A 53859-nucleotide genomic window follows, 5' to 3' on the forward strand; every position below is an offset into this window, starting at 1 on the left:
CTGCTGTCCCGCCGGGGCCGCCTGATCCCCGAACTGGAGTCGCCCGCCGAGGCGGGCGCGTTCAGTACGGCAGCCCGATGAGCCCCCAGCCGCGCTCCCCGGCCCGCGTGACCACCTCACCCCACTCGCGCAGGAGCGCGCCGGCGACGTCGAAGCCGCCGAACCAGGCCGGCCGGCGGTCGGCCGCGGCGGCGAAGGGCTCCCGGAGCTCCTCCAGCCGTGGCGCGGCGGCCTCCCAGGCACGGGCCAGCGCCGCCACCTCGTCCGGCGAACCGAGCGCGAGCACCTCGGGGCGCCACGGTGCGGGGTCGCCCGGGAAGCCGGGGGCGGGCCGGGGGCCGTCGTCCAGGTCCGCCCGCGCCCGCTGGTCCGGGCCATGCCAGACCAGGCCGCCCAGGAAACGGTCCAGGGCCTCGCGCAGCGCAGGCGCGGCCGACGGGCGCAGGCCCTCCCAGGCCTCGGCCAGCTGGAAGTGCCAGGCGTACGTACCGGTGGTCCCGAAGAACCGGTACTCGGCGCACCACGGCGTCCGCCGCTGCCACACCCAGCCGCCCGGCACGGCCCTGTCGGCCTCCTCGCACGCGGCGCAGCAGAAGTCCGGGCACACGGCGTCGGTCAGGGCGTCCAGGCGCGCGGCGGCCGGCATCCTGGCCAGGTGTTCCCAATCGGCCATGACCACGGTGATGTCCAGTCCCATCGCCGCAGGCTAACAGCGGGTACGGCGGCGGACCGGCCCGCGCGATGGGGGCAAGTGGCCCGCCCGGAAGCGGAGTCGGCGCCGGCCGGGCGGCGCGCGGCTTCGGGCGGCCGCCGTCACCGGACCGGTTCGCCGGTCCCGGGGTCCCGCTCCGGGCAGTGGTCGTCTGCCGCAGCTCGTCCGAGATCGACCGGGCCGCATCCGGGCTCACCGTCGTGGCGAACGGCTGCGCCCCCAGCCAGGACCGCTCGAAGGCGGCCGTCATGAAGTGGACGACGCTCGGCTCGCGGACCACCAGCGCCGCCCCCGCCTCGTACGCGGGCACCAGCGCCTCCAGCCGTCCGCGCAGCCGGTCCATCTCGTCGCGGGACCCCTTTTTGACGCACCGCTCGCGCGGTTCGGCCGCAGGCGGCCTCACCGGCTTCGCGCCGCTGCGCCGGACTCCGTCCGTCGGCCCGTCGGACTGGGGCGGCGGGTCGGCTGGGGCCGGGGACACGGCCCCGTGCGAGCCGTCCTCAGCCCGCCCTTCTCACCCGGGGCCTGCGAGGTTGCGGCACGAGGCGGCCTGGAAGCCGTTGGCACAGCGAACGTCATCCTGTGTGGATCATCGTCCTGCCCCGCTCGTACGCCTCGCGGGCGTGCGCGTTGCCGAGGTGGGGACGGAGCGAGGAGAGCATGATCCGGACGCGATCGTCGCACCGGCCGGACTGCACGAGCGGGTAGTCGTCCAGGACCCGGTTCCAGTCGACGCAGGCCTCCTCCAGTCGGCCGACTGCCAGCTTCCACTCAGCGATCATCGCGTTGTACCGGACCCTGGTCCGCCGGTAGACGGGCTCACGCAGCCGGTCCGCGAGCTCCATGGACTGGATGGAACCGGCGATGTCGCCGAGCTCGTACCGTACCTGCCCGATGTGGTAGTTCAGGGCCGACGGGTCGTAGGACCCGAATGCCTTCGCCCTTGACTCCGCCTTGTCCATGGCTGTCTCGGCTGCCCTCAGCCGCTGCAGTGCACCGGTCCGATCTCCGGTCTGCGCGGCGGCGTGCGCCTGCTGGCCGGTGAGGAAAGCGAGCATCCGGGGGCCCGCCTGCGGGGAGGCTGCAGCAGCAGCGTCAGCCAGGCGCAGTGCGAGCGGGCCGTGCCCGAGGTCGACTGCCTGGACGCTCATTCCCCGCAAGGTGGTGCAGTAGGTCAGGTGGTCGCCCGCCGAACCCGCCAGTTCCATGGCCTTGGTGTAGTACTGCTGCGCCAGTCCGTCCTCGCGCTCGTCCATGGCCATGTACCCGGTCAGGTAGAGGTGATCGGCCGTAGCAGAGCGCAAGGCGTTCTTCACCTCGTCCCCGGCCGTCGCCCTGAGGGCGGGCGCGATCGTGTTCACCAGGAAGGCGGCTGCCATCGGCCTGGCCATTCGCCCGCCGAACTTGTCGTCGAGATCGCTTATGTACTCGGTCATGGAGATGATGGCGCTGACCTCGGGACGGCCGATCCGGGTGTGCGGATCCTCCCGCACGCGCTGCAACCGGTCGCGGACGTCCGGCCACCCGGGAATTACCGCCGCTGCCGAGAAAAGCCCGGCGCCGAGGACGCTTCTGCGTGAGGGATCCATGTCAGCGCTCCCGAGATCGACCAGTCCCGCCACGGTATCCGGCGTCTGGCCTGAGGGCTCGGGTGAATTCGCGAAGCCTGCCGCGTACGCGCTGACGGGGCGACCGAGCCTGCGGGAGAGGGCTTCCAAGACCAGCGGACGAACCTGTTTCCTCGGCAGGCTTCCCGCCAGCCACTTCGGTACCGCCGACTCGTCGTAGCCGAAGGAAATGCCGCTCTCGGCGCCCACGCGGGCGATGGCCCGGATGAACTGGCCCCGCGACCAGCCCGTTTCTTCGAAGAGCGCGGCCAGGGCGGTGTTCGGTGTGCCTGCCGTCATGTTGGTCCCCCGACTTTCACGGCTTTCACGGTCGGCTGCCACCATCACCGTACTCACGTTCCGTGAAAGGCGGTTGACTGAGCATCACGGTCTTCTGGTGAGGGAGACCGGCAGCATCCGTCCCGACCCTCAGCGGCAGGAGCAGGAGTGACCTCTCCACCTCGCCCCCATCCCACCAGAACCTGCCCGAGTGGCTCTACGAGGGTGCCAGGGTGTTCGATCCCGCCCAGAACCGCGAAGCCGTAGTGCAGTTCATCGGCCCGTACGAGGACCCCTGCAGCCGGCGTGTCATTCCGTGCGCGGTTTTCCTGCGGCCCGAAGGAGGGGATGGGAATGGATCGTCGCCCCTGACACCCCCGCCGGGCCCGTGGGCCGGTGAAGCCATCGCCCCACCCCCTCGCACGCAGTCGAGAGGAGCACGATGTCCCGCCCACCCCGGCTCGCCGCCATCCCGCGCTCGGTGATCATGCAGCCGACCACGCAGTGCCTGCCCATGGACTGCACGTACTGCTACCTCCCCTTCCGCAAGGTCAAGAACCTCATGCCGGTGCAGGTGGCGGAAGGAGTGGCCACGGCGGTCAACACATGGGCTGCCGGCCGCCCCGGGTTCGAGGTCGTCTGGCACGGCGGCGAACCGCTGGCCACCGGCCGCGAGCGCCTGGCCGAGCTGATGGCCCCCTTCGACGGCGTTAAACACAGCCTGCAGACGAACGCCGCTCTGGTCGATGCCGCGTGGTGCGAGTTCCTCCTGGAGCGTGACGTGCAGGTGGGAGTGAGTATCGACGGCCCCGAGGACATGAACGCCCACCGTGTCACCCTCGCCGGACGCCCGGGCTTCGGCGTGACTCTGCGCGGAATCGAGCGTCTCCGGCTCCACGGCATCCCGTTCTCCGCCATCGCGGTCGTCTCCGATCCCGATCCGGCGGACGCCCATCGCTTCTACGAGTTCTTCGCCGAACTCGGCGTGACGACCCTTGGCGTGAACGTTGAGGAGGAGGAAGGCGTCAACCTGGGCTCCCGTCGGACCGACCACTCCCGCGCCGTGGAGTTCTGGGCCGCCCTCGCGGACGCCTGGCGGGCGAGTCCGGTGGTGCGCCTGCGCGAGGTCCAGCGCGTCCTCAACTTCGCGGGGGCCGTCCTGGGCGCCCAGGACGGCGCCCCCACACCGATCACGGCGGCCTGGGACCCACTTCCGACCGTCGCGTACGACGGCGGCGTGATCATGCTCTCCCCGGAGCTCGCCGGGTTCGACGACGACCGCTTCGGGGATTTCACGACCGGAAACGTACTGGTGGACGGTCTCGACGTCCTGGTGGCCGAGGCCGAGGAGCGCTCCCCCTGGATCGCCGAGTTCTGGCAGGGCGTCGACGCCTGCCGCGCCACCTGCCCCACCTTCGCGTTCTGCGGGGGCGCTCATGCCGCGAACCGGTACTTCGAGCACGGCGGCCGGTTCGACGGGACCAGGACCCGGTACTGCACCACTGCCAAAATCGCCCTACTCGAAGGAGTCACCCGACATGTCCGTGCACACGCCCGCTGACGCCACCACCCTCGTACTGGACTCGGCCGCCGGATTCCAGTCCCTGCTGCCGGCTGTCGGCACCCAGGCGCTGGCTACGTTCGACAACCGGCCCACCTGGGACAACCCCAGCTCGTCCCCGTTCGACAACCGGCCCACGTGGGACGACTGGAGCAAGGCAGAGAAGTAGCACCCGACACCGGGGCGGTTCCACGCGAACGAGGGGCCGCCCTGTCACCTCCGCGAAGGAGCACCACATGGCCACCCGCACCTTCGGCCACATCACCGTCACCACACCCGACCTCGGCGGCCCCGGTCTCTGCCTCAACAACGTCGAGTCGCTCGACAGCGCGTGCGGCACCGTCCAGGACTTCGCGTATGAAGAGGCCGACCTGCGCTCGCTCGAACTGACCGATGCCCAGCTCGTCACCGGCCGCATCGCCGGGCTGCGCTCCAGGCGAGTCGAGCTCGACGCCCTGAGCCTCCACGCCGTCGAGATCGTCGGCAGTGATCTCGGCTCCACCCGCTGGAGCGACAGCAAGCTGACCCGCGTACATGTCCGTGACTGCAAGCTGATGGGCGCCGCGCTGGACGGTCTGGTACTCGATGACGTCCTTTTTGAGGGCTGCAGATTTGATTACGCCACCTTCGAGAGGGTCCGCTCCACCGGTCCCCTCGCCTTTGCCGGCTGCGCCTTCACAGAGGCCGCGTTCACCGAGTGCGACCTCTCCGGCGCGGTGTTCACCGACTGCACGCTGAGGCTCACGGAGTTCGGCACCGGCCGCTACCGAAACACGGATTTGCGGGGCAATGACCTGTCCGCCGTCCGTGGCGTCGCGCATCTGTCCAAGATCCGCATCACCCCCGGGCAGGAAGCCGAACTGGCCGCGGCCCTGGTGAGCGACCTCGACATTTCCATCGGCGACGACTGAACCGGAGACCCCGTGCCCCTTCACATCGCATTCGGCGATCCGGCTGCGCTCCGCGCACGCTGTGAGGTCGCCACCGCCCGGGCGGCCTCACCCGATGACGTCGAGTACGAGCCGGGTTCGGTCGTCCCCTCCGGCCAGTGGCGTCCCATGGCCGACGCGGACCTCAGGGCCGTCAGCGCGCCGCGAAGGCCCCTGGACAGCACGCTGGTGGAGATCGTCCGGCCGCCGTTCCGGGACGGTCTCCCGCTCGAAGACCTCATCCGGCCGATGGGCGACCCGGAGGCCGTGTACCTCGGACAGGCCCTCGCCAGAGCGGGCATGGCGACGACCACGGACAACTACCGGGACGGTCGTCTGGTCGGCCTTCACCTGGACAACTGGGACAAGCTCCCGTACGCGGAGAAGCACACCGCCCGCCGAAGGCTCTGCCTGAACCTCGGCCCCGGAAGTCGGTACATCATTCTCGGCGCCCTCGACGCCCAGGCGGTATGTCGGGCCGTCCACCCCGAAGACCACCACGAGTGGTATCCCCACACCGAGGACTATCGCGTCTATGTCGCCGGCGGACAGAGCATCCTCCTCACCCGCATACGTCTCGACCGCGGTGAGGGCTACCTGGCTCCGACCGAGTACCTGCTGCACGACGGATCGACCGAACACCAGGAGCAGCCCTCGACGGCAGCGTTCTGGCTGGGCCGGTGGCCGCGCGGCATCCTGCCCTCGCTTGTTTGACGGTCGGCCCCGGCCCGCCGGGTGGTACCCGGCGGGCCGAGGCGTCACCTCACCGGACTCGCCCGTTGCTGCTTGTGGGGCCCTCCTCCGCGTCCCGGCACGCGGTCACGGCGGAGAGCAGGTACCCGGCCTGGAAGCGGGACTTGGCGCCGACCGTTCGCATGATCTCCGCGATGTGCCGCTGGCACGTCCGCTCCGACATCCCCAGCCGGCGCGCGATCACCTTGTCCTCCAGCCCCTCCGACAGCAGCCGCACGATCGTCTGCCGCAGCTCGTCCGAGATCGACCGGGCCGCATCCGGACTCACCGTCGTGGCGAACGGCTGCGCCCCCAGCCAGGACCGCTCGAAGGCGGCCGTCATGAAGTGGACGACGCTCGGCTCGCGGACCACCAGCGCCGCCCCCGTCCGGTCCGGCACCGCCATCAGCCCCGTCCGCGCGTCGAAGATCAGCATCCGCATCAGCCCGTCGCCCAGCGTCCGCACCTGCGCGCCCAGCGCCGTCACCCGCTCGACGTACGCCGCCGTCGGCCGTGAGTAGCGCGCCGTGTGCTGGTAGATCGTCCGCATCCGGACCCCGCGGGCCAGCAGCGACTCGTCCCGCCCGACCGCCTCCTCCAGGGTTTCCTGCGGACGCCCGCCGCCCGGCTGGGAGGTCAGCAGTTCCCGCTCGCACCCCGCCGCCAGCTCCGTGATCAGCCCGCGCACCGCCCCCAGGTCCGTCACCAGCTCCAGCCGGCCCGCCCCGCTCAGGTCGCGGTGCGCGGCCCCCGCCTCGTACGCGGGCACCAGCGCCTCCAGCCGTCCGCGCAGCCGGTCCATCTCGTCGTGGGTCTCCCGTACGAGCAGCGCGAGCGGGGCCAGCGCGCGGGCCGCCGCGGCCCGGGGCGCCACCGCGGTCCACCGCTCCGGGCCCGTCCCCGGGGCCCGCTGGAGCAGGTGCCCGGCGGCCAGCTCGGTGATCGCGGCACCCGCGCGGACGCCGAGGGCCGAGGTGGCCTCGGCGGCGGTGAAGGCCGGCCGTTCCACCGCGTAGGCGTAGAGGCGTCGCGCGGCGGGGCTCAGATCGCCCCCGCCCCCCGCCCGGTCGACTTCCTCGGCATCCACTGGCATATGCCTATTCGTCCCTGTGTGTGTCCGTTTGTAAACCCCTCGTGTTCCCGCAAGGCGGCAACTCGACGCCTGAAAGGGCGACTCAGGCATATGCCGGACCGGCACAGTGGGGGCACGGCGTGACGGGGGGCGCGGTATGCGGCAGCAGGGGACGACCACCGGACCACGGCACCGACCCGTGGCGGTCCTGCTCGGCCCGTGTCCCGCCGAGGTGGCCGCCGCCCGCCGTGCGGGCGCGCGCACCGTGGTGGTCGCGCCGGATCCATCGGTGCCATCCGACCGTGAGGGGGCGGAGCGGCGGGTACGGACGGACTGGCGCGACCACCCCCGCCTGGTCGGGGCCGTCGCCCGGCTGGCGGAGGTCGGCCACGGCAGGGCCCGCGTCTTCGGCTTCGGCCCCGCCACGGCCCTGGCCGCCGCCCGCGCCAACGAGGCCCTCGGCCTGCCCGGCACCCCGGCCTCCGCCGTCACCGCCCTCATGGACAAGGCCGCCCTGCGCGCCCGCGCCAACACCCTCCACCCCGCCCGGCCCGTCTCCTTCGCCCGCTGCGGCCGGGCCGCCCTCATCCCCTTCCTCACCGCCCTGATCGGCTACCCCTGCGTGATCAAGCCCCGCGCGGGCGCCCATGGCGAAGGCGTGCTCGTCGTCCACGACGAGGCCGGGGCGCGGGCCGCCGCCCCGCACTATCCCGAGGTCACCGACCTGCTGGTGGAGGAGTTCCTGGAAGGCCCCGAACTCGCCGTCCAGACCCTCTCCCGGCAGGGCCGCCACCGCGTCCTCGGCTGGACCAGGAGCCTGCCCGCCCCCACCCCCGAACCGGGCCCGCCCGCCCACGCCCCCACCGCCGCCGGGCACGACGCGCCCGTCGCCCTCGACCCCGCCACCGCCGAAGCCGTACGGGCCCTCGTGCGCGGCGTGCTCGACCTCGCCGGCCACCGCGACGGCCCCTCCCACACCGAGGTCGTCCTCACCGCCCGCGGCCCCCGCCTGATCGAGACGCACCCCCACCCCGGCGCCGAGGAGGTCACCCGGCTGCTGCGCCTCGCGCACGGCACCGACGTACTCGCCCACGCCCTCACCGCCGGCCTCGGCCTGCCCGCGCCCGTCCGCAAACCGCCCGCCACCGCCCACGCGGGCCTGCGCTACGTCGACTTCCCGCCCGGCAGCGGCCCCGCCGGGGCCGCCGACGCCCTCACCGCCGCCCGTGCCCTCCCCGGAGTGGTGCGCGTCCGGCTCCAGGTCCCGGCGGACGCCACCGTCCGCCGGGCCCCCACCGGCGCCCTCCACCACGCGTACGTCCTCGCCACCGGCCCCACCCGCCCCGCCCTCACCCGCAGCCTGGACCGGGCCACCACCCTCCTCCGCGCCCCCGCCCCCGCCCCGCGCACCGGCTAGACCGCCCACACACCGAATCCACGCGGGATTCACCTCCCCCGGCCACCCTGGGGACATGGCGATGACCCGACGCGATCTGCTGGCGGCCGCCGCGGCCGCCCCGCACGTCTCCTCCGCCGTCACCGGCACGGGCACCGGCACCGGGGGAGCCCCCACGACCAGGACCCTGCGCGGCACCATCCCCGCGGGCGCCCCGGACTTCGTCGAAGTCCCCCTGGACGTCCCCGCCGGCGTACGCGAGTTGCACGTCTCCTACACCTACGAGAAGCCCCCGGTGCCGCCCGGCACCCCCGGCAACGCCCTGGACATCGGCATCTTCGACCCGCGCGGCACCGCCCTCGGCGGCCACGGCTTCCGCGGCTGGTCCGGCGGCGCCCGCGCGGAGTTCTTCCTGCGCACCGACGCGGCCACCCCCGGCTACCTGCCCGGCCCCATCGACCCGGGCCGCTGGCACCTGCTCCTCGGCCCGTACACGGTGGCCCCGCGAGGACTCCCGTACGAGATCACCGCGACGTTCTCCTACGGACCCGCCGCCCCCGGGGCCCCGCTCCGCTACCCGTCGCAGCGTGCCCGGGGCCGCGGCCGCGCCTGGTACCGCGGCGACCTCCACGTCCACTCCGTGCACTCCGACGGGCGCCGCACCCCGGCCGAGACCGCCGCCCTCGCCCGCGCCGCCGGCCTGGACTTCATCAACTCCTCCGACCACAACACCCACTCCGCGCACGCCGCCTGGGCCGATGTCGTCCCCCCGGAGCTCCTCGTCCTCACGGGTGAGGAGGTCACCACCCGCACCGGCCACGTCCTGGCCGTCGGCACCGACCCCGGCACCTTCGTCGACTGGCGCTACCGGGCCCGCGACGACCGCTTCGGCCGGTTCGCCCGTACGATCCGGGGCGCGGGCGGCCTCGTCGTGCCCGCGCACCCGCACGCCACCTGCATCGGCTGCGCCTGGAAGTTCGGCTTCGGCGAGGCCGACGCGGTCGAGGTCTGGAACGGTCCCTGGACCCCGGACGACGAGGTCGCGCTGGCCTCCTGGGACGCCACCCTGCGCGGCGCCCGCGGCGACCGCCGGCTCCCGGCCGTCGCGGGCAGCGACCACCACCGCGACCCGGACCGGGTCGGCACCCCGCAGACCGTGGTCCTGGCCGACGACCTCACCCGCGAGGCGGTCCTCGCGGGCCTGCGCTCCGGCCGCTCCTACGCCGCGGAGTCCGACCGCGTCACCGTCTCCTTCGACGCCGTGACCGGCCGCGGCGCGCACGCCGGCATCGGCGGGCGCCTGTCCACCCCCGACCCGGACACGGACGTGCTCGTACGGCTCTCGGTGACCGGCTCCGCCACCGAGGGCTGCGAGCTGCGGCTGGTGACCGACCAGGGCGTGGTCCTCACCGTGCCGGCCGCCGCGGCCGACGCGGTGCCCGCCCCGGTGGAGTGGCACACCACGCCGGCGCGCTCGGCCTACGTACGGGCGGAGGTCCGCCATCCGGCGGGCGCCCCGCCGCTGCCGGGCGCCCCGGCGGCGCTCACCAACCCGGTCTTCCTCGACGGGTGACCGACGGGCGGTTCGACGGGTGGTTTCGACGGGCGGTTCGGCGGGTGTGGGATCAGGACGCGGGCTTCGCGTAGCTCCCGTAGCCGGTCCAGTCCAGGACGACACAGGGGTCGTCCCCCAGTACCCAGGCGTCGTGTCCGGGCGCGATCTGCAGGAAGTCACCGGTGCCGTACTCGCCGCTCTCCCCGTCGTCCATGACGACCTGGATGCGCCCGCTCACCACGTACCCGGTGTGCGCGGACTCGCAGCTGTCGGTGCCCGCCAGCGGCTTGACGTGCTCGGACCACTTCCAGCCCGGTTCGAACACGGCCCGCCCGACGGGCCCGTCGGCGGTCTGGAGGAGGTCCAGCCTGCCCTTTCCGCCCTCGAACGGCCGCGTCTCGTCGGCGCTGTCGAAGCTTCTGCGCACCAGTCCGGCCATGGGTGATCGCCTCCCGCAAGGCACCCCGAGCCACCCCGAGTCCACTCCTCACTCTACGCTCGCGCCGCCCGTCCGACAGCGGATCCTCAGCCGCGCAGGGACCGCCCGAACCCCGAGGCCAGCGGCATCCGCAGCCCCAGCGGCGGCGGCGCCGCCAGGGCGTCGGTCACCGGCCGCGAGTACCGCCCGGAGAACATCGACCCGAGGACGAAGTCCACGCAGAGCGCCACCACTTCCGCCTGGTGGTCGCGCAGCCCGTGCCCGTCGGAGTGCACCTCGAACCGGCAGGTAGAACGATTCGCCTTCTTGGCCCGCGCCGCCAGCCGGAAGGAGGACTCCGGGTCGCTGCGCGCGTCGTTCGTGCCGTGCACGATCAGCACATGACGGCCCGCGAGCTGTTTCACCGGTTCAGGGGAGGCCTCGCGCGCGGCCTCCGGCAGCCAAGGGGCGAGCGCCAGCACCGAGTTGACGGCATCGTGCCCCGCCTCCCGCAGTGCCGCCCCGCCGCCCGCGGAGTAGCCGGCCAGGCACACGGGCACGTCCCCGTAGAGCCGTACCGCCTCCTCCACCGCCCACCGCGCGGCCTCCTCCCGGGAGCCCGCGCCGTGCGCCACGGTGTGCGCGACCAGCCCGTCCCGTCCGCCCGTCCGGGCCAGTGCCCGCGCGAGCGGACGCACCGGACCGGGGGAGAGTCTGGACGCTCCGGGAAGCAGGAGGACCACACCACTGACCGTCGAACCCGAGCCGTTCGCGCCGGCCGCCCGCCCCAGACGGGCCCCGCGCGCCGGCGGCGCATGCTGTGCCATGGCGGAACAGTCTCAGACTGACAGGTGTACGCCACCCGTCCGTACGGTCTCTGTTACATATCGACCCCCTGCGCCAACCGGTGCTCTACGCGCGTAGGAGCTAGAGTGCGCAGATGACGAGCGAGACCCCCAACCTGCCCACCCCGGATCAGATCCGCCGCTCCCCGAAGGTGCTCCTGCACGACCACCTCGACGGTGGGCTGCGCCCCGGGACCATCATCGAGCTGGCCCGCGAGGTCGGCTACGAGAACCTTCCCGAGACCGATGCCGACAAGCTGGGCATCTGGTTCCGCGAAGCAGCCGACTCCGGCTCCCTCCCGCGCTACCTGGAGACCTTCGCGCACACCTGCGCGGTCATGCAGACCAAGGAGGCCCTCTTCCGGGTCGCCGCGGAGTGCGCCGAGGACCTGGCCGAGGACGGCGTCGTGTACGCCGAGATCCGCTACGCCCCGGAGCAGCACCTGGAAGCCGGTCTGACCCTCGAAGAGGTCGTCGAGGCGGTCAACGACGGCTTCCGCGAGGGCGAGCGCCGCGCCAAGGCCAACGGCCACCGCATCCGCGTCGGAGCGCTGCTGACGGCCATGCGGCACGCGGCCCGCGCGCTGGAGATCGCCGAACTGGCCAACCGCTACCGCGACAACGGCGTGGTCGGCTTCGACATCGCCGGCGCCGAGGCAGGGTTCCCCCCCACCCGTCACCTCGACGCGTTCGAGTACCTCAAGCGCGAGAACAACCACTTCACGATCCACGCGGGCGAGGCCTTCGGCCTGCCGTCGATCTGGCAGGCCCTGCAGTGGTGCGGCGCCGACCGGCTCGGCCACGGCGTGAAGATCATCGACGACATCGAGGTCGCCGAGGACGGCTCGGTGAAGCTGGGCCGCCTTGCCTCGTACGTCCGGGACAAGCGCATCCCCCTGGAGATGTGCCCGACCTCGAACCTGCAGACGGCCGCGGCCGCCTCGTACGCCGAGCACCCGATCGGTCTGCTGCGCAAGCTGCACTTCCGCCTGACGGTCAACACCGACAACCGGCTGATGAGCGGCACCAGCATGAGCCGCGAGTTCGAGCACCTGGTCGACGCCTTCGGCTACTCGCTCGACGACATGCAGTGGTTCACCGTCAATGCGATGAAGTCCGCGTTCATTCCTTTCGATGAACGACTGGCGATGATCAACGACGTGATCAAGCCGGGCTATGCGGAGCTGAAGTCCGAGTGGCTGTTCCGTCAGACCGCTTCGACCAGCGGAACTGTATCGGCCTAGGCCACGGGATAACGCACGGAAAGCGCTCGGGAGCACCAACTCCCGGGCGCTTTCTCATATTGACTTATGTTTGCGGCCGGGGGTTTGACGTGACTAGCTTGCGGAGCCGCTCAATTCCCCGTCGCAAGGACAATTCATGAAGCTGTCAGCTGCCAAGTCCCTCGGTCTCGCTGTCGTCGGAGCCGCCCTCGCCGCGGGCGCTGCCGGCACCGCCTCCGCCGCCGGGCTCCCGGCCGCCAACCTGACGGACGCCCTCGGCACCGTCACGGGGGCCACCAGCTCGCTCACGAACCAGACCGAGCACGGCCAGGACGGTCAGCAGTCCTCCGACCCGACCGCCCCGGTCACGAACCTGCTCGGCGGCCTGGCCCCGGCCACCGGCGCCCTGAACGGCCTCGGCGGCTGACGCTGCCGCGATGCGCACGCGCGTGCGGCGGACGCGCACCCCTTCGAACGGGTGTGTACTCCGCCGCGCGGTGTGCCACGATCGCCACCAACTGCCCGCCGACGCACGGGGTATGAGGTCAAGGTCATGCGCATGAAGGCACGAGCGACGATGATCGCACTGGTTCCCTGCCTGCTCCTCGCGGCGGTGGGGTGCAGTGGATCCCCGGCCCCCGCAGCGGGCAGGTCCCCGGACCCGAAGGGTTCCGCGGCGGCCCCCGCCCCGGGTGCCTCCGGCGCCCCGGCCGTCTCCGCCGCGCCCAAGGCCAAGGACGCCACCCTGGAGGCGGCCGCCCTCCGGCAGGGCGACCTGGCCGGCTATCAGATCTCAGCGCAGGGCAAGAACCCGAACGCCCCCGACGGCCAGCCGCAGGCGGACAAGAAGGCCTGCCAGCCCCTCGCCGACGTCATGGGCGACAAGCCGGACCCGGCGGCGCACGAGACCGTCAACCGCGGCGTCGGCTCGCAGAAGCAGGCCGGGCTCGCGGTCTCCGCCTCCGTCAGCTCCTACAGCGAGAGCGACGCCAAGCGGGTCCTCTCCCGGCTGCGCGAGGCCGTGGCGGCCTGCGGCGCGGGCTTCACCGCCACCGTCCAGCAGCAGACCGGCGCCTACCGCGACGTGAAGGCGACCCCCTACAAGGCCGACGGCGACGAGAGCGTCAGCTGGACCACGACGGCCGCCGCCGCGGGCGTCTCGGCACAGGTCCACCTGGTCGTCGTGCGCGAGGGGGACCGGGTCGTGCGCCTGATGGCCCTCAACGTGGCCTCCGCCGACAAGAAGGTGCTGGTCCCGCAGGAAGTGGCGGACAAGCAGCTGGAGAAGGTCCGCAAGGCGGGCTGAACGCTCCTCGGATTCCGCGCGGATCCCTCTTCGGCCCGCCCGGGACCGCGGCGGGTCCACCCCGACGGCCGGGGCCGCCGTGGCCCGGACTACCAGGCGGTGCGCGCCGAACCGGTGGCGGAAGAGGCCTTCTCGTTCGGCATCAGCAGCCACAGCGCCAGGTAGATCAGGAACTGCGGGCCGGGCAGCAGGCACGACAGCACGAAAATGATGCGCATCGTCCGCGTCTTGATTCCGAAGCGGCGCGCGAGGCCGGCGCAGACGCCACCGATCATCCGACCGTCACGGGGGCGGGTCATCGCGCTCATGGTCTGTCTCCTTCGTAGCGGGACTTTCGTATCGGAACCGCCCGGAATCCCGTGTCCCGTGCGATGTCTCAATACTCCCGCGGTACCGCCGACAGGACCTCGGCCCAAGGTGCCAGGCCGACCCTGGTAATTCTCGGGGTGGACCCCTGAGGCCGCAGCGAGCGCCGCATCCGGGCCCTCAGGGCCGGCAGCACCGCGAGGTGGACGAGGACCACCCCGAGCGTGTTCAGCAGCAGCGAGTCCACGTCCACGACCCGGCCCGGGACCGCGCTCTGCAGCATCTCGATGCTCAGGGAGATCAGTACCGTCGCGGCCGTCGTGCGGCCCAGCGAGGACCACGCGCCCAGCGACGAGTGGGTGAGCCGGCCGCCGGCCAGCGGCAGCAACGCCCCCAGCGGGGCCAGCAGGGCCACTCCCTCACCGATCCGCCGCGCGGCCTCCAGCGGCCCGTAGGCGAGGTCCGCCCGGATGCCCTCCAGGAAGTCCAGGTTCGCCGCCGCCGCCCAGGGGACGTCCAGCGGGCGCAGGGTCAGCCATCCGACGAGGACCAGATGAGCGGCCAGCAGGGCCCCGCTCAGGAGGCGGAGCCGGAGCGGGAGCTGTGTGGCGGTGGCGGCGCTGCCGCTGCCCTCAAGACGGTGCACACCCGGGAGGACGCACCCCCCGGTGGCGCCGGTTCCGGACCTGCCCGGGGGAGTGGTGCAATTCGCCGATCGCGCGCCGGGTCAGCCCGTGGCGAGCAGGACGATCAGCGCGACCGCGCCGACCACGGTGGGAGCGATGATCTCGTAGGCCCACTTCACGGAGACGGAGCCCTGCGCCCCGGGCCGCGCGGCCCCGCGCTCGGCGAGCTCGCGCAGCTCGTCCACGACCTGGTCGGCGGCGGCCCGCTCGGGACCGGCCGTGCCCGCCGTGCCCGCCGTGCCCGCGCCGCCGTCCTGCCCGAGCCCCTTGCCGCCCAGCGCGTCACGGCGGCTGAACTTGCGGCTCGCCTTCTTGCGCTCGCGCAGCGACACCGGCACCGACCAGAGCTGGTACTTCGACCCCTCCGCGAGCACCTCCGCCGAGTACCCGGCGCGCACCGCGTCCACGGCCCCCCAGGGCAGCTCGATGATGCGGAAGGGGTTGCGCACCCGCATCCGGTCGTCGTTGGCGAAGACCGCCGGCCGCACGGTGAAGGCGACCGTCAGTGGTACGGCGAACAGCGCGATGGCGAGCCCGACCCAGCGGGCGCTCCCCTCGCCGCGCACGACGGCGTCCCCGCACAGCCAGGCGATCAGGGCCAGCAGCACCACCCCGGTGACGACGGCCATGGGGGAGCGGTAGACGCGGTCGGCGTAGACCGGCTCGTGGGGGGAGGGCGTAGTCATGCCGCCGATTGTGCCGTACGCCCGGCCGGGTGCACCGATGACGGATGTCACGCGCAGATGTGCGCGAGGGGGGTGACAGGAAGCTACGCGCGTAGATATGCTCATGTGGTGACCATGCCCACCACCCTCACCGCATTCGCTGACGTGACGACGTCCGACAGCGCGCTGCGCCGCTTCCTGCACGGGCTGCCCGGCGTAGACGCAGTCGGCCTGGAGGCCCGCGCGGCCTCCCTCGGCACCCGCTCGATCAAGACGACGGCCAAGGCGTACGCCATCGACCTGGCCATCTCGATGATCGACCTGACCACGCTTGAGGGTGCGGACACCCCGGGCAAGGTGCGGGCGCTCGCCGCCAAGGCCGTCAACCCCGACCCGACCGACCGCAGCACGCCGATGACCGCCGCGGTCTGCGTCTACCCCGACATGGTGGCCACCGCCAAGGCCGGGCTGAACGGCGCCGACGTCAAGGTCGCCTCCGTCGCCACCGCCTTCCCGGCCGGCCGCGCGGCCCTGCCCGTCAAGCTCGCCGACACCCGCGACGCCGTCGCCGCCGGCGCCGACGAGATCGACATGGTCATCGACCGTGGCGCCTTCCTCGCCGGCCGCTACCTGGACACGTACGAGCTGATCAAGGCCGTCAAGGAGGCGTGCGTCCGCGAGGACGGCACCGCCGCCCGGCTCAAGGTGATCTTCGAGACCGGCGAGCTGTCGACCTACGACAACATCCGCCGCGCCTCCTGGATCGGCATGCTCGCGGGCGCCGACTTCATCAAGACCTCCACCGGCAAGGTCGGCGTCAACGCCACCCCGGCGAACACGCTGCTGATGCTCGAAGCCGTCCGCGACTTCAAGGCGCAGACTGGCATTCAGATCGGCGTGAAGCCCGCCGGCGGCATCCGGACCACCAAGGACGCGCTGAAGTTCCTGGTCCTGGTCAACGAGACCGCGGGCGCGGACTGGCTGACCAACGAGTGGTTCCGCTTCGGCGCCTCCAGCCTGCTGAACGACCTGCTCATGCAGCGCCAGAAGCTGAGCACCGGGCGTTACTCCGGTCCCGACTACGTGACGGTGGACTGATCACCATGGCATCCCTTTTCGAGTACGCACCGGCCCCCGAGTCCCGCTCGGTCGTCGACATCGCCCCCTCTTACGGGCTCTTCATCGACGGCGAGTTCACCGACGCCGCCGACGGCAAGGTCTTCAAGACCGTCTCCCCGTCCTCCGAGGAAGTCCTCGCCGAGGTCGCCCAGGCCGGCGCCGCCGACGTCGACCGCGCCGTGAAGGCCGCCCGCAGGGCCTTCGAGAAGTGGTCCGCGCTGCCGGGCTCCGAGCGCGCCAAGTACCTCTTCCGCATCGCCCGGATCATCCAGGAGCGCAGCCGCGAGCTGGCCGTCCTGGAGACCCTGGACAACGGCAAGCCGATCAAGGAGACCCGCGACGCGGACCTCCCGCTCGTCGCCGCGCACTTCTTCTACTACGCGGGCTGGGCCGACAAGCTCGACCACGCGGGCTACGGCGCCAACCCGCGCCCCCTCGGCGTGGCCGGCCAGGTCATCCCCTGGAACTTCCCCCTCCTGATGCTCGCGTGGAAGATCGCCCCGGCGCTCGCCACCGGCAACACGGTCGTGCTGAAGCCGGCGGAGACGACCCCCCTCTCGGCGCTGTTCTTCGCGGACATCTGCCGCCAGGCGGGCCTGCCCAAGGGCGTCGTCAACATCCTCACCGGCTACGGCGACGCGGGCGCGGCCCTCGTCGAGCACCCGGACGTCAACAAGGTCGCCTTCACCGGCTCGACCGCCGTGGGCAAGAAGATCGCCCGCCACGTCGCCGGCACCGACAAGAAGGTCACCCTGGAGCTGGGCGGCAAGGGCGCCAACATCGTCTTCGACGACGCGCCCATCGACCAGGCCGTCGAGGGCATCGTCAACGGCATCTTCTTCAACCAGGGCCAGGTCTGCTGCGCGGGCTCCCGCCTGCTGGTCCAGGAGTCGATCCACGACGAGCTGCTGGACTCCCTCAAGCGCCGCCTCTCCACGCTGCGCCTGGGCGACCCGCTCGACAAGAACACCGACATCGGCGCGATCAACTCCGCCGAGCAGCTCGCCCGGATCACCGCGCTCGCCGAGACCGGCGAGGCCGAGGGCGCCGAGCGCTGGTCCCCCGCGTGCGAGCTCCCGTCCGCCGGCTACTGGTTCGCCCCGACGCTCTTCACGAACGTCACCCAGGCGCACACCGTCGCCCGCGACGAGATCTTCGGCCCGGTGCTGTCCGTGCTGACGTTCCGCACCCCGGACGAGGCCGTCGCCAAGGCCAACAACAGCCAGTACGGCCTGTCCGCCGGCATCTGGACGGAGAAGGGCTCGCGCATCCTCGCGGTCGCGAACAAGCTCCGCGCGGGCGTCGTCTGGGCCAACACGTTCAACAAGTTCGACCCGACCTCGCCCTTCGGCGGGTACAAGGAGTCGGGCTTCGGCCGCGAGGGCGGCCGCCACGGCCTGGAGGGCTACCTCGATGTCTGAGCGAAGTGTCGAAAAGGGCGGCTCCGCCGCCGGGCGTCTGAGCGTCTTCAAGACCTACAAGCTGTACGTCGGGGGCAAGTTCCCCCGCTCCGAGAGCGGCCGGGTGTACGAAGTGACGGACTCCAAGGGCAACTGGCTGGCCAACGCCCCGCTGTCCTCCCGCAAGGACGCCCGTGACGCGGTCGTCGCCGCCCGCAAGGCCTTCGGCGGCTGGTCGGGCGCGACCGCGTACAACCGCGGCCAGATCCTCTACCGCATCGCCGAGATGCTGGAGGGCCGCCGCGAGCAGTTCGTCCGCGAGGTCGGCGAGGCCGAGGGCCTGTCCAAGTCGAAGGCCGGCGCGGTCGTCGACGCGGCCATCGACCGCTGGGTCTGGTACGCGGGCTGGACCGACAAGATCGGCCAGATCGTGGGCGGGGCCAACCCGGTCGCGGGCCCGTTCTTCAACCTCTCCACCCCGGAGCCGACGGGCGTGGTCACGGTCGTGGCCCCGCAGGACTCGTCGTTCCTGGGCCTGGTCTCGGTGATCGCCCCGGTGATCGCCACCGGCAACACCGTCGTGGTCATCGCCTCGGAGGGGTCTCCGCTCCCCGCCCTGTCCCTGGGCGAGGTGCTGGCCACCTCCGACCTGCCGGGCGGCGTGGTCAACGTCCTCTCCGGCAAGGCCGCCGAGATGGGCCCCCACCTGGCCTCCCACCAGGACGTCAACGCGATCGACCTGGCGGGTGCCGACGCGGCCCTCGCCAAGGAGCTGGAGATCGCGGCGGCGGACAACCTCAAGCGCGTCCTGCGTCCACAGCCTGTGGACGACTGGAGCGCCGACCCGGGCACCGCGCGCATGACCGCCTTCCTGGAGACGAAGACGGTCTGGCACCCGACGGGCTCCCTGGGCGCGGGCGGAAGCTCCTACTGACCCGTACGCGGGCCCCGTCCCCATGAACCGGCCCCGGCAGTCATCCCCCGTCTGCCGGGGCCTTCGTGCGCCCCGCCCCTACCCCTTCGGCAGGACCGGCCCCAGCAGCGAGGAGACGGCGGTCTCCGGGATCTCCTTCACCGACGGGCCCTGCGTCAGGATCCCGGTGACCATCCCCGTGCCGACCGAGGGGAAATCGGCCACCTTCGTGGCCACGCCGTTGTCCAGGGGGTCCACGCCGGTGTGCGCCAGCGGGTTCACCTTCAGGTTCCCGATCGGATTGGCGACCCCCGCCACGGCCGCGGGGACGTCGAGTTCCCCGGCCTGTGCGGCGCCTGCCGCCATCGCCAGGGCCGCGCCGGCCATGGAGAGGGTCAGGCCGGCGGCGCGGAGCCGCTTCGGCGAAGGGTCGGAGGCTGCGTGACGTGCCATGGGTTCCCGCCTGTGGTCGTAGTCGCGTGCGCACGCAGCGTAGTTGAGGTGTGGCGCCGGGTACCAACCGGCCACCGGGAGCCGGTCACTCGTTCGTGGCGATCCACGCGCATTCCGCGTAGGCGGAGGGACCCCGGCGACAGGTTCGCGACGTGATGGCACGGACGGATGTGGAGGTGCCCCGGTTCGCCCGGTTCGTCTTCCGGCTGCGCGTGTCGGCCACCGCTTCGTCGGCCCTCCTGGCGGAGTGGGACCGGTGCCGGTGGGTGTGGATCCGGTGCGTGGCCGAGTCCCGTGCCGCGCACAAGAGCCGGGAGGAACTCGACCCGGCCCGGCTGGACAAAATGCTGACGGGCTGGCGCGGCCGGCACCACTGGTACGCCTCGTTCGTCGCGCCGGCGCACGTCGAACCCCTTCCCGCCACGGGCAGGGCGGTCGGTGTCGACTGGGGCGTCACGGAGACCGCGACCACCACGAGTGACGACCACGACCTTTCCCACCCCGAGCACGGGCGGAAGGCCTCCGGGAGACTGGCCCGCTACCAGCGGATGATGGCCCGCAGGATGCCCCGGCGCGGCCAGGCTGCCTCGAAGGGTTACCGCAAGGCCGCACAGCATGCGCGGAAGGTGTACAAGAAGGTCACCCGCCGGCGGCAGGACACCGCTCGAAAGTGGGCCAAGCGGCTCGTTACGGCGTTCGACCAGATCGCGGTGGAGGACTTCCGGCCGAAGTTCCTCGGAAAGTCGGCCATGGCACGCAAGGCGGCCGACGCGGCGATCTCCACCACCAAGCACGAGCTGATCCACATGGCGCACAAACACGGCCGGGTCCTCCACCTCGTGCATCCGGCACACACCTCCATGGACTGCGGACGGTGCGGAGCGAGAGCCAAGCACGTACTCCCGTCGTCAGAACGTACGTACACGTGCGCCGTGTGCGGAGCCGTCTCGCCCCGGGACGAGAACTCCGTGCGCGTGATGCTCGTCCGGGCTGGTCTCATCCCGGCTGGTGCTGATCGCGGAAGACCTGGCGGCCCGTAGGGCCGCCGGGCTGCGTGAGCCAGGGATCCCCCTTTTGTCTTTACGAGGGGGAGGAGTCAAACTGGTGTCCCGTGAGCTGTTCATCTCCCCTTCCCACGCGCGTCGTCCTGCTGACCGGTCCCTCGGGATCCGGCAAGTCCTCGCTCGCGGCCCGCTCGGGCCTGCCCGTACTGCGCCTGGACGACTTCTACAAGGAGGGGACGGACCCGACCCTCCCGCTGGTCGAGGGCAGCTCCGACATCGACTGGGACTCCCCGCTCTCCTGGGACGCGGACGCCGCCGTCGCCGCCATCGAGGAGCTCTGCGCGACGGGTCGTACGGAGGTCCCCGAGTACTCCATCGCCACCTCCTCGCGCACCGGCGCGGAGGCCCTGGACATCGGCCGGACCCCGCTGTTCATCGCGGAGGGGATCTTCGCCGCCGACATCGTGGCGCGCTGCCAGGAGCTCGGGCTGCTCGCGGACGCGATCTGCCTGCGCGGGAGGCCCTCGACGACCTTCAGGCGGCGGCTCGCCCGCGACCTCCGGGAGGGGCGCAAGTCCATCCCGTTCCTGCTGCGCAGGGGCTGGCGGCTGATGCGGGCCGAGCGGGGGATCGTGGCGCGGCACGTCGCGCTCGGTGCCCACGCCTGCGCCCGTGACGAGGCCCTCGGCCGCCTCGCCGCCGCCGCGGCCGGCCGCCACCGCACGGCGAACACCCCGGCCTGATACGGCGGACACCCCGGCCTGATACGGCGGACCCTGGACCGCGTGGAGAAAAGAAGACGCGGAGAAATGAAAAGGCGGGACCGCACGGCCCCCCGGCCGTTTGATCCCGCCTCTTCTCCCCCCGCGGCCCCCGCCCCACCCCCGCAGGGCGGACCCCCCGACCGCTTGGTCTTTGGCCGTTACGCGACGAGCTCCCCGAAGGACTCCGCCTCGTCACGCCCGAAGCTCAGCGCCTCGTCGTCCCGCAGTCGCCGCAGCGACCGCCAGATGCTCGACTTCACGGTGCCGACGCTGATGCCCAGGATCTCCGCGATCTCCGGGTCGGTGCGGCCCTCGTAGTAGCGCAGCACCAGCATCGTGCGCTGCGGCTCCGGGATCCGGGCCAGCGCCTGCCACAGCACCGCGCGCAGTTCCGTGCCGCGCATCGCGTCCGTGTCGGAGGCCGTCTCCGGCAGCTCCTCGGTCGGGTACTCGTTCAGCTTGCGCCGACGCCAGGCACTGATGTGCAGGTTGGTCATCGTGCGCCGCAGGTAACCGCCGACGGCCGCCTTGTCGCTGATCCGGTCCCAGGCGCGGTACGTGGAGAACAGCGCGCTCTGCAGCAGGTCCTCGGCCTCGTGGCGGTCGCCGGTGAGGTGGAAGGCCGTCGCGTAGAGCGCGGCCCGCCGCTCCTGGACGTACGCCGTGAACTCCGCCTCCGAGGTGGAGGACGGGGTGCGCGGTGCGGGAACCGCCTGGTACTGGTTCGCGTCAATGGCTGTGATGTGTGCCGGCCGCGGACGGGCGACCGTCACGTTACGGACACCCGCCCGGCGGTTCACATCGTGCAGCCGCGTGACAACCGCGCTGGTCGTGGTGCTGTGCAGCGTGTTCATCTCGCGCCCCCCGTCGTGGAGTCTGCTTCGGTCCGTGCTTGATGACAGAAGCCTGCCCGCCCGACATAACCGGGGTGTCCTTCGACTGTCACAGGCCTGTCACAGCCACCCGCGGCCGGATCCGGCACGTACGACGGTCGAGTCCCGACGGCCGATGGGACAGAATGAGCGCGTGCCTTTCCTGCTGCTGATCGAGGACGACGACGCCATCCGCACGGCCCTCGAACTTTCCCTGTCACGCCAGGGCCACCGTGTGGCCACCGCGGCGACGGGAGAGGACGGCCTGAAACTGCTGCGCGAGCAGCGGCCGGACCTGATCGTGCTGGATGTGATGCTGCCCGGGATCGACGGCTTCGAGGTGTGCCGGCGGATCCGCCGCACCGACCAGCTGCCGATCATCCTGCTCACGGCCCGCAGCGACGACATCGATGTCGTCGTGGGCCTGGAGTCGGGTGCCGACGACTACGTGGTCAAGCCCGTCCAGGGCCGGGTGCTCGACGCCCGGATCCGGGCCGTGCTGCGCCGCGGTGAGCGCGAGGCGAGCGACTCCGCCGTGTTCGGCTCCCTGGTCATCGACCGGGCCGCGATGACGGTGACGAAGAACGGCGAGGACCTCCAGCTGACCCCGACCGAGCTGCGACTGCTGCTGGAGCTCAGCCGCCGGCCCGGCCAGGCGCTCTCGCGCCAGCAGTTGCTGCGCCTGGTCTGGGAACACGACTACCTGGGCGACTCGCGTCTCGTCGACGCCTGCGTGCAGCGGCTGCGCGCGAAGGTCGAGGAAGTGCCGTCCTCGCCCACGCTGATCCGTACCGTCCGGGGTGTCGGCTACCGGCTGGACTCCCCGCAGTGATCAGAGCCCTGTTCGCGGGCCGGCGCTGGACCAGCCTGCGGCTGCGGCTGCTGGTGGTGTTCGCACTGGTCGCGCTGACGGCCGCGGTCTCCGCGTCCGGGATCGCGTACTGGCTCAACCGCGAGGCGGTGCTCACCCGTACCCAGGACGCGGCCCTCGGGGACTTCCGCCAGGAGATGCAGAACCGGGCCGCGGCCCTGCCCGCCGACCCGACCGCGGAGGAGATGCAGCGCACCGCCGAGCTGATGGCGGGCAGCAGTCCCGGTTACAGCGTGCTGCTCGTGCACGAACGCAAGGACGGCCGCAAGGTCTTCGGCGCTGCCGGGGCGGACTCCTTCGGGCTGGACGACGTACCGAAGTCGCTCCAGCACGCGGTGAACGACCGGCAGAAGACGACGGCCGCCAACGACGCCGAGTACCACATGTACTGGCAGCGCACGAAGCCGAACGGGAACCCGTACCTGGTCGGGGGCACCCGGATCGTGGGCGGCGGGCCGACGGGCTACATGTACAAGTCGCTCGCCACGGAAAGGGCCGATCTCAACGCCCTGGGCTGGTCGTTGACCATCGCGACGGGTCTGGCGCTGCTCGGCTCGGCGCTGCTCGCGCAGGCGGCGGCGCGGACCGTGCTCAAGCCCGTGCAGCGGCTCGGGGACGCGGCGCGCCGCCTCGGCGAGGGTGAGCTGGACCACCGGCTGGAAGTGTCGGGCACCGACGAACTCGCCGACCTGGCGCACACGTTCAACAAGACGGCGGAGGCGCTGGAGAAGAAGGTCGCCGACATGAGCGCGCGCGAGGAGGCGAGCCGGCGGTTCGTGGCGGACATGTCGCACGAGATGCGCACGCCGCTGACGGCGCTGACCGCGGTGGCCGAGGTGCTGGAGGAGGAGGTCGAGGACCTCGACCCGATGATCGCGCCGGCGGTGGGGCTGGTCGTGAGCGAGACGCGGCGGCTGAACGACCTGGTGGAGAACCTCATGGAGGTCACCCGCTTCGACGCGGGTACGGCGCGCCTGGTGCTGGACGACGTGAACGTCGCCGACCAGGTGACGGCCTGCATCGACGCCCGTGCCTGGCTGGACGCGGTCGAACTCGACGCCGGGCGCGGGATCGTGGCGCGGCTCGATCCGCGTCGGCTCGACGTGATCCTGGCCAACCTGATCGGCAACGCCCTCAAGCACGGCGGCTCGCCGGTGCGGGTGTCGGTGGCCGTGGAGGGGGAGCAGCTGGTGATCGCGGTCAGGGACAACGGTCCCGGCATCCCCGAGGAGGTGCTCCCGCACGTCTTCGACCGCTTCTACAAGGCGAGCGCGTCCCGGCCGAAGTCGGACGGCAGCGGGCTGGGCCTGTCGATCGCGATGGAGAACGCGCACATCCACGGCGGTGACATCACGGCCGGGAACGGTGCGGACGGCGGGGCCGTCTTCACCCTGCGGCTGCCGATGGACGTGGGGAAGGTGATCCCGGATGACGTGGACGCGTAGGAAGCCGGTGGCGCTGCGCGCGCTGGGCGGGCTGGCTGCGCTGCTCGTGCTGTCCGGCTGCGGGATCCGGGCGACCACGGTGCCGGTGGACGTGGGCGCGGCGCCGTCCCGGGTGTCCTGCGACACCCCGGCGCAGCCGGCCGGCGAGAGCGGGGTGCAGGGCTTCCGGGCCACGGTGGAGCTGGTGTGCGGTTCGCAGCTGGTGGGCGTGGAACGGGTTGTTCCGGCGCCCGAGAAGCGGTCCGGGCGCGACCCCGTGGTGCTGGTCGCGCAGGCACTGCTGGAGGCGCTGGAGAAGCAGCCATCCGGGGAGGAACGGGACGCGGGCTTCACCACCGGGGTCCCGGACGGCCTGTCGGCCGCCCCGGCGCGGCAGGGCGACCCGGCGGGGACGCTGCGGCTCAGCCGCAAGCCGGAGGACCTGCCGCCGGTGGCGCTGTCCCAGGTGGTGTGCACGCTGGCGGCGAGCGACGCGGTGTCGGCGGGGCCCGGCCCGGTGGTCCTGGGCGGGCCGGACGCGGACCCGCCGCGCGCGTGGGAGTGCACGGAAGCGGTCCGGTCGAGGCCGGAGTCGGTGCCGACGCTGGGGGAGCTGGTCCGGCCCTCGGCTTCGCCTTCGGGGTCGGCTGGGGGCTGAGGTTCGGGGGCTGGGGCTTCCCAGCCTGCGTGAAACGGCGACCTGAGCGTCCTGCGGCGCAACCGGACGCGTCAGATCGCTACGCGCTTCTCATGGTTTGGCGTCCTGCGGCCGTCCGGGGCCGGTATCCGTAGGGAAGGACGGCCGGAGAGGTCTGGGGAGGGCCCCGAGGAATCGCCGTTCCCCGGGGCCGTCAGTTCTCGGGGCAGCGGCTCTTTCCCGCGCGGCGCCAGAGCAGGGCCATGCCCGTGGCCAGGACGGTCAGGGCCACGAGGGCGATGGCGGCCTTGAGCGCGCGGTCCAGCAGGAGGTGCTGGATCAGGTCGGCGTTCATGACCGGCCCGCCCCGCGGCGGGCGCGGGAGGCGGCCACGTGCAGGCCGGCCCGGAGCAGGGGTTCCACGGAGCCGCGGACCTGGTCGAGCCTGCCCCGGCGCTTGAGGCGCAGGGCGACCGCGAAGACCACCAGGGCCGCGACGACGAGGGCGGCGGCGATCAGGGCGAACCTGACCAGCAGGAACGTGAGGACCGTTTCCACGGGATGACCTCCGGGATTTATTTGTCACGGCTGTGATAAATACCTTTGTAGCACACGCGTGATAAAAAGAGGGCATGCCGAAGCAGGTAGACCCCGAACTCCGCCGCCGCGAGGTCGTCGACGCCCTCTTCCGGGTCGTCGTCCGGGACGGGCTCCAGCGCGCCTCGCTGCGTGCCGTCGCCGACGAGGCCGGGCTCAACATCGGCTCCGTGCGGCACTATTTCGCCGGGCAGCGGGAGCTGATGGACTTCGCGATGCGCTCGATGCTCGACCGGCTCGGGAGCCGGATCCTGGAGCGGGTGGAGGAGATCGGCGGGCTGGAGAACCACCCCCGGCCCCGGCGGCTGCGCCTGGCCGCCGATCTGCTGGGCGAGCTGCTCCCGCTCGACGAGCGGCGCCGGGCCGAGGTCACCGTCTTCCTCGACTTCACGGCCGCCGCGCGCACCAATCCGGAGTTCGCGGACCTCGCGCGGGAGACCGCCGTCGGCGCGCGGGCCCTCGTACGGCGGGTCCTGGACCGGCTGGAGGCGGCCGGGGAGCTGCGTCCCGGGCTTGAGCCCGTGCTGGAGACCGAGCGGCTCGCCGCGCTGCTGGACGGGCTGTGCCTGAGCGCGGTGCTGCACCCCGGTCTGCTCGGGCCGGAGCGGTGCCGTGCCGTACTGGACGCGCACCTGGCCGGGCTGGCGCGGTCTGCCGCCGGGAACGCCGACGGCCCCCTCAGCCGGGGCTGAGGGGGCCGGGTGGGGCGGGAGGGGCTCTTAGAGGCCCATCGCCGCCGAGAGGTCCTTCTTGACCGCGTCCAGGATCTCCTGGCCGGTCACGCGGGCGCCCGACAGGTCCGAGGCCTCGGCCACCGGGACCACGACCTCCAGGTAGCACTTGAGCTTGGGCTCGGTGCCCGACGGGCGGCAGATCACCCGGGCCTTGTAGGCGCCGTCCAGGTAGTAGCGCAGGCCGTCCGTGGGCGGGAGCCGGTCCGTGCCCCGGTTCAGGTCCTCCGCCGAGACCACGCGCAGGCCCGCCAGGGAGACCGGCGGTTCGGCGCGCAGCGCGGCCATGGCGTTCGCGATGACCGACAGGTCCTCCACGCGCACCGACAGCTGGTCGGTGTGGTGCAGGCCGTGTTCCATCGCCAGGTCGTCCAGCAGGTCGGTCAGGGTGCGGCCCTGCTCCTTGAGGACCGAGGCCAGCTCCGCCACCAGCAGGGCGGCGGTGACGCCGTCCTTGTCGCGGACGCCCTCGGGGTCCACGCAGTAGCCGAGCGCCTCCTCGTAGCCGTAGCGCAGACCCTCGACGCGGGCGATCCACTTGAAGCCCGTCAGGGTCTCCTCGTAGCCGACGCCGGCCGCCTCCGCGATCCGGCCCAGGAGGGAGGACGAGACGATCGATTCCGCGAAGACGCCGCGGGCGCCCTTGTGGACCAGGTGGGCCGCCAGCAGCGCGCCGACCTCGTCGCCGCGCAGCATCCGCCAGCCGCCGTTGTCCGGGACGGCCACCGCGCAGCGGTCCGCGTCCGGGTCGTTGGCGATGACGATGTCGGGCTGTACTTCGGCGGCCTTCGCGAAGGACAGGTCCATCGCGCCCGGCTCCTCCGGGTTGGGGAAGGCGACCGTCGGGAAGGCCGGGTCCGGCTCCGCCTGCTCGGCGACGAGCACCGGCGTCGGGAAGCCGTGGCGCGCGAAGGCGGCCAGGACCACGTCCTTGCCGACGCCGTGCATGGCCGTGTAGACGGTCCGCACGCCGCGCGGGGACCCGGGGGTCAGCACGGCGTCCGTACGCTCCAGGTACGCCTCCAGGACCTCGTCGCCGAGGTCCTGCCAGCCGGAGCCGGGGCGGGGGACGGAGTCCAGCGTGGTGACCTCGGCGATCTCCGCCGCGATCTCCGTGTCCGCCGGGGAGACGATCTGCGAGCCGTCGCCGAGGTAGACCTTGTAGCCGTTGTCCCGGGGCGGGTTGTGGCTCGCGGTCACCTCGACGCCGGCGACGGCGCCCAGGTGCCTTATGGCGTACGCGAGGACCGGCGTGGGGAGCGGCCGGGGCAGGACGGCCGCGCGCAGTCCGGCGCCGGTCATCACGGCGGCGGTGTCGCGGGCGAAGTCCGCCGACTTGTAGCGCGCGTCGTAACCGACGACGACCAGACCGCCGGCGTGGCCCTGGGCCTTCAGGTAGGCCGCCAGGCCCGCCGCCGCCCGGATGACCACGGCGCGGTTCATCCGCATCGGGCCCGCGCCGAGCTCGCCGCGCAGACCGGCGGTGCCGAACTGCAGCGTGCCGGAGAAACGGTCCGCGAGCTCCGCGGTGTCACCGGCCTCGACGAGGGCGGCGAGCTCCGCCGCCGTCTCCGGGTCCGGGTCCTCGGCCAGCCAGGCCTGGGCCCGGGTGATCAGGTCGTCCTGTGCCTGTTCCTGCACTGCTTCCGCCTTACCTCTCGTACGTCGTCGATCAGATGCGGGCGAGGACCTGCGTCAGCAGCGTGCCCATGCGGGCGGCCGAGTCGCGGCCGGCCTGGAGGACCTCTTCGTGGTTCAGCGGCTCGCCGGACAGGCCGGCCGCCAGGTTGGTGACCAGGGAGATGCCCAGGACCTCGGCGCCGGCCTCACGGGCGGCGATGGCCTCCAGCACGGTGGACATGCCGACCAGGTCGGCGCCCATCACGCGGATCATGTTGATCTCGGCCGGGGTCTCGTAGTGCGGGCCGGGGAACTGGACGTAGACGCCCTCCTCCAGGCTCGCGTCGATCTCCTTGCACATCGCGCGCAGGCGCGGCGAGTACAGGTCGGTGAGGTCCACGAAGTTCGCGCCGACGATCGGCGAGGTGGCCGTCAGGTTGAGGTGGTCGCTGATCAGGACGGGCTGGCCGGGCTTCATGCCCTCGCGCAGACCGCCGCAGCCGTTGGTCAGGACGACGGTCTTGCAGCCGGCGGCGACGGCGGTGCGGACGCCGTGCGCGACGGCGGCGACGCCGCGGCCCTCGTAGTAGTGGGTCCGGCCGAGGAAGAGCAGCGCGCGCTTCTCGCCGATCTTGTACGAGCGGATCTTGCCGCCGTGGCCCTCGACGGCCGGGGGCGGGAAGCCGGGCAGCTCGGTGACCGGGAACTCGGCCTCGGGCGCGCCCAGCGCCTCGGCGGCGGGGGCCCAGCCGGAGCCCATGACGAGGGCGACATCGTGGGAATCGACGCCGGTCAGCTCGCGCAGGCGGGTGGCGGCGGCGTCGGCGTCGGCGAAGGGGTCGGTAACAGATGCGTTCACGCTGACGAGCGTAGCCGCTTATCGCCTACGCGCGTAGATGGCGCAGCTCACGGTGTTCGGATCGTTGCCTTGTCGTTTCCGCCGAAACGTCCCCCGTGGTCCCGGTCCGGCCTTGAGGGCCGGTCGGGGAGCCGTGGAGGTCAGCAGGGGCGCTTGCGGAGTTCCATCACGTAGTCGTGCGGGGCTCCGGCCGATTCGGCGGCGTCGGCGATCTCGCCCAGGTACCGCGCCGAGGGCAGGCCGCCCTCGTAGCCGTTGAGCACGTACACCCAGGCGGCCTCCTCGCCGTCCAGGGTGTGGACCCGGATCCGCATGCGCCGGTAGATGTCCAGACCGACGCCCTCCCAGCGGTCCATGGAGTCCTCGTCCAGCGGGGCGATGTCGTAGAGGGCGACGAAGACCTGGTGGCGGGGGGCTTCGACGATCGTGGCGAGGGCGCCCTCCCACCCCATCTGCTCGCCGCCGAAGGTCAGCCGCCAGTCGTTGATCCAGCCCGTGCCGCGCAGCGGCGAATGCGGAGCGCGGCGCGTCATCAGCCGCGGGTCGAGGTTGCCGGCGTACGCGGCGTAGAGCGACATGAGGTCGAGGGTACGGGAGGGGCGGCCCGGCCCGCGTGCCCGGATGGCGCACCGGGGTCGGGACCGGGGGCGAAGCACCTTGATGAGTGCGGGACAATGGAGCACGGAATGCATCCCCCGGGGAGACCCCCCGGACCGCCGGCCGGGGCGGCAGCCGGCCGGGTAGACGTGAGGCGGACTTTTCGTGACCCGGATCGTGATCATCGGCGGCGGACCCGGCGGGTATGAGGCGGCCCTGGTGGGGGCCCAGCTCGGCGCGGAGGTGACCGTCGTCGACTGCGACGGTCTGGGCGGGGCGTCGGTGCTCACCGACTGCGTGCCCTCGAAGACTCTCATCGCGACCGCCGAGGTCATGACGACCTTCGACTCGTCGTACGAGGAACTGGGCATCGTCGTCGCGGACGACACCCCGCCCATGGAGCAGGCCGCGCGCGTCGTCGGCGTGGACCTCGGCAAGGTGAACCGGCGCGTCAAGCGCCTCGCGCTCGCCCAGTCCCACGACATCACCGCGTCCGTGACCCGGGCCGGCGCCCGCGTGCTGCGCGGCCGCGGCAAGCTCGGCGGCCCGCAGGGCATCGACGGGACCCGGGACGTCATCGTCACCGCGGCCGACGGCACGGAGACGATCCTGACCGCCGACGCGGTGCTGATCGCCACCGGCGGCACCCCCCGCGAGATCCCGGACGCGATGCCCGACGGGGAGCGGATCCTGAACTGGACCCAGGTCTACGACCTGGAGGAGCTCCCCGAGGAGCTCATCGTGGTCGGCTCGGGCGTGACCGGCGCCGAGTTCGCCGGCGCGTACCAGGCCCTCGGCTCCCGGGTGACCCTGGTGTCCTCGCGCGACCGCGTGCTGCCGGGCGAGGACCCCGACGCGGCGGCCGTGCTGGAGGACGTCTTCCGGCGTCGCGGCATGAACGTGGTCGGCCGCTCGCGCGCCGAGTCCGTCAAGCGGGTCGGGGACCGGGTCGAGGTCACCCTGTCCGACGGGCGGGTCATCACCGGCTCGCACTGCCTGATGGCCGTCGGCGCCATCCCGAACACCCAGAACATGAACCTGGAGGAGTCCGGGGTCCGGCTCAAGGACTCGGGCCACATCTGGACCGACAAGGTCTCGCGCACCTCCTCGCCGGGCGTGTACGCGGCCGGTGACGTGACCGGGGTCTTCGCGCTGGCCTCCGTGGCCGCCATGCAGGGCCGCATCGCGATGTACCACTTCCTCGGCGACGCGGTGACCCCGCTGAACCTGAAGACGGTCTCCTCGAACGTCTTCACCGACCCGGAGATCGCCACCGTCGGCTACACCCAGGCCGACGTGGACGCGGGCAAGATCGACGCCCGGGTGGTGAAGCTGCCGCTGCTGCGCAACCCGCGCGCGAAGATGCAGGGCATCCGGGACGGCTTCGTGAAGATGTTCTGCCGTCCGGGCACCGGCATCGTGGTCGGCGGCGTGGTCGTCTCGCCGCGCGCGAGCGAGCTCATCCACCCGATCTCGATCGCGGTCGACAACAACCTGACGGTCGAGCAGATCGCAAACGCGTTCACCGTGTACCCCTCCCTGTCCGGTTCGATCGCGGAAGTGGCACGCCAGTTGCACACCCGCAAGGCGGCGGGCGAGGCGTAGGCTCCGGGCAACCGCCCCTGCCCGTAAGGGGTTTGGGGCGGTCGTCGAGGTCGGGGGCGGATCGGCCCCGGTGCCGCGCCCGGCAGTCGGTCCGCGTATACCACCAGTCGACCCGCCGTATGGACAACTTCGGTATTCCGGCGCAAAGAGCTGAAAGCAGTCGGTCGCTGGGGTTACTGTCAGTTTCGTGTTCGCTGCAGAACGTCGCCAATTGATCCTCGAAATGGTGCGGGCCAACGGAGCGGTATCGCTCCGGGAGCTCGCCCGCGTCGTCCAGACCTCCGAAGTGACCGTACGGCGGGACGTGCGGGCACTGGAGGCAGAAGGACTCCTCGACCGCCGGCACGGCGGTGCGGTCTTGCCGGGCGGTTTCACGCGGGAGTCCGGCTTTCCGCAAAAGTCCCACCTCGCGACGGCGGAGAAGACCGCCATCGCCGATGTCGCGGCCGGCCTGGTCGAAGAGGGCGAGGCCGTGGTCGTCGGCGCGGGGACGACCACCCAGGAGCTGGCCCGCCGGCTCGCCCGGGTGCCCGGTCTCACCGTCGTCACCAACTCGCTGCTCGTCGCCCAGGCGCTGGCCCACGCCAACCGGGTCGAGGTGGTGATGACCGGCGGCACCCTGCGCGGGTCCAACTACGCCCTCGTCGGCAGCGGGGCCGAACAGTCCCTCCAGGGGCTGCGGGTGTCCCGGGCCTTCCTGTCCGGGAGCGGGCTGACCGCCGAACGGGGGCTGTCCACCTCCAACATGCTCTCCGCGAGCGTGGACCGGGCGCTGGTGCAGGCCGCGGCCGAGGTGGTGGTGCTCGCCGACCACACGAAGCTCGGCACCGACACCATGTTCCAGACCGTGCCCACGGACATCATGACGCGGCTGGTGACGGACGAGCCGCCGCCCCACGACGACCGGGCCGCCACCGAGCTCCAGGCGCTGGCCGACCAGGGCGTGCAGATCACCGTGGCGGGCTCCTCGGCGGCCTCCGGCGGGGGTCACGGCGGAGCCCCGGGCGGGGACGGCATGCAGGGGCGCAGGCCCCGCCGGGAGTCCCCCCTGCCGGTCCAACGGCGCGGCGGCCCCACCGACCGGCTGCGCAGCGCTCCCGCCTCGATGCTGGAGCAGCAGGCCGGCGAACGGGCGCGCGTCGCGGACATGCGGCGCCGCTGACCCCGGACCGTTGCCGGACGGTGTCCGCCGGGCGGCTCCCGCCAGGGTGGCCCGCCGTGCACCGCCCGGACGGTCCGGACGACGACGAGGCCCCGCCCGGTCAGCCGGGCGGGGCCTCGTCCTCGTTGCGCGGTGCGGTCCCGGACGTCAGTCCTTGATCTCGCAGATGGTGGCGCCGGAGGTGAGGGAGGCGCCGACCTCGGCGTTCAGGCCCACGATGGTGCCCGAGCGGTGCGCGTTGAGGGGCTGCTCCATCTTCATGGCCTCCAGGACGACGACGAGGTCGCCCTCGTTGACCTGCTGTCCCTCCTCGACGGCCACCTTGACGATGGTGCCCTGCATCGGGGAGGCGAGGGTGTCGCCCGAGGCGGCCGGGCCGGACTTCTTGGCGGCGCGGCGCTTGGGCTTCGCCCCGCCCGCGGCGGCGGTGCGGGCCAGGGTCATGCCCAGCGAGGACGGGAGGGAGACCTCCAGGCGCTTGCCGCCGACCTCGACGACCACGGTCTCGCGGCCCGGCTCGTCCTCGGTGTCCTCGGCCGCCGGTACGACGAAGGCCGGGATCTCGTTGACGAACTCGGTCTCGATCCAGCGGGTGAAGACCGTGAAGGGGCTGCCGTCGGTGGGCGCGAAGGCGGGGTCGGCGACGACCGCGCGGTGGAAGGGGATGGCGGTGGCCATGCCCTCGACCTCGAACTCGGCCAGGGCGCGGGCGGCCCGCTGGAGGGCCTGCTCACGGGTGGCACCGGTGACGATCAGCTTGGCCAGCAGGGAGTCCCAGGCGGGGCCGATGACCGAGCCCGACTCGACGCCGGTGTCCAGGCGCACGCCGGGACCGGTGGGCGCGGCGAACTTGGTGACGGTGCCCGGCGCGGGCAGGAAGCCGCGGCCCGGGTCCTCGCCGTTGATGCGGAACTCGAAGGAGTGGCCGCGCAGGACGGGGTCGCCGTAGCCGAGCTCCTCGCCGTCGGCGATGCGGAACATCTCGCGGACCAGGTCGATGCCGGCGACCTCTTCGGTGACCGGGTGCTCCACCTGGAGGCGGGTGTTGACCTCCAGGAAGGAGATCAGGCCGTCGGCGGAGACGAGGAACTCGACCGTGCCGGCGCCGACGTAGCCGGCTTCCTTGAGGATCGCCTTGGAGGCGGCGTACAGCTCGGCGTTCTGGGCCTCGCTCAGGAACGGCGCGGGGGCCTCCTCGACGAGCTTCTGGTGACGCCGCTGGAGGGAGCAGTCGCGGGTGGAGACGACGACCACGTTGCCGTGACTGTCGGCCAGGCACTGGGTCTCCACGTGGCGCGGCTTGTCGAGGTAGCGCTCGACGAAGCACTCGCCGCGGCCGAAGGCGGCGACGGCCTCGCGGACGGCGGAGTCGTAGAGCTCCGGTACCTCTTCGAGGGTGCGGGCGACCTTCAGGCCGCGGCCGCCACCGCCGAAGGCGGCCTTGATCGCGATCGGCAGGCCGTGTTCCCGCGCGAAGGCGACGACCTCGTCGGACCCGGACACCGGGTCGGGGGTGCCCGCGACCAGCGGGGCGCCGGCGCGCTGGGCGATGTGCCGGGCGGCGACCTTGTCGCCGAGGTCGCGGATGGCCTGCGGCGGCGGGCCGATCCAGGTCAGGCCCGCGTCGATGACGGCCTGGGCGAAGTCCGCGTTCTCGGACAGGAAGCCGTATCCGGGATGGATGGCGTCCGCTCCGGAGTCGGCGGCGGCCTGCAGGACCTTCGCGATGTCGAGGTAGCTGGTGGCCGGGGTGTCACCGCCCAACGCGAAAGCTTCGTCTGCCGCGCGGACGTGCAGGGCGTCCCGGTCCGGATCGGCGTAGACGGCTACGCTCGCGATCCCGGCATCCCGGCAGGCCCGAGCAACGCGGACAGCGATTTCGCCACGGTTGGCGATGAGCACCTTGCGCACGATGGCTCCCTCCTTGAAACAAGCTGAGTTTAGGGACAGCCGACACGGCCTTTCGACCCTTCCCCGGTGGTGAGCTTGCCCACACAGAGCGTGATGCGAGCGTCCCTCTGGCGCGAAAGCCCTTGTGTCGCCCCAGGTCAGGGAGATCCCCGACTGCACAGTAACCCCGTTGCACAGTGCAGGTCTCTGTTCGGCGGGTCAGCGGCCCCCGCTGATTCTTTGTCGAGTCCCTACGAACGGCCTATGCATTCTTTGAGTGAGAGCCGTCACGGAGGGCTCCCGTAACGAAGCCGCCCCGACCTCTTGTCCGGAGGTTTACTCGTTAGTAGCCTCCAGTGCGTCGAACACACTTGTGGTGTGCGGGGGATGGGGGCGTCGTGCTGCGCAGACTCGTGGCCGGGCTGGGCGCGCTCGCGCTCGTCGCGGAAGCCGCGGTTCTGGTGCTCGTCCACCTCGTGCTCGGGCGGACCACCGCGAACCAGTCGATGTCCATCGCCGGCAGCGATCCGGACCTCATGAGCAAGGCGACCTACGGGCTGGGGGCGGCCATCGGCGCCTTCTTCCTGCTGGGCGCCGTCCTGCTCGCCCTGACGGCGCTGCGGGACCGCCCGCCCGGCCGCTTCGCCCGCGTCGTGCTGATCGCCGCCGCCCTGGCCCACGTACTGCTCGGCGCCATCGCCGCGGCGCTCGTCGGCTGGGGAGCCTTCACGGCGGCGATGGTGATCCTCTGTCTGCTCGTCCTGACCCTGACGCTCTACGCCGGGGACCGGGACGAGCCGGGACGCGTCGAGGGGCTCAGGCCCACAAGTCCGTGATGGACACGTCCAGTTCGCCCAGCAGGGAGCGCAGCAGGGGCATCGACAGGCCGATGACGTTGCCGTGGTCCCCGTCGATGCCGTCGATGAACGGAGCCGACAGCCCGTCCAGGGTGAACGCCCCGGCCACGTGCAGCGGCTCGCCGCTCGCCACGTAGGCCGCCACCTCCGCGTCCGACGGCTCGCCGAAGCGGACCGTCGTCGAAGCGGTGGCCGAGACCTGACGCCCGGTCGTCGTGTCGATCACGCAGTGCCCCGTGCGCAGCACCCCGGCGCGTCCGCGCATCGCCTTCCAGCGGGCCGTGGCCTCCGCCGCGTCGGCCGGCTTGCCCAGGGCCTCGCCGTCCAGCTCCAGCACGGAGTCGCAGCCGATCACCAGCGCGCCCGCGGCCTCCGCCAGGCCCGCCACCACACCCGCCTTGGCCTCGGCCAGGGCCAGCGCCAGACCGGCCGGCTCGTCGTGGCTGAGGGTGTCCTCGTCGAACCCGCTGACGATCACGTGCGGGGCCAGCCCGGCCTGCCGCAGCAGGTTCAGCCGGGCGGGGGAGGCGGAGGCGAGGACGAGCGTGCGCTGTGGCTCTACGGTCATGGGGGCCATCGTAGGGCGGCCGCGGCCGTGCCACCGGGCCGTCCCCCTAGAAGGGGGCGATGCCGAGCACGTACACCCCGACGACCATCGCGAGGGCGAGCACGACGAGCAGCCGCCTGAGCATCGCCTGGGCGTCGCGCATGTCCTTCGGCGGCTCGTTCTTCGGGTCTGACCAGAGCATGCTCCGATCCTTGCCCCGGGACGCCGGTGGCGCCTGAGTACTCGTACTCAGGCGCCACCGTCCGTTCGCGCCATCTTCGGGGCGCCCGGCCTTCGCCCGGCCGTCCCGCGGCCGGCTCCGTCAGTGCTGGCCGGGCCAGTACGTACGGCCCCACGCGCGCGGACCGGGCTGCGGCAGCCGGTGCCGCGCCACCCGGCGCGGAGCGGCCCACTCGTCCGGGACCCGGGGCGCGCCCGACGGGGCCGAGGCCAGCGCCGCCGCGCGCGCTTGGACCACCGCCAGTGCGGCGGCCAGCTCCTCGGGGGTCGGGTTGCCCTTGACGACCTTGATCATCACTGTGAGCTCCTCGGGGGGCCTAGAGGGGGATGTTGCCGTGCTTCTTCGGAGGCAGGGACTCCCGCTTGGTCCGCAGCTGGCGCAGCCCCTTGACCACGTGGGCGCGGGTCTCGGACGGCATGGTCACCGCGTCGATGTAACCGCGCTCGGCCGCCGTGTAGGGGTTGAGCAGCGCGTCCTCGTACTCGGCGATCAGCCGGGCGCGCACCTCCTCGACCTCATTCTCCCCCGCTTCGGCGATCGTGCGCCGGTGCAGGATGTTCACCGCGCCCTGCGCGCCCATGACGGCGATCTGCGCGGTGGGCCAGGCCAGGTTCAGGTCGGCGCCGAGGTGCTTGGAGCCCATGACGTCGTAGGCGCCGCCGAAGGCCTTGCGGGTGATGACGGTGATCAGGGGGACGGTGGCCTCGGCGTAGGCGTAGATCAGCTTCGCGCCGCGCCGGATGATGCCGTTGTACTCCTGGTCGGTGCCCGGCAGGAAGCCCGGGACGTCGACGAACGTCAGCACCGGCACGTTGAAGGCGTCGCAGGTCCGCACGAACCGCGCCGCCTTCTCGGAGGCGTTGATGTCCAGGCAGCCGGCGAACTGCATCGGCTGGTTGGCGACGATGCCCACGGGGTGGCCCTCGACGCGGCCGAAGCCGGTGAGGATGTTCGGGGCGAACAGCGACTGCGTCTCCAGGAACTCGCCGTCGTCCAGCACGTGCTCGATCACGGTGTGCATGTCGTACGGCTGGTTCGCGCTGTCGGGGATCAGCGTGTCGAGTTCGAGGTCGGAGTCCGAGACCTCGGTGTCCGCCTCCTCCGGGAAGGAGGGCGGCTCGGAGAGGTTGTTCGACGGCAGGTACGCCAGCAGGGACTTGACGTACTCGATGGCGTCCTTCTCGTCGCCCGCCATGTGGTGCGCCACGCCCGAGGTGGAGTTGTGGGTGCGCGCACCGCCCAGCTCCTCGAAGCCGACGTCCTCGCCGGTGACCGTCTTGATGACGTCCGGGCCGGTGATGAACATGTGCGAGGTCTGGTCGACCATGACGGTGAAGTCGGTGATCGCCGGGGAGTACACGGCACCGCCGGCGCAGGGGCCGACGATCAGGCTGATCTGCGGGATCACGCCGGACGCGTGCACGTTGCGGCGGAAGATCTCGCCGTACATGCCGAGCGCGCTGACGCCCTCCTGGATGCGGGCGCCGCCGGAGTCGTTGATGCCGACGAGGGGGCAGCCGGTCTTCAGCGCGAAGTCCATGACCTTCATGATCTTCTGGCCGTAGACCTCGCCGAGGGCTCCGCCGAAGACGGTGAAGTCCTGCGAGAACACCGCCACCGGGCGGCCGTCCACCGTGCCGTAGCCGGTGACGACGCCGTCGCCGTAGGGGCGGGTCTTCTCCAGGCCGAAGCTGGTGGAGCGGTGCCGGGCGAACTCGTCCAGCTCTACGAAGGACCCCTCGTCCAACAGCAGCGCGACGCGCTCACGCGCCGTCAGCTTGCCCTTGGCGTGCTGCTTCTCGACGGCCCGCGCGGAACCGGCGTGGGTGGCTTCCTCGACGCGGCGCCGCAGGTCCGCGAGCTTGCCCGCGGTCGTGTGCATGTCGATCGGCTCTGAGGGTTGGGACATCGGGGTCGCGGCTCCCTGTGTGGTGTCAACTGCCTGGTCAATTGATTGACTGCTGCTGGCTACTGGTGCGTAGCGTATCGGCGGGCATGGCGCTCGGCAGTGCGGCGTTTGACACACCTAATGTGGCTTGCATGACGCCATCAGATGCAGCAGCCGGACCCTCCGCGGGACGCTGGTCGAGCCTGGACCGGCCTCCCCTCAACGCCGCCGCCCTGCGCCGGGCCCTCGTCGTCGAGGGCGGCCTGTGGACCTCCCTGGAGGTGGTCCCCGCCACCGGCTCCACCAACACCGACCTCGCCGGGAGGGCCGCGGACCTGCCGGAGGGGGCCGTGCTGGTCGCCGAGGAGCAGACCGCCGGGCGGGGCCGCCTGGACCGCAGCTGGACGGCTCCGGCGCGGTCGGGGCTGTTCTTCTCCGTCCTGCTCAAGCCCGGGGAGGAGGTGCCGCAGGAGCGGTGGGGATGGCTGACCCTGCTGGCCGGGGTGGCCGCCGCGCAGGGTCTGTCCCGGGCGGCGGGCGTGGACACCTCCCTGAAATGGCCCAACGACCTGCTGGTCACGGTGGACGGGGAGGAGCGCAAGGCCGCCGGGATCCTCGCGGAGCGGGTCGCGGACGGGGTCGTGGTCGGGATCGGGCTCAACGTCACGCTGACCGAGGACGAGCTGCCGGTGCCGGCGGCGGGGTCGCTGCTGCTGGCGAAGGCGACGGTGACGGACCGGGAGCCGCTGCTCAAGGCGGTGCTGCGGACACTGGAGGAGTGGTACGGGCGCTGGCGCGCGGCCGGCGGGGACCCGGCCGAGAGCGGCCTCCAGGAGGCGTACGCGGCGGGCTGCGCGACCCTGGGCCGGCACGTCCGCGCAGAGCTGCCCGGCGGGCGCTCCCTCACCGGAACGGCCGAAGCGGTGGACGTGGACGGGCGGCTGGTGATCCGGACGCCGGAGGAGGAGCGGGAGGCGGTGGGCGCGGGCGACGTGGTGCACCTGCGCTCCGTGCGCTGACGCGGGCCGCCGTGGCGGCGGGACAGGCGCCGGAGCCACCCGCTCCGGCGCCGGGCCCGGTGGGCCGCCGTCCCGGGGCTCCGGCCCCGGATCCCCGCGCCTCGAACGCCGGCGGGGCCGGATCCGGGCCGGTGCGGGAGGCCCCGTCCGGCATTCGGCGCCCCGGAGGCGAGGAGGAACCCCAAAATTGTGGGGGAGTGAGCTACGGCACACCTGCCGTATGGTTTAGGCGATCGCGGTCCCGCGGTGATCACCCGGTTTCGCAGTGCGCACGGAATGGACAGGAGGCGGCCCTTGACCGTCGACGACTCTACGTCCAGCGCGTCCGGGTCCGGTCCGGGCCCGGGGAGCGGCTCCGGCTCGGGGCCCGGGACGCCGATCGGGCGCGACCAGCACACCCCGATGCACGAGGTGGACCACACCGCCCAGCCCACGGCCGACCCGCTCGCGATCCGGCTGGAGCAGCTGATCCTGGGCGCCGAGCGGCGCTACACGCCCTTCCAGGCCGCCCGCAGCGCCGGGGTGTCGATGGAGCTGGCCTCGCGCTTCTGGCGGGCCATGGGCTTCGCGGACATCGGGCAGGCGCGCGCGCTGACGGAGGCCGACGTGCTGGCGCTGCGCCGCCTGGCCGGTCTCGTGGAGGCGGGGCTGCTCAGCGAGCCGATGGCCGTGCAGGTGGCCCGGTCCACCGGGCAGACCACCGCCCGGTTGGCGGAGTGGCAGATCGATTCCTTCCTGGAGGGCCTGACGGAGCCGCCCGAGCCCGGCATGACCCGTACCGAGGTGACGTACCCGCTGGTCGAGCTGCTGCTGCCGGAGCTGGAGGAGTTCCTCGTCTACGTGTGGCGCCGCCAGCTCGCGGCCGCCACCGGCCGGGTCGTGCAGGTCGCGGACGACGAGGAGATGGTCGACCGCAGGCTCGCGGTGGGATTCGCGGACCTGGTGGGCTTCACCCGGCTGACGCGCCGGCTGGAGGAGGAGGAGCTCGGCGAGCTGGTCGAGGCCTTCGAGACCACGGCCGCGGACCTGGTGGCGGCGCACGGCGGCCGGCTCATCAAGACCCTCGGCGACGAGGTGCTGTACTGCGCAGACGACTCGGCGACGGCGGCGGAGATCGCGCTGCGGCTGATCGAGACGATGGAGGCCGATCCCCAGATGCCGGAGCTGCGGGTCGGGATCGCCTTCGGGACCGTGACGACCCGGATGGGCGACGTGTTCGGCACGACCGTGAACCTCGCCTCGCGGCTGACCTCCATAGCCCCGAAGGACGCCGTGCTGGTGGACGGGGCGATGGCCGAGGAGCTGAGCCGGACCGGAGCCGCGCCGAAGTCGGAGAAGGGCGCCGAGGCCGAGGAGGGCGGCGGCTCGTACCGTTTCGCGCTCCAGCCGATGTGGCAGCGGCCGGTCCGCGGTCTCGGTGTCGTGGAGCCCTGGTCGCTGACGCGCAGGACGCCTAAGATCCCCGGGTAACGTTCGTTAACCGAGAGGGTGGCGTGGCTGTGGACGAGGTCCGGTACGGGGAGTTCGTCGCGGTGCGGCGCCATGGTGACGGCGGAGCCGTCGCCGAGCTGGTGCTGGACCGGCCCAAGGCGATGAACGCCGTTTCCACGGAGATGGCGCGGTCCATCGGGGCGGCCTGCGCGGCGCTCGCCGCCGACGCCTCGGTACGGGTGGTCGTGCTCTCCTCCACCCATGAGCGGGCCTTCTGCGTGGGCGCGGACCTCAAGGAGCGCAACTCCTTCTCGGACGCCGAGCTGGTGCGGCAGCGGCCCACCACCCGGGGGGCCTACGGCGGCGTGCTGGAGCTGCCGATGCCGACCGTCGCCGCGGTGCACGGCTTCGCGCTGGGCGGCGGCTTCGAGCTGGCGCTGGCCTGTGACGTGATCGTGGCCGACGAGACGGCGGTGGTCGGCCTGCCCGAGGTGTCGGTCGGCGTGATCCCCGGCGGCGGCGGTACGCAGCTGCTGCCCCGGCGGGTCGGGGCGGCCCGGGCGGCCGAGCTGATCTTCACGGCCCGGCGGGTGGAGGCCGCGGAGGCGCTCTCCCTGGGCCTGGTGGACTCGCTGGCCCCGGTGGGCGAGGACCGGACGCGGGCCCTGGAGCTGGCGGCGGCGATGGCGGCGAACTCCCCCGTCGGGCTGCGCGCGGCCAAGCGGGCGCTGCGGCTGGGTCACGGGATGGACCTGGCGGCCGGACTGGAGATCGAGGACGCGGCCTGGCGCACGGTGGCCTTCTCCGGGGACCGGGCCGAGGGCGTGGCGGCGTTCAACGAGAAGCGCAAGCCGAACTGGCCGGGGGAGTAGGGCCCCGCTCGCCCGCCCGCCGTCGTCACGCGCTGTGACCGTATGATTGCGGAAATGCGCGCCAACTGTCACTAAATCTGACAAACCCCCTAACCTGGGGCGATGGGAGTTGACGGGCGGCTTCGGGCCGTCGTGGGCCTCGCGCAGGCCATGGCGGCTGCCTGCGCGCCGCGGGACAGCGTCCGGGCCGCCGCCCGGGGCGCACGGGTGGCGATGGACGGGTCCTTCGCCGCCATCTCCGCGTGGGAGCGCGAGCGGGGCCGGCTGCGGGTGCTCGTCAACGAGGGGGAACGGCGGGCCGGGGAGGAGGAGTTCCCGGAGGACGAGTCCTATCCGGTGCACGACTTCCCGGAGATCACCGAGTTCCTGCACGAACGCTGGGCGGGCGGGGGCGGGCCGCACGCCTGGGTCGAGAGCGCGGTCGGCGACCGGCCGGGCCGCCGGGGCGAGGCCCTGCGCCGGCGCGGGCGCGGCAGCTGCGTGGTCGCGCCGATCGTGCTCAGCGGGCGGGCCTGGGGCGAGCTGTACGTCGCCCGGGACGAGGGGCTGCCCGACTTCGACGACGACGACGCCGAGTTCGCGGCGGTCCTCGCGGCGGTGGTCGCGGCCGGACTCGCGCAGAACGAACGGCTGGAGGAGGCGCGCAGGCTGGCCTTCACCGACCCGCTGACCGGGCTCGCGAACCGGCGGGCCGTCGACATGCGGCTCGACGAGGCCCTGGAGGAACACCGGCGCGCCGGAACGGTGGTGAGCCTGGTCGTCTGCGACCTCAACGGCCTCAAGAAGGTCAACGACACCCTCGGGCACGCCATGGGCGACCGGCTGCTGGAGCGGTTCGGCTCGGTGCTGAGCCTGTGCGGGGCCATGCTGGCGGGCACGCTGGTCGCCCGGCTGGGCGGCGACGAGTTCTGCCTGGTGAGCGTGGGGCCCTCGGCCGACGAGGTGGTCCGGGTGACCGAGGAGGTGTGCGTGCGCGCCGCCGAACTGGAGCTGGGCGAAGGGGTGGCCTGCGGGGTCGCGTCCACCGGGGACCCGATCGGGCCGGTCAGGTCCTCGCGCCGGCTCTTCCGGCTGGCGGACGCCGCCCAGTACAAGGCGAAGGCCGCGCGCTCGGCGCAGCCGGTGGTGGCGGGCCGGGACACGGCCGTGGTGCGGCTCGCCGACGCGGCCGCCGCGCGCGAGGCCCCGGGGGAGCGGCGCCGCTTCCGCGGCCGCCAGTGATCCGCTCCGGGTAAGGGGCGGCGGGCGGGCGCGATCGTGACAATGTTGGCTAGTGACATGAAGGGATTCAGTCCGTAGGGTGCTGAATATGGATATGCACACTGTCGTGGTGGGAACGTCCGGGACCACCGCCGAGGACGTCATCGCAGTCGCCCGAGGCAACGCGCGGATCGAGCTGTCCGGCGAGGCCCTGGACGCCCTCGCCCGCGCTCGCGAGATCGTCGACGCGCTCGCCGCCAAGCCCGAACCCGTCTACGGGGTCTCCACCGGGTTCGGCGCCCTCGCCTCCCGTCACATCAGCCCCGAGCTGCGCGCGCAGCTCCAGCGCAACATCGTCCGCTCGCACGCCGCCGGCATGGGCCCGCGCGTCGAGCGGGAGGTCGTGCGCGCCCTGATGTTCCTGCGCCTGAAGACGGTGGCCTCCGGGCACACCGGGGTGCGTCCCTCCGTCGCCCAGACCATGGCCGACGTGCTCAACGCCGGGATCACCCCCGTCGTCCACGAGTACGGCTCCCTCGGCTGCTCCGGCGACCTGGCCCCCCTTTCGCACTGCGCGCTCGCGCTGATGGGCGAGGGCGACGCCGAGGGGCCGGACGGCACCGTCCGCCCCGCCGGCGAACTGCTCGCCGAGTACGGCATCGAGCCCGTCGAGCTGCGGGAGAAGGAGGGCCTCGCCCTCCTCAACGGCACCGACGGCATGCTCGGCATGCTGGTCATGGCCCTCGCCGACCTCGACCGGCTCTACAAGTCCGCCGACATCACCGCCGCCCTCACCCTGGAGGCGCTGCTCGGCACCGAGAAGGTGCTCCAGCCCGAGCTGCACGCCATCCGCCCGCACCCCGGCCAGGGCGCCTCCGCCGCCAACATGGCCGCCGTGCTCAAGGGCTCCGGTCTCACCGGGCACTTCCAGGAGGAGTCCGCCCCGCGCGTCCAGGACGCCTACTCCGTGCGGTGCGCCCCGCAGGTCGCCGGCGCGGGCCGCGACACCATGGCGCACGCCGCCCTGGTCGCCTCCCGCGAACTGGCCTCCGCCGTCGACAACCCGGTGGTGCTGCCCGACGGACGCGTGGAGTCCAACGGCAACTTCCACGGCGCGCCCGTCGCCTACGTGCTGGACTTCCTGGCCATCGCCGCCGCCGACCTCGGCTCCATCGCCGAGCGCCGCACCGACCGCCTCCTCGACAAGAACCGCAGCCACGGCCTGCCGCCGTTCCTGGCGGACGACGCCGGTGTGGACTCCGGTCTGATGATCGCCCAGTACACGCAGGCCGCCCTGGTCAGCGAGATGAAGCGGCTGGCCGTTCCGGCCTCCGCCGACTCGATCCCCTCCTCCGCCATGCAGGAGGACCACGTCTCCATGGGGTGGTCGGCCGCGCGCAAGCTGCGTACCGCGATCGACAACCTGACCCGGATCATCGCCATCGAGCTCTACGCGGCCACCCGGGCCATCGAGCTGCGCCACGGCCTCACCCCGGCGCCGGCCAGCCGCGCCGCGATCGCCGCGGCGCGGGAGGCGGGCGTGGAGGGTCCCGGGCCGGATCGTTTCCTCGCCCCCGACCTGGCCGCCGCCGACGCCTTCGTGCGCGCGGGCGGTCTCGTGGCGGCCGTGGAGCCGGTGACGGGCCCGCTGGCCTGATCCGGCGGTCCGCCGCCGCAGTCGTACGAGGGCCGCGCCCCCGGGGATCCGATCCCCGGGGGCGCGGCCCTTTCGCGTACGGCGCCGTACGCGCGGTCTACAGGCTGCGGGAGCGGCGTACGGAGAAGGCCACGAAGCCGGCCCCGAGGCCGAGGCAGAGCGTGCCGCCGACCACGTACGGGGTGGTGTCGGTGCTGCCGGTGTCGGCGAGCGAGAGGGTGACGACGGAGGCCGGCTCCGCCTCGCTGACACCGGCGAGGCTGCCGGTGCCGGTGCCGGTGCCGGTGCCGGTGCCGGTGCCGGTGGTGCCGGTGCCGACGCCGGCGCCCGTATCCGTACCTGTGTCGGTACTGGTGACCGTGCCGGTGTCGGCGGCGGTGACCGTGCCGGTGTCGGCGGCGGTGACGGTGCCCGTGTTGGCGGCGGCGGGTGCGCCGGAGGAGCCCGCCGGATGTCCGGGCGCCGTGGCGTTCGCCGAGGGGACGAACCAGAGGGCGGCGAGGAGGGTGGTCGCTCCGAGAGCGGTGAGCAGCGGTCGAGGTGCGGACACGGTGCGATCCCCCTTGCGGAAGCAGCGAATTGGCCGTGTGGGCAGATGCTAGTGAAAGGGGCGGGTCGTGGGAAAGTCGAGGCTGTCGCGGGCTTACTCTCCGTCGTATGAACCCTTCTGAGACATCACGATACGTACGGCTTCGGGTGGATTTGGTCCTCGAAGTGTCCGACTCGGACGCCCTGATCGGCGCCGCCCTCGGGCACATCAAGGCCGACGAGTTCATGCCGGACGAGGAGCGCGGCCACGCCGAGTCGGCCGTGCGCGAGGACGAATGCGAGGCGCTGGCCTACCTGGTGGACCCCACCGACCTGGTCGCGGAACTGGCGGGAGTCGAGCTGGCGCAGGCCTCTTGGAGCAGCGAACCGGTCGAATACGACCCCGAGTCGCTGGAGTGGGACCTGGGCGAGGAAGATGGTGACTTCGAGGAAGAGGCCGACAACGCCTGACCGTGGGGTTGCACACATCCGAACGGAATGTGGAACCGTTCCACGTCGTAACGCGTTGTCAGGACGAGCAGGGGGGTTGATCTCCCCTGCCCGGCCCGATCCCGGGAATGCAGCCTCGGGGTTTCCGGCAACGATGGAGTGACGTGTGAGGACGTACAGCAAGCGGCGGCGAAGGTCCCTGGTGGCCGTGTCCGCCGTGCTCGGTGGCGTACTGATGCTTTCGGCCTGTAACGACGCGGGCGACGAGAAGGCAAAGGGCGGCGCGGACACGGGCAAGTCGCAGGCGGATGTGGACGCCGCGGCGGCCAAGGACACCTCCAAGGCCCGAATAGCCATCACGCCCAAGGGCGGCGCGACCAACGTCGGCCTGAACGACGCCACGAACGTCACCGTCAGCGACGGAAAGCTCACCAAGGTCGAGCTCAAGTCCACGGAGGGCGGGGCCGTCGCGGGCAAGATCTCCGCCGACGGCAAGAGCTGGAAGCCGGACGGCGCGCTGAAGCGCTCGACGAAGTACACCCTCGCGGCGACCGCGAAGGACGAGGCCGGGCGCGAGGCGCACGAGAACACCTCCTTCACGACGGTCTCCCCGGAGAACAGCTACGTCGGCTCGTTCATCCCGGACGAGGGCGAGACGGTCGGCGTGGGCATGCCCGTGTCGATCACCTTCAACAAGCCGATCAAGGACATGAAGGCCGTGCAGGCGGCCATCACGGTCTCCTCCACCAGCGGCCAGGAAGTCGTCGGCCACTGGTTCGGCAACCAGCGCCTGGACTTCCGTCCGGAGCAGTACTGGCAGGCGAACTCCACCGTCACGCTGAAGCTGGCGCTGGAGGGCGTGCAGGGTGCTCCCGGCATCCAGGGCGTCCAGAACAAGACCGTCACCTTCAAGATCGGCCGGAGCCAGGTCTCCACGGTCGACACGAAGACCAAGAAGATGACGGTCACCCGCGACGGGCAGGTCCTCAAGACCATCCCGATCTCGGCGGGCTCCCCGGAGAACCCGACCTACAACGGTCAGATGGTGATCTCCGAGAAGTTCAAGGAGACCCGGATGGACGGCTCCACTGTCGGCTTCAAGAACAGTGAGGGCAAGGGCGAGTACGACATCAAGGACGTTCCGCACGCGATGCGGCTGTCCGAGTCGGGCACCTTCATCCACGGCAACTACTGGGGATCGGACTCGATCTTCGGCAGCGTGAACACCAGCCACGGCTGTGTCGGTCTGAACGACACCAAGGGCGCCAACGACCCGGACACCGCCGGTTCCTGGTTCTTCGACAACTCGCTCATCGGCGACGTGGTCACGGTGACGAACTCCCCGGACAAGACCATCAAGCCCGACAACGGCCTCAACGGCTGGAACATGAGCTGGGCGGAGTGGAAGGCCGGTCCCTCGGCCTGAGCCGAACCGACCTGGTCCGACGCGTGAGACGGACGGCGGGAAGCCCCACACGGGCTCCCCGCCGTCCGTCTTTTCTTCTCATGGGACTCTTACCCTGGCCTTATCCGGCCATCAGGGGTGCCGCCTAATTTCGGCCGCATGTTCTTCACCTACCTCCGGCGCGAGTTGCGCCGCCGCCGGAAGGCCGCGCTCGTCGTCGCCTCCGGGCTCGCCCTCGGCATCGCCCTCGTCATCGTGGTCACCTCCGTCTCGGCGGGCATGAACGCCGCCCAGGGCAAGGTCCTCCAGTCGCTCTACGGCCTCGGCACGGACATGACCGTCACCAAGGCCCAGACCCCGCCGGGCGAGAACGGGCAACCCGGCAGGCCCCGCTTCCAGTTCGACGCCAAGGGCGACGGCGACGCGAACGCCGACGCCGAGCAGAGCCACGACATCGTGATGCCGCAGGGCTTCCAGACCCTCGACGCGGCCACGGTCGGCAAGGTGTCCGGCCAGAACGGGGTCGCGCAGGCGGTGGGCGGCCTCAGCCTCCAGGTGATGAAGGTCAACGGCCAGTTCAAGCGGGGCGAGTTGCGGCACTCCCAGGGCGGCGGCAACGGCGGCAACGGCGGCGGCCGCGGCGGGGCGGGCGGCCAGGGCGGCGCGGGCGCCGGCCAGGGCGGGACGGTCGAGGGCGGCGGTGCGAACTTCGACGTCAACTCCTTCTCCGTCTACGGTGCGGACGTGGCGCACCCCGCGCTCGGCCCGCTCACCACCTCCAAGATCACCTCCGGTCGCACCTTCCAGGCCGGCGAAACGGACACCGCCGTCGCCGTCGTGGACAGCGCGTACGCGAGCCAGAACAAGCTCGCCGTGGACGCCACGCTGACCATCAAGAACACCCCGTTCAAGGTCATCGGCATCGCCACCGCCGACAGCGGCGACGCCACCGCCAACGTCTACGTCCCGCTCAAGCAGGCCCAGACCCTGGCCGGGGCGGCCGACAAGATCACCACGGTCTACGTCCAGGCGAAGGACTCCCAGGCCATCGGCTCCGTCAAGCAGGCCATCCAGAAGAACGTCCCCGACACCACGGTCACCACCTCCGCCGACCTCGCGGACACCGTCTCCGGCTCCCTCTCCACGGCCTCCTCGCTGGCCTCCACCGTCGGCACCTGGCTCTCGTACGCCGTCCTCGCCGCGGCCTTCCTCGTCGCCGGCCTGCTCACCTCCTCCGCCGTCTCCCGCCGGGTCAGGGAGTTCGGCACCCTCAAGGCGCTCGGCTGGAAGAGCAGCCGCGTCACCCGCCAGGTCGCCGGAGAAGCCCTGGTCAACGGCCTGATCGGCGGAGTGCTCGGGATCGGCGTCGGACTCGCCGCCGCCTACGCGATCACCGCCGTCAGCCCCAGCCTCACCGCGCAGCTCGCGGGCGGGGGCGGCGGCCGCGGGGGGCGCGGCGGAGGCCGGATGTTCGGCGGCGCCGCCCGCCAGGCGGCCGGAAAGGCCGTGGACGTGGCGCTCACCGCTCCCGTCTCGCTCGCCACCATCGGCCTGGCCGTCGCCCTCGCGGTGGCCGGAGGCCTCGTCGCGGGCGGCTTCGGCGGCTGGCGCGCCTCCCGGCTGCGGCCCGCGGACGCCCTGCGCCGCGTCGAGTAGCCCGCACGGCGGCCCGCGCCGGCCACCGACGCCGGCGCGCCCGTCCGCGCCCGTCCGTACGGGCCACGCACGTGGCCGCGTACCTCCACAGCAACCGAGGGAACCAGATGTACCAGCTCACCGGAGTCACCAAGCGCTACCGGCGCGGCAAGGAAACCATCGACGCGCTCGCCGGCGTCGACCTGACCATCGAGGACGGCGGCCGGCTCGTCATCCAGGGACCCACCGGCGGCGGCAAGTCCACCCTGCTCCAGATGCTCGGCGCGCTCGACCGGCCCACGACGGGACAGGTCGTCCTCGACGGACTCGACCTGGCCACCGTCTCCGAGGCCCGCCTGACCCGGGTCCGCGCCGAGAACATCGGCTTCGTCTTCCAGTCCTTCAACCTCATCCCGACGCTCACCGCCCAGGAGAACGTCGAGACGGCCCTCGTCCCCCTCGGCCTGAAGGCCGGCGAGCGGCGCGCACGGGCCGCCGAGGCCCTGGAGTCGGTGGGGCTGGGCGAGCGGATGGGCCACCTGCCCGGCGAGATGTCCGGCGGCCAGCAGCAGCGCGTCGCCATCGCGCGGGCACTCGTCAAGAAGCCCAAGGTGCTCCTCGCCGACGAGCCCACCGGCAACCTCGACGAATCCATGCGCGACGAGATCATGGACCTGCTGGAAGGGCTCTGGAAGGAGCACGGGCTGACCTTCGTGATGGTCACCCACGACAGCGCCCTCGCCCGCCGGGCACCCCGCCTGGCAACCATCCGGCACGGCAGGGTGACCATCACCGAAAACCCCTGAACGGACCGGTCGGGCACGGCCTAGGGTCCGGGTATGACGAAGATCCACATGCTGTCCGTTCCCCCGACCGACGACGAGGTGGACGCCTGGTGGGCGGTCCAGGTCGCCGCCCACGCCTCCGACGCCGCGGCCCTGCCCGGCCTGCCCCCGCCCGCCCGGGTGGAGGCCGCCGGGCGGCTGCGCGTGACACCCGTCCGCGGCCGGCTGTGCCACTGGGTCACCGAGGACGGCGACGGGCACGCGTCCCTGATGCTCTTCACCGAACCGGGCAACACGCACACCGCGTTCCTGGAGGAGCTGACCGTACGGCCCGACGCGCGCCGGCGGGGGGTGGGCACGGCCCTGTGGCAGCGGATCCGTGAGGAACTGCGGGAGCAGGGCCGCACCTCCGTCGCCACCGTCGCCGACATCGGCGGCCCCGGCCAGGCCTTCGCCGAGTCCCTCGGCTTCGAGAACGTGCTGCCGATCGGCTGGTACGTCCAGGAACTCCCGCAGGCCGCCCCCGAGGTCCCCGACACTCCCGGCTACGAGCTCCTGACCTGGCCCGGCCTGGTCCCCGACGCCTGGGCCCCGGCCACCGCCGTCGCCCACGCGGCCATGGAGGACGCCCCGAGCGGCGACAGCGACGAGCAGTTCCCGACCTGGACGCCCGAGCGGGTGCACGCCGCGCAGCAGCTGGTCCTGGACCGGGGCGGGGACATCACCGTCGTCGCGGCCGTCACCCCGGCCGGGGAGGTCGCCGCGTACACCGCGCTCGTACTGCCGGACCCGCACGGCCCGCGCGCCCTCCAGTACGACACCGTCGTCGTCCCCGCGCACCGGGGACACGGCCTGGGACGGGCGGTCAAGCTGCGGATGCTCGCCGAGGCCGCCGCCCGCCACCCGGAGCTGCGCCGCGTCGGCACCACCGTGGCCGACGAGAACACCCCGATGCGCGCCGTGAACGAAGCCCTCGGCTACCGGCACGAGCGCGACGCGGGGCTCTTCCAGCTCAAGCTCTGACGCGTGGGGCGGGGCGGCGGGGCGGGCGCGGGACGCGGGGCGCGTGCAGCCGGCCCGGCCCGGCCGCTCCCCGCCCCTCAGCCCGGCTGCTCGGCCGCCGCCGACGTGGCCGACGTGGACGCCGCCGACGCGGCGGCGCTCGGCGACGGCGCAGTCCAGGACGACAGCATCCGCAACGCGTCCGCCGAGGGCGAGCCCGGCTCTGCGTGGTACGTCACCAGGAACTGCGCCGGGTCGTCCGGCAGCGTCAGCGTCTCGAACGACAGCGACAGCTCACCCACCAGCGGGTGCCGCAGCCGCTTCACCCCGTGCGTCTTGTTGTCCGCCACCGTGTGCGCCGCCCACAGCCGCCGGAACTCCTCGTTCTTCACCGACAGCTCACCCACCAGCGCCGAGAGCTGCTCGTCGTCCGGGAACTGGCCGGCGTACATGCGCAGGTTGCTGACCACCTCGCACGCCCTGCACTCCCACTCCGCGTACAGCTCCGCCGTCGCCGGATCCAGGAACACCAGCCGCACCAGGTTCCGCTCGGCCGGCGGCAGCGCCCCGAAGTCCCCGAAGACCGCCGCGGCGAGCGGGTTCCAGCCGATGACGTCCTGCCGCCGCCCCACCAGGTACGCCGGCACCCCGTCCATCGCCTCCAGCAGCGAACGCAGCCCCGGCCGGACCTGCTGCGGCCGCCGGGCCCGGCTGCGCCGGTTGCGGGTCCGCGGGCTCGCCAGGTGGTTCAGGTGCGCCGACTCCGCGCCGTCCAGGCGCAGCGCCCGCGCGATGGCGTCCAGCACCTCGGCGGACACGTTCTGGCCGTGCCCCTGCTCCAGGCGCGTGTAGTACGCCACCGAAACCCCGGCCAGCTGGGCCAGCTCCTCACGGCGCAGCCCCGGTACCCGGCGGTGGCGCCCGTAGTCGGGCAGGCCCACGTCCTCCGGGCGCAGACGGGCCCGGCGGGTCCGCAGGAACTCTCCCAGTTCGGCACGCTGATCAAGGTGGTCCATACCGAAATTATCCCCGCCGGGGGTCCGGACGCGGGGCCGAGCCTGACCCCGCCAGGGGTAGGTTCACCGGTCCTAGGTTCGGCAGGGGGCTGGGTCACCCGCCCGCGGCGCGGCATCGTGGCGTCCATCGCAGCACGGACGCCGCGGCCCGCCGATCGGGCCGGCCCGGCGTCCTCGTCCGAGGAAAGAGCACCCCCATGTCCGTCACCCAGGTCGCCGCCTACGCCGCCCCCGCCCCCAAGGCCCCGCTGGAGCGCACCACCGTGCCGCGCCGCCCTGTGGGCGAGCACGACGTCCTCATCGACATCAAGTACGCCGGCATCTGCCACTCCGACATCCACCAGGCCCGCGACGGCTGGGGCGAGGGCATCTTCCCCATGGTCCCGGGCCACGAGATCGCCGGCGTCGTCGCCGAAGTCGGCCCGGGCGTCACCAGGTTCGCGGTCGGGGACCGGGTGGGCGTCGGCTGCATCGTCGACAGCTGCCGCGCGTGCGAGCAGTGCCTCGCCGGCCGGGAGCAGTACTGCGCCGAGGGCATCACCGGCACGTACAACGCCGTCGACAGGAACGGCGAGCCCACGTACGGCGGTTACTCCACCCACGTCGTCGTCGACGAGAACTACACCCTCCGCATCCCCGACGGCCTCGCCCTCGACGTCGCCGCGCCGCTGCTGTGCGCCGGCATCACCCTCTACTCCCCGCTGCGCCACTGGCAGGCGGGCCCCGGCAAGAAGGTCGCCGTCGTCGGCCTCGGCGGCCTCGGCCACATGGGCGTGAAGATCGCGAACGCACTCGGCGCGGAGGTCACCGTCCTCTCGCAGAGCCTGCGCAAGAAGGAGGACGGCCTGCGGCTGGGCGCCTCCCACTACTACGCGACGAGCGACGGGACCACCTTCGAGAAGCTCGCCGGCAGCTTCGACCTGATCCTCTCCACCGTCTCGGCGCCGCTCCCGCTGGACGAGTACCTGCGCCTGCTGAAGGTCGGCGGCGCGTTCGTGAACGTCGGCGCCCCGGAGGAGCCGGTCGCGCTGAACCTGTTCTCCGTCATCGGCGGCCGCAAGACCCTCGCCGGCTCGATGATCGGCGGCATCGCCGAGACCCAGGAGATGCTGGACTTCTGCGCCGGGCACGGTCTGGGCGCCGAGATCGAGGTGATCGCCGCCGAGCAGGTCAACGAGGCGTACGAGCGGGTGCTGGCCAGCGACGTCCGCTACCGCTTCGTCATCGACGCCGCGACGATCTGACGCACCGTCCGGATCGCCGGGGCCGGGGCCCGTCCGGCCCCCGGGCCCCGGCGGGCTCAGTAGCCCGAAGGGTGTGCGGACAGCCAGGCGGAGTGCCGGTCGCGCATCCGGTCCCGTTCCCCAGGGGTGGGGAGGATGACGTCCGCGCCGCCGTCGTACGGGTGGTGGATGCGGGTGAGGTCCGGGTCCGTGACGAAGACGCCGGGCAGGCTGTCGTCGGCGGCCGCGCGGAGCAGCGCGTCGATGCCGCCGCGCTGCCAGCGGCGCCGGTCGGCGTAGAAGTACCAGCGGGTGTGGCACTCCGGATCCGGGTCGTCGGTTTCGCCCAGGGTGGTCCACACCGTGCCCTCCGGGTGGAGGGCACGGCGGTGGTGCGACCACTGCGTCGGCTCGGCCGGGTCGGCCCAGTCGGTGGTCACCACGTAACACTCGCCGCCCCCGAAGAGCTCGTCGAGGACGGTGTTGTAGCGGTCGAGGAGGACCGCGTACTCCGCCTCGTCCTGCGCGTACCGCTTCGACTCGGGCAGGCTGTGGAAGCGCACCCAGCGGTCCTGGTACACCGCCTTCAGATCCCACGGCAGCCACGGCCCGGCGGGCCGGTGCGCCTGCCAGAGCCGGGTCAGCCGTTCGTGCGCGGGGTCGGGGAGGAGGGGGCCGCTCATTCCGCGGGCGCCCCGGCGATGCCGATCGGGCAGGAGACGCCCGTACCGCCGATGCCGCAGTAGCCCGCCGGGTTCTTGTCGAGGTACTGCTGGTGGCACGGCTCCGCCGGCCAGAAGGGGCGGTCCGAGGCCGGGAGGACGGCCGTGGTGATCTCGCCGTAGCCGGAGGAGGTGAGGACCCGCTGGTAGGCGTCGCGGGAGGCCTCCGCCGTGGCCTGCTGGGCGGGGGAGTGGGTGTAGAGCGCCGAGCGGTACTGGGTGCCGACGTCGTTGCCCTGGCGGAAGCCCTGCGTGGGGTCGTGGGACTCCCAGAACAGCTTCAGGAGCGTCTCGTAGGAGACCAGCGCCGGGTCGAAGACCACCCGGACGACCTCGGTGTGGCCGGTCTGCCCCGAGCACACCTCCTCGTACTCCGGGTTCTCGGTGAAGCCGCCCTGGTAGCCGGCGAGGGTGGTCCACACCCCCGGGGTCTGCCAGAACTTGCGCTCCGCGCCCCAGAAACAGCCGAGGCCGAAGTCGGCGACCTCCAGGTGCGCCGGGTAGGGGCCGGCGAGCGGGTTGCCGAGGACCGTGTGGCGCTCGGGCAGGGAGAACTGCGCGTGGGCGCGGCCCTTCAGGGCCTCCTCGCGGGTGGGCAGCTCGGGCGTGCGGCGGTACGAGAACATGGGGATTCCCTCCTTGTACGTGTCTCAACGGGCAGGGGCCGGGTGGGATTCCCGGCCCCCGGACCCGTTCCGCGGACCGTCAGTGGGGGAGCGTCGCCGGGGAGCCGCCGTTGGCCTCGTAGCCGGCCACCGCCATGGCCCGGCACACCGCGTACGAGGCCGCCGGGTCCTGCGAGGCCGACCACGGCAGGGCGCCCACGCAGCCGTCCACGTGCCGGACCTGCTCCATCGCCTCCGCCCACCGCTCCATGTTCACCAGGAACAGCAGCAGCAGGTGCCGTACGTGCGCCAGCATCGGGTCGTCGGGCCGCGCCGTGTGCACCGCGTACAGCGCGCCCTCCACCGCCCGCGTGACGACCGAGCTCTCCCAGAAGCTGCTCACGAGGACCACGTCCGGCAGGTGCTCGTACACCGCGAAGAGCGGGAGCGCCGCCAGGAGCGAGCCCTGCGGCGCGCGGGCCGCCGCCGCGTGCGCGAAGGCGTCGGCCTTCTCGCGCGAACCGTGCCACTTCTCGCACCAGTACTGCAGGGCCGCCAGGTGCGCGCCCATGTGGGCCGGGGCCACGTCCATCACCTTGGCCCACAGCGCGTCGAACTCGGCCTCCGAGTACCCCAGCGCCCGCGCGACCGCCAGCTCCGTGATGAAGGGGACCGGGTCGCCCGGGGCCAGCAGGGCGGCCCTGCGGCAGGCGTCGCGGGCCTCCTCCACGATGATCCGGTGGTCGTCGGAGCCCACCCCGCCCGAGTGCCGCCACGCCTGCTGCACCAGCAGCTCCGCGTGCACCTGGGCGCCGCCCGCGTCCTTCTCCTGCTCCAGGCGCCACGCCTTGAGCCAGACCGCGCCGGTCCCGGGCTGCCGTACGAGCTCCAGCGCGGCCGCCCCGCCGAAGGCCTGTACCCGCTGCCAGCGCCGTTCGCCGTCCTTCGGGGTCCCGGCGAGCAGCG

At 72.5% G+C, this 53859-nt stretch carries 58 protein-coding genes (2 of these 58 running past the window's edge); 33 read left to right on the forward strand and 25 right to left on the reverse strand.

Annotation, left to right across the window (positions count from 1 at the left end):
• A protein-coding gene (locus ACZ5D2_RS22450) for a LysR family transcriptional regulator (protein WP_371677007.1) crosses the window boundary here: on the forward strand, positions 1-81 show its 3' portion. It extends 867 nt beyond the left edge of the window; the window shows 81 of its 948 coding nt (coding positions 868-948); its start codon lies beyond the left edge, outside the window; the stop codon is at positions 79-81.
• Here ACZ5D2_RS22450 and ACZ5D2_RS22455 read toward each other — a convergent pair.
• Together ACZ5D2_RS22455 and ACZ5D2_RS22460 are read right to left on the reverse strand one after the other, a co-directional pair.
• Positions 62-697 carry a hypothetical protein gene (locus tag ACZ5D2_RS22455; protein ID WP_371677006.1) on the reverse strand — a complete coding sequence of 212 codons (636 nt, stop codon included), beginning with the start codon at positions 695-697 and terminating at the stop codon, positions 62-64. The two genes, ACZ5D2_RS22450 and ACZ5D2_RS22455, sit on opposite strands and share 20 nt — an antisense overlap.
• Positions 698-1287: 590 nt before the next feature.
• Entirely contained in the window at positions 1288-2619 is a 1332-nt protein-coding gene (locus ACZ5D2_RS22460) for a tetratricopeptide repeat protein (RefSeq protein ID WP_468931508.1), read from the reverse strand.
• Positions 2620-3040: 421 nt separating this feature from the next.
• On the opposite strand from ACZ5D2_RS22460, the gene amcB reads away from it, so the two are divergent.
• The 4 genes from amcB to ACZ5D2_RS22480 all read left to right on the forward strand — a co-directional run bounded on the left by amcB (position 3041) and on the right by ACZ5D2_RS22480 (position 5802).
• A complete protein-coding gene (gene amcB, locus ACZ5D2_RS22465; RefSeq protein WP_468931395.1) occupies positions 3041-4159 on the forward strand; it encodes a cyclophane-forming radical SAM peptide maturase AmcB in 1119 nt (372 codons plus the stop codon).
• Entirely contained in the window at positions 4137-4328 is a 192-nt protein-coding gene (gene amcA / locus ACZ5D2_RS22470; protein ID WP_371677001.1) for a multiple cyclophane-containing RiPP AmcA, read from the forward strand. The genes amcB and amcA overlap by 23 nt, the downstream gene beginning before the upstream one ends.
• A 67-nt stretch (positions 4329-4395) precedes the next feature.
• The gene (locus tag ACZ5D2_RS22475; RefSeq protein ID WP_371677000.1) at positions 4396-5070 is read left to right on the forward strand and encodes a pentapeptide repeat-containing protein; all 675 of its coding nucleotides are present in this window, start codon (positions 4396-4398) and stop codon (positions 5068-5070) included.
• A 12-nt stretch (positions 5071-5082) separates the two neighbouring features.
• On the forward strand, positions 5083-5802 hold the full coding sequence (locus ACZ5D2_RS22480) for a hypothetical protein (protein WP_468931399.1): 720 nt from the start codon (positions 5083-5085) through the stop codon (positions 5800-5802).
• Positions 5803-5851: 49 nt separating this feature from the next.
• On the opposite strand, the gene ACZ5D2_RS22485 is transcribed toward ACZ5D2_RS22480, so the two are convergent.
• On the reverse strand, positions 5852-6907 hold the full coding sequence (locus ACZ5D2_RS22485) for a LuxR C-terminal-related transcriptional regulator (RefSeq protein WP_371676998.1): 1056 nt from the start codon (positions 6905-6907) through the stop codon (positions 5852-5854).
• Positions 6908-7181: 274 nt separating this feature from the next.
• On the opposite strand from ACZ5D2_RS22485, the gene ACZ5D2_RS22490 reads away from it, so the two are divergent.
• Together ACZ5D2_RS22490 and ACZ5D2_RS22495 are read left to right on the forward strand one after the other, a co-directional pair.
• Complete coding sequence (locus ACZ5D2_RS22490) at positions 7182-8309, forward strand: ATP-grasp domain-containing protein (protein WP_371676997.1); 1128 nt, start codon at positions 7182-7184, stop codon at positions 8307-8309.
• 55 nt (positions 8310-8364) lie between these two features.
• Positions 8365-9861 carry a CehA/McbA family metallohydrolase gene (locus ACZ5D2_RS22495; RefSeq protein ID WP_468931402.1) on the forward strand — a complete coding sequence of 499 codons (1497 nt, stop codon included), beginning with the start codon at positions 8365-8367 and terminating at the stop codon, positions 9859-9861.
• 52 nt (positions 9862-9913) lie between these two features.
• On the opposite strand, the gene ACZ5D2_RS22500 is transcribed toward ACZ5D2_RS22495, so the two are convergent.
• Together ACZ5D2_RS22500 and ACZ5D2_RS22505 are read right to left on the reverse strand one after the other, a co-directional pair.
• Positions 9914-10282 (reverse strand): cupin domain-containing protein, encoded by a 369-nt coding sequence (locus ACZ5D2_RS22500; protein WP_371676995.1) that lies wholly within the window; start codon positions 10280-10282, stop codon positions 9914-9916.
• Positions 10283-10368: 86 nt separating this feature from the next.
• Positions 10369-11088, reverse strand: coding sequence for an alpha/beta hydrolase (locus ACZ5D2_RS22505; RefSeq protein WP_468931406.1), 720 nt, complete (start codon positions 11086-11088; stop codon positions 10369-10371).
• Positions 11089-11201: 113 nt separating this feature from the next.
• Here ACZ5D2_RS22505 and ACZ5D2_RS22510 point away from each other — a divergent pair, with 113 nt between their 5' ends.
• The 3 genes from ACZ5D2_RS22510 (at position 11202) to ACZ5D2_RS22520 (ending at position 13635) form a co-directional block, all read left to right on the forward strand.
• Entirely contained in the window at positions 11202-12350 is a 1149-nt protein-coding gene (locus tag ACZ5D2_RS22510) for an adenosine deaminase (protein WP_371676993.1), read from the forward strand.
• 136 nt (positions 12351-12486) lie between these two features.
• A complete protein-coding gene (locus ACZ5D2_RS22515; RefSeq protein ID WP_266841333.1) occupies positions 12487-12756 on the forward strand; it encodes a hypothetical protein in 270 nt (89 codons plus the stop codon).
• A 132-nt stretch (positions 12757-12888) separates the two neighbouring features.
• Positions 12889-13635: a hypothetical protein gene (locus tag ACZ5D2_RS22520; protein ID WP_371676992.1), complete on the forward strand. Its 747-nt coding sequence runs from the start codon at positions 12889-12891 to the stop codon at positions 13633-13635.
• 89 nt (positions 13636-13724) lie between these two features.
• On the opposite strand, the gene ACZ5D2_RS22525 is transcribed toward ACZ5D2_RS22520, so the two are convergent.
• From ACZ5D2_RS22525 to ACZ5D2_RS22535, 3 genes are all read right to left on the reverse strand, one after another.
• Positions 13725-13943: a PspC domain-containing protein gene (locus tag ACZ5D2_RS22525; RefSeq protein ID WP_371676991.1), complete on the reverse strand. Its 219-nt coding sequence runs from the start codon at positions 13941-13943 to the stop codon at positions 13725-13727.
• A gap of 68 nt (positions 13944-14011) precedes the next feature.
• Entirely contained in the window at positions 14012-14587 is a 576-nt protein-coding gene (locus ACZ5D2_RS22530) for a VanZ family protein (RefSeq protein ID WP_371676990.1), read from the reverse strand.
• An 81-nt stretch (positions 14588-14668) separates the two neighbouring features.
• Complete coding sequence (locus tag ACZ5D2_RS22535) at positions 14669-15313, reverse strand: PH domain-containing protein (RefSeq protein WP_468931413.1); 645 nt, start codon at positions 15311-15313, stop codon at positions 14669-14671.
• A gap of 114 nt (positions 15314-15427) precedes the next feature.
• Here ACZ5D2_RS22535 and deoC point away from each other — a divergent pair, with 114 nt between their 5' ends.
• From deoC to ACZ5D2_RS22550, 3 genes are read left to right on the forward strand one after another with little or no spacing between them, the layout of a single operon-like run.
• Positions 15428-16390, forward strand: coding sequence for a deoxyribose-phosphate aldolase (deoC, locus tag ACZ5D2_RS22540; protein ID WP_266841823.1), 963 nt, complete (start codon positions 15428-15430; stop codon positions 16388-16390).
• Between the two features lie 5 nt (positions 16391-16395).
• Positions 16396-17832 (forward strand): aldehyde dehydrogenase family protein, encoded by a 1437-nt coding sequence (locus ACZ5D2_RS22545; protein ID WP_371676988.1) that lies wholly within the window; start codon positions 16396-16398, stop codon positions 17830-17832.
• Entirely contained in the window at positions 17825-18745 is a 921-nt protein-coding gene (locus tag ACZ5D2_RS22550; RefSeq protein ID WP_371676987.1) for an aldehyde dehydrogenase family protein, read from the forward strand. The genes ACZ5D2_RS22545 and ACZ5D2_RS22550 overlap by 8 nt, the downstream gene beginning before the upstream one ends.
• 78 nt (positions 18746-18823) lie before the next feature.
• On the opposite strand, the gene ACZ5D2_RS22555 is transcribed toward ACZ5D2_RS22550, so the two are convergent.
• Positions 18824-19177: a hypothetical protein gene (locus ACZ5D2_RS22555; protein WP_371676986.1), complete on the reverse strand. Its 354-nt coding sequence runs from the start codon at positions 19175-19177 to the stop codon at positions 18824-18826.
• Positions 19178-19332: 155 nt separating this feature from the next.
• On the opposite strand from ACZ5D2_RS22555, the gene ACZ5D2_RS22560 reads away from it, so the two are divergent.
• Together ACZ5D2_RS22560 and ACZ5D2_RS22565 are read left to right on the forward strand one after the other, a co-directional pair.
• Positions 19333-20217 carry an RNA-guided endonuclease TnpB family protein gene (locus ACZ5D2_RS22560; RefSeq protein WP_468931418.1) on the forward strand — a complete coding sequence of 295 codons (885 nt, stop codon included), beginning with the start codon at positions 19333-19335 and terminating at the stop codon, positions 20215-20217.
• 71 nt (positions 20218-20288) lie between these two features.
• Entirely contained in the window at positions 20289-20924 is a 636-nt protein-coding gene (locus ACZ5D2_RS22565; RefSeq protein ID WP_371676984.1) for a uridine kinase family protein, read from the forward strand.
• Positions 20925-21103: 179 nt separating this feature from the next.
• On the opposite strand, the gene ACZ5D2_RS22570 is transcribed toward ACZ5D2_RS22565, so the two are convergent.
• Positions 21104-21799 (reverse strand): SigE family RNA polymerase sigma factor, encoded by a 696-nt coding sequence (locus ACZ5D2_RS22570; protein ID WP_266841343.1) that lies wholly within the window; start codon positions 21797-21799, stop codon positions 21104-21106.
• A 172-nt stretch (positions 21800-21971) separates the two neighbouring features.
• On the opposite strand from ACZ5D2_RS22570, the gene afsQ1 reads away from it, so the two are divergent.
• Genes afsQ1 through ACZ5D2_RS22585 form a run of 3 tightly spaced genes read left to right on the forward strand, consistent with a single transcriptional unit; the run spans position 21972 to position 24770 of the window.
• Positions 21972-22649, forward strand: coding sequence for a two-component system response regulator AfsQ1 (afsQ1, locus tag ACZ5D2_RS22575; protein ID WP_180291024.1), 678 nt, complete (start codon positions 21972-21974; stop codon positions 22647-22649).
• Complete coding sequence (locus tag ACZ5D2_RS22580; protein ID WP_371676983.1) at positions 22646-24133, forward strand: sensor histidine kinase; 1488 nt, start codon at positions 22646-22648, stop codon at positions 24131-24133. Before afsQ1 ends, ACZ5D2_RS22580 begins: the two co-directional genes overlap by 4 nt.
• A complete protein-coding gene (locus tag ACZ5D2_RS22585) occupies positions 24117-24770 on the forward strand; it encodes a hypothetical protein (RefSeq protein ID WP_468931423.1) in 654 nt (217 codons plus the stop codon). Before ACZ5D2_RS22580 ends, ACZ5D2_RS22585 begins: the two co-directional genes overlap by 17 nt.
• Before the next feature lie 193 nt (positions 24771-24963).
• On the opposite strand, the gene ACZ5D2_RS22590 is transcribed toward ACZ5D2_RS22585, so the two are convergent.
• Positions 24964-25104, reverse strand: a complete 141-nt coding sequence (locus ACZ5D2_RS22590; protein ID WP_371676981.1) for a hypothetical protein — start codon at positions 25102-25104, stop codon at positions 24964-24966.
• The gene (locus ACZ5D2_RS22595) at positions 25101-25307 is read right to left on the reverse strand and encodes a hypothetical protein (RefSeq protein ID WP_468931426.1); all 207 of its coding nucleotides are present in this window, start codon (positions 25305-25307) and stop codon (positions 25101-25103) included. Before ACZ5D2_RS22595 ends, ACZ5D2_RS22590 begins: the two co-directional genes overlap by 4 nt.
• Positions 25308-25381: 74 nt before the next feature.
• Here ACZ5D2_RS22595 and ACZ5D2_RS22600 point away from each other — a divergent pair, with 74 nt between their 5' ends.
• Entirely contained in the window at positions 25382-26038 is a 657-nt protein-coding gene (locus ACZ5D2_RS22600) for a TetR/AcrR family transcriptional regulator (protein WP_371676979.1), read from the forward strand.
• 27 nt (positions 26039-26065) lie between these two features.
• On the opposite strand, the gene ACZ5D2_RS22605 is transcribed toward ACZ5D2_RS22600, so the two are convergent.
• The 3 genes from ACZ5D2_RS22605 to ACZ5D2_RS22615 all read right to left on the reverse strand — a co-directional run bounded on the left by ACZ5D2_RS22605 (position 26066) and on the right by ACZ5D2_RS22615 (position 29134).
• Positions 26066-27718, reverse strand: a complete 1653-nt coding sequence (locus tag ACZ5D2_RS22605; RefSeq protein WP_468931431.1) for a phospho-sugar mutase — start codon at positions 27716-27718, stop codon at positions 26066-26068.
• A gap of 31 nt (positions 27719-27749) precedes the next feature.
• Complete coding sequence (locus ACZ5D2_RS22610) at positions 27750-28556, reverse strand: purine-nucleoside phosphorylase (protein WP_371676977.1); 807 nt, start codon at positions 28554-28556, stop codon at positions 27750-27752.
• A 140-nt stretch (positions 28557-28696) separates the two neighbouring features.
• Positions 28697-29134: a gamma-glutamylcyclotransferase family protein gene (locus ACZ5D2_RS22615; RefSeq protein WP_030231145.1), complete on the reverse strand. Its 438-nt coding sequence runs from the start codon at positions 29132-29134 to the stop codon at positions 28697-28699.
• Between the two features lie 184 nt (positions 29135-29318).
• Here ACZ5D2_RS22615 and ACZ5D2_RS22620 point away from each other — a divergent pair, with 184 nt between their 5' ends.
• Positions 29319-30758, forward strand: a complete 1440-nt coding sequence (locus ACZ5D2_RS22620) for an NAD(P)H-quinone dehydrogenase (RefSeq protein WP_371676976.1) — start codon at positions 29319-29321, stop codon at positions 30756-30758.
• Positions 30759-30981: 223 nt separating this feature from the next.
• Positions 30982-31920, forward strand: coding sequence for a DeoR/GlpR family DNA-binding transcription regulator (locus ACZ5D2_RS22625; RefSeq protein WP_371681175.1), 939 nt, complete (start codon positions 30982-30984; stop codon positions 31918-31920).
• A gap of 147 nt (positions 31921-32067) precedes the next feature.
• Here ACZ5D2_RS22625 and ACZ5D2_RS22630 read toward each other — a convergent pair whose 3' ends face one another.
• Positions 32068-33831 (reverse strand): acetyl/propionyl/methylcrotonyl-CoA carboxylase subunit alpha, encoded by a 1764-nt coding sequence (locus tag ACZ5D2_RS22630; RefSeq protein WP_371676975.1) that lies wholly within the window; start codon positions 33829-33831, stop codon positions 32068-32070.
• Between the two features lie 377 nt (positions 33832-34208).
• Here ACZ5D2_RS22630 and ACZ5D2_RS22635 point away from each other — a divergent pair, with 377 nt between their 5' ends.
• A complete protein-coding gene (locus tag ACZ5D2_RS22635; protein ID WP_371676974.1) occupies positions 34209-34646 on the forward strand; it encodes a hypothetical protein in 438 nt (145 codons plus the stop codon).
• On the opposite strand, the gene ACZ5D2_RS22640 is transcribed toward ACZ5D2_RS22635, so the two are convergent.
• From ACZ5D2_RS22640 to ACZ5D2_RS22655, 4 genes are all read right to left on the reverse strand, one after another.
• Positions 34627-35244, reverse strand: coding sequence for a nucleoside triphosphate pyrophosphatase (locus ACZ5D2_RS22640; protein ID WP_371676973.1), 618 nt, complete (start codon positions 35242-35244; stop codon positions 34627-34629). The genes ACZ5D2_RS22635 and ACZ5D2_RS22640 overlap by 20 nt on opposite strands.
• A 37-nt stretch (positions 35245-35281) precedes the next feature.
• A complete protein-coding gene (gene mmpB / locus ACZ5D2_RS22645) occupies positions 35282-35416 on the reverse strand; it encodes a morphogenic membrane protein MmpB (RefSeq protein ID WP_256462239.1) in 135 nt (44 codons plus the stop codon).
• A gap of 120 nt (positions 35417-35536) precedes the next feature.
• Positions 35537-35749 (reverse strand): acyl-CoA carboxylase epsilon subunit, encoded by a 213-nt coding sequence (locus ACZ5D2_RS22650; protein ID WP_371676972.1) that lies wholly within the window; start codon positions 35747-35749, stop codon positions 35537-35539.
• 22 nt (positions 35750-35771) lie between these two features.
• Positions 35772-37364, reverse strand: coding sequence for an acyl-CoA carboxylase subunit beta (locus ACZ5D2_RS22655; protein ID WP_371676971.1), 1593 nt, complete (start codon positions 37362-37364; stop codon positions 35772-35774).
• 131 nt (positions 37365-37495) lie between these two features.
• Between ACZ5D2_RS22655 and ACZ5D2_RS22660 the strand changes: the two genes are divergently transcribed.
• From ACZ5D2_RS22660 to hutH, 5 genes are all read left to right on the forward strand, one after another.
• The gene (locus ACZ5D2_RS22660; protein WP_371676970.1) at positions 37496-38362 is read left to right on the forward strand and encodes a biotin--[acetyl-CoA-carboxylase] ligase; all 867 of its coding nucleotides are present in this window, start codon (positions 37496-37498) and stop codon (positions 38360-38362) included.
• A gap of 294 nt (positions 38363-38656) precedes the next feature.
• Positions 38657-39832 carry an adenylate/guanylate cyclase domain-containing protein gene (locus ACZ5D2_RS22665; protein ID WP_371676969.1) on the forward strand — a complete coding sequence of 392 codons (1176 nt, stop codon included), beginning with the start codon at positions 38657-38659 and terminating at the stop codon, positions 39830-39832.
• Between the two features lie 29 nt (positions 39833-39861).
• Positions 39862-40665: an enoyl-CoA hydratase/isomerase family protein gene (locus ACZ5D2_RS22670; RefSeq protein ID WP_468931512.1), complete on the forward strand. Its 804-nt coding sequence runs from the start codon at positions 39862-39864 to the stop codon at positions 40663-40665.
• A gap of 102 nt (positions 40666-40767) precedes the next feature.
• Positions 40768-41886, forward strand: a complete 1119-nt coding sequence (locus ACZ5D2_RS22675; protein WP_371676968.1) for a GGDEF domain-containing protein — start codon at positions 40768-40770, stop codon at positions 41884-41886.
• A 94-nt stretch (positions 41887-41980) separates the two neighbouring features.
• The gene (gene hutH / locus ACZ5D2_RS22680) at positions 41981-43522 is read left to right on the forward strand and encodes a histidine ammonia-lyase (protein WP_371681174.1); all 1542 of its coding nucleotides are present in this window, start codon (positions 41981-41983) and stop codon (positions 43520-43522) included.
• Positions 43523-43619: 97 nt separating this feature from the next.
• Here hutH and ACZ5D2_RS22685 read toward each other — a convergent pair whose 3' ends face one another.
• On the reverse strand, positions 43620-44072 hold the full coding sequence (locus ACZ5D2_RS22685) for an LPXTG cell wall anchor domain-containing protein (RefSeq protein WP_468931442.1): 453 nt from the start codon (positions 44070-44072) through the stop codon (positions 43620-43622).
• 164 nt (positions 44073-44236) lie between these two features.
• Here ACZ5D2_RS22685 and ACZ5D2_RS22690 point away from each other — a divergent pair, with 164 nt between their 5' ends.
• From ACZ5D2_RS22690 to ACZ5D2_RS22710, 5 genes are all read left to right on the forward strand, one after another.
• On the forward strand, positions 44237-44521 hold the full coding sequence (locus tag ACZ5D2_RS22690) for a hypothetical protein (RefSeq protein ID WP_371676966.1): 285 nt from the start codon (positions 44237-44239) through the stop codon (positions 44519-44521).
• Positions 44522-44666: 145 nt separating this feature from the next.
• A complete protein-coding gene (locus ACZ5D2_RS22695) occupies positions 44667-45926 on the forward strand; it encodes a L,D-transpeptidase (protein WP_371676965.1) in 1260 nt (419 codons plus the stop codon).
• 138 nt (positions 45927-46064) lie between these two features.
• The gene (locus ACZ5D2_RS22700) at positions 46065-47561 is read left to right on the forward strand and encodes an ABC transporter permease (protein WP_371676964.1); all 1497 of its coding nucleotides are present in this window, start codon (positions 46065-46067) and stop codon (positions 47559-47561) included.
• 107 nt (positions 47562-47668) lie between these two features.
• Positions 47669-48346, forward strand: a complete 678-nt coding sequence (locus tag ACZ5D2_RS22705) for an ABC transporter ATP-binding protein (RefSeq protein WP_371676963.1) — start codon at positions 47669-47671, stop codon at positions 48344-48346.
• A 33-nt stretch (positions 48347-48379) separates the two neighbouring features.
• Positions 48380-49348: a GNAT family N-acetyltransferase gene (locus ACZ5D2_RS22710; protein ID WP_468931448.1), complete on the forward strand. Its 969-nt coding sequence runs from the start codon at positions 48380-48382 to the stop codon at positions 49346-49348.
• A 77-nt stretch (positions 49349-49425) separates the two neighbouring features.
• Here the strand turns inward: ACZ5D2_RS22710 and ACZ5D2_RS22715 are convergent, their stop codons facing one another.
• Positions 49426-50343 (reverse strand): helix-turn-helix transcriptional regulator, encoded by a 918-nt coding sequence (locus ACZ5D2_RS22715; RefSeq protein ID WP_371676960.1) that lies wholly within the window; start codon positions 50341-50343, stop codon positions 49426-49428.
• A 197-nt stretch (positions 50344-50540) separates the two neighbouring features.
• Here ACZ5D2_RS22715 and ACZ5D2_RS22720 point away from each other — a divergent pair, with 197 nt between their 5' ends.
• The gene (locus tag ACZ5D2_RS22720) at positions 50541-51587 is read left to right on the forward strand and encodes an NAD(P)-dependent alcohol dehydrogenase (protein ID WP_468931451.1); all 1047 of its coding nucleotides are present in this window, start codon (positions 50541-50543) and stop codon (positions 51585-51587) included.
• Positions 51588-51643: 56 nt separating this feature from the next.
• On the opposite strand, the gene ACZ5D2_RS22725 is transcribed toward ACZ5D2_RS22720, so the two are convergent.
• From ACZ5D2_RS22725 to ACZ5D2_RS22735, 3 genes are all read right to left on the reverse strand, one after another.
• The gene (locus ACZ5D2_RS22725; RefSeq protein ID WP_468931453.1) at positions 51644-52249 is read right to left on the reverse strand and encodes a DUF3885 domain-containing protein; all 606 of its coding nucleotides are present in this window, start codon (positions 52247-52249) and stop codon (positions 51644-51646) included.
• Positions 52246-52914, reverse strand: coding sequence for a peptide-methionine (S)-S-oxide reductase MsrA (gene msrA / locus ACZ5D2_RS22730; RefSeq protein ID WP_468931456.1), 669 nt, complete (start codon positions 52912-52914; stop codon positions 52246-52248). The genes ACZ5D2_RS22725 and msrA overlap by 4 nt, the downstream gene beginning before the upstream one ends.
• A gap of 79 nt (positions 52915-52993) precedes the next feature.
• A protein-coding gene (locus ACZ5D2_RS22735) for a hypothetical protein (protein WP_371676956.1) crosses the window boundary here: on the reverse strand, positions 52994-53859 show its 3' portion. It continues 247 nt past the right edge of the window; only the last 866 of its 1113 coding nucleotides appear in the window; its start codon lies beyond the right edge, outside the window; its stop codon occupies positions 52994-52996.

The organism is Streptomyces sp. NPDC031479, from assembly GCF_055581065.1.

Excerpts from the sequence above, each read along its gene's own strand:
- ACZ5D2_RS22675 (WP_371676968.1), top strand. The coding sequence starts at position 40,768 with ATGGGAGTTGACGGGCGGCTTCGGGCCGTCGTGGGCCTCGCGCAGGCC.
- ACZ5D2_RS22715 (WP_371676960.1), bottom strand. The coding sequence starts at position 50,343 with ATGGACCACCTTGATCAGCGTGCCGAACTGGGAGAGTTCCTGCGGACC.
- ACZ5D2_RS22560 (WP_468931418.1), top strand. The coding sequence starts at position 19,333 with ATGGCACGGACGGATGTGGAGGTGCCCCGGTTCGCCCGGTTCGTCTTC.
- ACZ5D2_RS22655 (WP_371676971.1), bottom strand. The coding sequence starts at position 37,364 with ATGTCCCAACCCTCAGAGCCGATCGACATGCACACGACCGCGGGCAAG.
- ACZ5D2_RS22555 (WP_371676986.1), bottom strand. The coding sequence starts at position 19,177 with ATGGCACGTCACGCAGCCTCCGACCCTTCGCCGAAGCGGCTCCGCGCC.
- ACZ5D2_RS22505 (WP_468931406.1), bottom strand. The coding sequence starts at position 11,088 with ATGGCACAGCATGCGCCGCCGGCGCGCGGGGCCCGTCTGGGGCGGGCG.
- ACZ5D2_RS22720 (WP_468931451.1), top strand. The coding sequence starts at position 50,541 with ATGTCCGTCACCCAGGTCGCCGCCTACGCCGCCCCCGCCCCCAAGGCC.
- hutH (WP_371681174.1), top strand. The coding sequence starts at position 41,981 with ATGCACACTGTCGTGGTGGGAACGTCCGGGACCACCGCCGAGGACGTC.
- ACZ5D2_RS22640 (WP_371676973.1), bottom strand. The coding sequence starts at position 35,244 with ATGGCCCCCATGACCGTAGAGCCACAGCGCACGCTCGTCCTCGCCTCC.
- ACZ5D2_RS22495 (WP_468931402.1), top strand. The coding sequence starts at position 8,365 with ATGGCGATGACCCGACGCGATCTGCTGGCGGCCGCCGCGGCCGCCCCG.
- mmpB (WP_256462239.1), bottom strand. The coding sequence starts at position 35,416 with ATGCTCTGGTCAGACCCGAAGAACGAGCCGCCGAAGGACATGCGCGAC.
- ACZ5D2_RS22625 (WP_371681175.1), top strand. The coding sequence starts at position 30,982 with ATGGTGCGGGCCAACGGAGCGGTATCGCTCCGGGAGCTCGCCCGCGTC.
- ACZ5D2_RS22535 (WP_468931413.1), bottom strand. The coding sequence starts at position 15,313 with ATGACTACGCCCTCCCCCCACGAGCCGGTCTACGCCGACCGCGTCTAC.
- amcB (WP_468931395.1), top strand. The coding sequence starts at position 3,041 with ATGTCCCGCCCACCCCGGCTCGCCGCCATCCCGCGCTCGGTGATCATG.
- ACZ5D2_RS22520 (WP_371676992.1), top strand. The coding sequence starts at position 12,889 with ATGAAGGCACGAGCGACGATGATCGCACTGGTTCCCTGCCTGCTCCTC.
- amcA (WP_371677001.1), top strand. The coding sequence starts at position 4,137 with ATGTCCGTGCACACGCCCGCTGACGCCACCACCCTCGTACTGGACTCG.
- ACZ5D2_RS22545 (WP_371676988.1), top strand. The coding sequence starts at position 16,396 with ATGGCATCCCTTTTCGAGTACGCACCGGCCCCCGAGTCCCGCTCGGTC.
- ACZ5D2_RS22585 (WP_468931423.1), top strand. The coding sequence starts at position 24,117 with ATGACGTGGACGCGTAGGAAGCCGGTGGCGCTGCGCGCGCTGGGCGGG.
- msrA (WP_468931456.1), bottom strand. The coding sequence starts at position 52,914 with ATGTTCTCGTACCGCCGCACGCCCGAGCTGCCCACCCGCGAGGAGGCC.
- ACZ5D2_RS22570 (WP_266841343.1), bottom strand. The coding sequence starts at position 21,799 with ATGAACACGCTGCACAGCACCACGACCAGCGCGGTTGTCACGCGGCTG.
- deoC (WP_266841823.1), top strand. The coding sequence starts at position 15,428 with ATGCCCACCACCCTCACCGCATTCGCTGACGTGACGACGTCCGACAGC.
- ACZ5D2_RS22725 (WP_468931453.1), bottom strand. The coding sequence starts at position 52,249 with ATGAGCGGCCCCCTCCTCCCCGACCCCGCGCACGAACGGCTGACCCGG.
- ACZ5D2_RS22455 (WP_371677006.1), bottom strand. The coding sequence starts at position 697 with ATGGGACTGGACATCACCGTGGTCATGGCCGATTGGGAACACCTGGCC.
- ACZ5D2_RS22615 (WP_030231145.1), bottom strand. The coding sequence starts at position 29,134 with ATGTCGCTCTACGCCGCGTACGCCGGCAACCTCGACCCGCGGCTGATG.
- ACZ5D2_RS22515 (WP_266841333.1), top strand. The coding sequence starts at position 12,487 with ATGAAGCTGTCAGCTGCCAAGTCCCTCGGTCTCGCTGTCGTCGGAGCC.
- ACZ5D2_RS22660 (WP_371676970.1), top strand. The coding sequence starts at position 37,496 with ATGACGCCATCAGATGCAGCAGCCGGACCCTCCGCGGGACGCTGGTCG.
- ACZ5D2_RS22500 (WP_371676995.1), bottom strand. The coding sequence starts at position 10,282 with ATGGCCGGACTGGTGCGCAGAAGCTTCGACAGCGCCGACGAGACGCGG.
- ACZ5D2_RS22510 (WP_371676993.1), top strand. The coding sequence starts at position 11,202 with ATGACGAGCGAGACCCCCAACCTGCCCACCCCGGATCAGATCCGCCGC.
- ACZ5D2_RS22600 (WP_371676979.1), top strand. The coding sequence starts at position 25,382 with ATGCCGAAGCAGGTAGACCCCGAACTCCGCCGCCGCGAGGTCGTCGAC.
- ACZ5D2_RS22590 (WP_371676981.1), bottom strand. The coding sequence starts at position 25,104 with ATGAACGCCGACCTGATCCAGCACCTCCTGCTGGACCGCGCGCTCAAG.
- ACZ5D2_RS22475 (WP_371677000.1), top strand. The coding sequence starts at position 4,396 with ATGGCCACCCGCACCTTCGGCCACATCACCGTCACCACACCCGACCTC.
- ACZ5D2_RS22705 (WP_371676963.1), top strand. The coding sequence starts at position 47,669 with ATGTACCAGCTCACCGGAGTCACCAAGCGCTACCGGCGCGGCAAGGAA.
- ACZ5D2_RS22460 (WP_468931508.1), bottom strand. The coding sequence starts at position 2,619 with ATGACGGCAGGCACACCGAACACCGCCCTGGCCGCGCTCTTCGAAGAA.
- ACZ5D2_RS22650 (WP_371676972.1), bottom strand. The coding sequence starts at position 35,749 with ATGATCAAGGTCGTCAAGGGCAACCCGACCCCCGAGGAGCTGGCCGCC.
- ACZ5D2_RS22700 (WP_371676964.1), top strand. The coding sequence starts at position 46,065 with ATGTTCTTCACCTACCTCCGGCGCGAGTTGCGCCGCCGCCGGAAGGCC.
- ACZ5D2_RS22710 (WP_468931448.1), top strand. The coding sequence starts at position 48,380 with ATGACGAAGATCCACATGCTGTCCGTTCCCCCGACCGACGACGAGGTG.
- ACZ5D2_RS22525 (WP_371676991.1), bottom strand. The coding sequence starts at position 13,943 with ATGAGCGCGATGACCCGCCCCCGTGACGGTCGGATGATCGGTGGCGTC.
- ACZ5D2_RS22550 (WP_371676987.1), top strand. The coding sequence starts at position 17,825 with ATGTCTGAGCGAAGTGTCGAAAAGGGCGGCTCCGCCGCCGGGCGTCTG.